A 57,671-nucleotide genomic window follows, 5' to 3' on the forward strand; every position below is an offset into this window, starting at 1 on the left:
GGGAGAAGCTTTGTAAAGTCGTGCTGCAACCCAACACCATACATACCAACTTCTACATCATCTGTTTCTATTTTTGGCAGAAAGCGAGCCTTTATTTCTGTCCCTTTTATTAAGCCTACACTTACTTGTACAAATGCAGAGGGTACAAAGTTTATATTTTCTGATGCTAAACCTGTTGGTAATTCAAATTCTTCCCTAAATAATCCGTTTTCATCTTCTACAAAAACATTAATACCTTCTATATCTCCCAAACCTGTAGACACTTCTTTAGAGATACTACCATCTACAAATTGCAGGTTTTCATAATCTTCAGTATTTAAAATAAATGATTTTTTATCATCTGGAGACTGTGCCATATTTCCTATTATAGAAATTTCAAAACCACCTAATGGTTTGGCATCTGCTGTATTGTACCAACCTCCAGAAATACTATATAGCATTCCTTCAGAAACTGGAGACATATAGTCGTTAATAAATTTATTTGCATCATTAACACCTGCCGCAAAAACTTCATTTGCGCTAGACTGGGCAGAAGCATATGCACTTAATGCCAAGAAAATAACTAAACTAAACTTTCTCATAGAATTACATTTTTTTTATAAAACTAAAAAACTCGCACTGTAGGTGCGAGTTTTTGTTGTGTAAATGTACTTTATTATGCATCAATGTTAGCATAAACAGCATTTTTCTCTATAAATTCTCTTCTAGGTGGTACTTCATCACCCATTAACATAGAGAATATTCTATCAGACTCTGTAGCATTTTCTATAGTTACTTGGCGCAGTGTTCTAAAATCTGGGTTCATTGTTGTATCCCATAATTGTTCTGCGTTCATTTCCCCAAGACCCTTATATCTTTGGATACCTACACTACCATTAAAGCTATCTGCTATTTCATCTCGTTCTTTATCATTCCAAGCATAACGCTTTTTAGTCCCTTTTTTAACTAAATATAAAGGTGGTGTTGCTATGTAAACGTGTCCGCCTTCTATTAGTTCTCGCATAAAACGGAAGAAGAATGTAAGAATTAAAGTTTCAATGTGGCTACCATCTACATCGGCATCACACATAATAACTACTTTATGGTATCTTAATTTATCTAAGTTTAGGGCTTTACTATCATCTTCTGTACCTATAGTTACACCTAAAGCTGTATATATATTTTTTATTTCTTCGTTTTCAAAAACCTTATGTTGCATTGCTTTTTCAACATTTAAGATTTTACCACGAAGCGGTAATATTGCCTGAAAGTTTCTGTCTCTACCTTGCTTGGCAGTACCACCTGCCGAATCTCCCTCTACAAGGAATACTTCGCATTTTGTAGCATCTTGCTCAGAACAGTCTGATAATTTCCCAGGTAAACCACCTATACTCATTACCGTTTTACGCTGTACCATTTCACGGGCCTTTGTAGCCGCATGACGTGCTTGCGCTGCTAAAATAACTTTTTGTACAATTACCTTAGCATCATCTGGGTTTTCTTCTAAATAGTTGGTAAGCATTTCTGATACAGCCTGACTTACTGCTGAAGAAACCTCTCTGTTACCTAGTTTAGTTTTTGTTTGCCCTTCAAACTGAGGTTCTGCCACTTTTACAGATACAATAGCAGTTAAACCTTCTCTAAAGTCATCACCTTGAATCTCAAACTTTAACTTGTCTAACATTCCAGATGCATCTGCATACTTTTTTAAGGTTGATGTTAAACCTCTTCTAAAACCAGAAAGGTGTGTACCACCTTCATGTGTATTAATATTGTTTACGTAAGAGTGAAGATTTTCTGAGTAAGATGTGTTGTACACCATTGCAACCTCTACAGGAATTCCGTTTTTTTCGCCTTCCATAGAAACAACTTCTCTTATTAGTTGCTCTCTGTTACCGTCTAAAAACTTAATAAACTCCTTTAATCCTTCTTCAGAGTAGAATACTTCAGATAAGAACTCACCTTTTTCATCTTTAACTCTCTTATCTGTAATACTAATTGTTACTCCCTTGTTAAGGTAAGCCAACTCACGCATTCTGTTAGACAATGTTTCATAATTGTACTCTGTAGTCTGAGTAAAAATTGTATCATCTGGATAAAAAGTAACTATAGTACCTGTTTCCTCTGTTTCTCCAATACTCTTAACAGGATACAAAGCCTTACCTCTTTCATATTCTTGCTCCCATATTTTACCTTCTCTGTAAACAGTTGCTTTTAAACTGTTAGATAATGCGTTAACACAAGATACACCTACCCCGTGCAAACCACCAGATACTTTATATGAATCTTTATCAAACTTACCACCTGCACCAATTTTAGTCATTACAACCTGTAATGCAGATACACCTTCTTTTTTATGAAGACCTACAGGTATACCCCTACCATTATCTTTGGTAGTTATAGAACCATCTTCGTTTATTACAACACTTATATTGTCACAATGGCCACCCATTGCCTCATCAATAGAGTTATCTACTACCTCATATACTAAGTGGTGTAAACCTCTTACACCAACATCACCAATATACATAGAAGGACGCATACGTACGTGCTCCATACCCTCTAGGGCCTGAATACTGTCAGCTGAATAATTATTCTTGTTTGCTTCTTCGCTCATTATATATAAATTATTGTGCTTAATTTCATCATAAAATATAACCTAACAAATATAAATTATTGATTTCTTAATTTTAAACAGTTTTAAGACTGTTTTAAAATAGTTATCAACATTTTCTTTACAATAGAAAAAGTTTCTTAAAAGCGCTTAAATTAGCTTTTAACTACAATTAGATTAAAATTAGCTTTTTTAAAAACTACGTAATCTAACAAAATGCGCTTAAAAAGGCTGTAAACAAAAAGGAGCATCAATAAATTGATACTCCTGAAAGACTAATTATAATTAAAACCTTAGAACAGGCGATAATTCAAGTGATATTTTACTGTTTAATATGCTTCATCATGTACGTTAGCTATTGCTCTACCAGAAGGGTCGTTCATATTTTTAAATGCTTCATCCCATTCTAAGGCTGTTGCTGTACTACAAGCAACACTTGCTTCTTGCGGTACACTTAATGCTGCAGCATCACTAGGAAAATGTCCTTCAAAAATAGTTCTATAGTAATACTCTTCCTTGTTTAATGGGGTGTTGATAGGAAAACGGAATGCCGCATTTTTAATTTGCTCATCTGTTATTTCTTTCTCAACCAATTCTTTTAAGGTATCAATCCAACTGTAACCAACGCCATCACTAAACTGTTCTTTTTGTCTCCACGCTACACTTTCTGGTATCATATCTTCAAATGCCTTACGAACTACCCACTTTTCCATACGCTCACCGTTTATCATTTTATCTTTAGGGTTAATACGCATAGCAACATCCATAAATTCTTTATCTAAAAATGGTACACGTCCTTCAATTCCCCAAGCAGCTAAACTCTTGTTAGCTCTTAAACAATCGTACATATGCAACTTATCTAATTTACGTACCGTCTCTTCATGAAACTCTTGTGCACTTGGCGCTTTATGAAAATATAAATAACCTCCAAATAGCTCATCTGCACCTTCACCAGACAATACCATTTTTATACCCATAGACTTAATAACTCTCGCCATTAAATACATTGGCGTAGAAGAACGAATGGTAGTAATATCATACGTTTCTATGTTATAAATAACATCTTTAATAGCATCTAAACCTTCCTGTATTGTAAACTTAATTTCGTGGTGTACGGTACCTATATGATCTGCTACTTTTTTTGCAGCAGCCAAATCTGGCGACCCCTCTAAACCAACAGAAAATGAGTGTAATTGTGGGTACCAAGCATCTGCAGTATCACCACTTTCTATACGTTTTTGTGCATATTTTTTTGCAACCGCAGAAGTCACAGAAGAGTCTAAACCACCTGATAACAATACACCATAAGGTACATCAGACATTAATTGTCTGTGTACAGCTGCTTCTAAAGCTTCTTTTACTTCTTGTATGCTAGTTTCATTTTCTTTAACAGCATCATACTCCATCCAATCACGAGAGTACCATTTTTTTAACTCTCCGTCTTTACTATGTAAATAATGTCCTGGAGGAAATAATTCTATTTTTGTACAAGTACCTTCTAATGCTTTTAATTCTGAAGCAACATAAAAAGTTCCATTTTTATCCCATCCCATATATAAAGGAATAATTCCCATATGGTCTCTAGCTACAAAATATTCGTCTTTTTCGGCATCATATATAGTAAAACCAAAAATACCATTTAATTCATCTATAAAATCTACTCCTTTTTCTTGATACAAAGCTAGTATAACCTCACAGTCAGATTCTGTTTGAAAGTCATATTTACCTTCAAATTGCTTACGCAATTCTCTATGATTATATATTTCTCCATTGGCAGCCAATATTAATTTACCATTAGGACTCAATAATGGTTGCTTACCAGAAGCTGGATCTACAATTGCCAAACGCTCGTGTGCTAAAATAGCTTTATCGTCTGCATATATACCACTCCAGTCAGGGCCTCTGTGTCTAATTTTTTTAGACATCTCTAACAACTGAGGTCTTAATGCCTCAGTGCTTTCCTTTACATCAAATGCACAAACTATTCCACACATATTATTAATATTTATATCAATTTGATTACAAAGATGAATTAAAGGTTTCAATTTAAAAACACAAATACTTAAAATGGTTTCAATTTAAAACTTTATTAAGCCAATTACATTCTATTTAGAATTTAGACAAACTATTTTTATAAAAAAAACGGTCATTTTGTAAGTTGGCATAATTTTAGCGACCATATAATGAATTACTGCGAAAATGTCGCTAAATTTGAAAAACACAAAAAACAAACATTTATGAAAAGATTATTTGCTTTATCAGCACTTGTATTAACTATGGTATTTACTACTAATGCTACAGCTCAAAAATTTCCTGGATTAGATAAAAGTCCAGCAGATATTGCTTCACAACCATCTAGCTACAAAATTTCTAAAAAGAACATTCGTGTAGTTTACAGCAGACCACAATTAAAGGGAAGATTAGTAAAAGATTTAGCTCCTGCAGGAAAAGTATGGAGAACTGGTGCTAATGAAGCTGCAGAAATTACTTTTTACGCAGATACAAACTTTGGTGGTAAAAAAGTAACAGCAGGCACATACTCTTTATTCTCTATACCAGGAGATAAGCAATGGACTGTAATTTTAAATAAAAATTTAAACCAATGGGGAGCTTACTCTTATGAGGAAGATGCTGATGTGGTTAGAGTAACTGGAAAAGTATCTAAAAACAAGGAATCTTTAGAAGCTTTTTCTATTACTTTTACAGATACTGATATGGTAATGGGCTGGGGAACTACTTTAGTTTCTGTTCCTTACGCAGTTTCTATGTAATTTAATCACTTACTAAAAATATAAAACCCGAAACTACTTTTAGTTTCGGGTTTATTTTTTACCTAAATAGAACGTAATTTTACTTTACTTGCTTACCTCCTATAAAAACTTGTTCTGCTTTTATTGTCGGAATTTTAGAAGCTTCAACTTCCATAATATTATCACTTAAGATAACAAAATCAGCTTTTTTACCTGGCTCTATACTTCCTTTTTCATTTTCTTCAAAATTAGAATAAGCTGCCCAAATTGTCATTCCTTTTAATGTTTCTTCTCTAGACAAAGCGTTTTCCATCTGAAAACCACCTTCAGGGTAATTTTTAGTGTCTTTTCTGGCAACAGCAGCATAAAAAGTTAAAAACGGACTAACACGTTCTACAGGAAAATCTGTCCCCAATGCAACAACACCTGCAATATCTAATAATTTTTTAAATGCATAAGCTCCTTTTACGCGCTCATCTCCTAACCTATCTTTTGCCCAATACATATCACTAGTTGCATGCGTTGGCTGTACAGATGGTATAATACCTAATTTAAAATAGTCAAAATCTTGCGGAGCTATAACCTGCGCATGCTCTACTTTCCAACGTCTGTCTTTTGTATTTTTTAAGGCCGATTTGTATGCGCGTAATACTGCTACATTAGCAGAATCTCCAATAGCATGTGTATTCATCTGGTAATCTGTTTTTGCTATTCTTTTTGCAAGATTATTTATTTCCTCTACCGGAGTAACCATTGCTCCAAAATGATTGTGTTTGTCTGAGTACTCTTCTTTTAAAGCTGCACCTCTGGAGCCTAAAGCACCGTCTCCATATACTTTTACAGAGCGCACATTTAAACCATCTGTTTTTACTATTCCTTTACTTAAATAGTAATCTAAGTTTTCTTTGTTTGCGCTTATCATAGCATAAACACGAATATCTAATTCTCCGTTTTGCTGTAAGCTATCTATAATTTCTATAGTTTGCTTATTTAAACCTGCATCATTTACAGTAGTTAACCCATAATCTACACAAATTTTTTCTGCATCTTTTAATGCTTGTGCCTGTGTAACTACACTTGGTTTAGGCAAAACGGCATCTACCATAGCCATAGGATTATCTACCAAAACACCTGTAAGCTTACCATTAACTTTTACAATTTCTCCGCCACTAATTTTAGTATCTACTGTAATATTAGCAAGATCTAATGCATACTGATTTACAATGTAAGCGTGACCATCTACACGCTCCAAAACAACAGGTATAGACGGAAAAAGTGAATCTAAAGCCTCTTTTGTTGGAAATTCTTTTACTTCCCAATCGTTCTGATCCCAACCTCTACCTCTAATAAACGTTTTTGTATTTGTTTTCTGGAAAGCAGAAACACGCTCTACTACCTCATCAAAACTTTTAGTATCTACCAAATCTACCACTTGCTGGTTCATCCCTAAACCAAAAAAGTGACAGTGTGCATCTATTAAACCAGGAGTAATAGTTTTGCCAGCTGCATTTATTGTTTTTGCCGATGTATATTTTTCTGTAATTTGCTGTTCTGTACCAACAGCTACAAACAAATTATCCTTTACAGCAAAAGCTTGTGCTTTTGTAAAAGTAGAATCTACAGTGTAGACATTTGCATTGGTGACTATATAGTCTACCTGTTCTTTTTTAGGATTACACGCTGCAATTGCCAGCAGTAAAACAAGTGTTAGTTTTTTCATTAGTCTTTGATTTTCTTCAAAAATAATGAAAATAAAAAAAGGATATAAATAACCCCTTTATTAAAGAGTCATTCATATCCTTTAAAAAAATAGTTTTTCTATTTTTTTACCAATTAAACTTATATGTTGCTCCTGCAAGCACCTGAAAACCCTGAACAGGATAATTTGCCCAACGTTGGTAATTGTTATTTGCTATGTTTGCTGTTTTTACAAATAATGATAATTTTTCATCTAAACGGTAACCAACATGCGCATTAGCATCAAAATAACTATCTAAAGTTACTACTGTAGAAGCAAAATCTTGCGGTTGAGTTGCAGTAGCAGCTACAGAGCTTAAATCTTCTCTTTCTCCTACAAAAAACAGGTTAGCTCCCATAAACCATTTTTCATTAATTTGATAATCCATAAATAAAGATCCCTTTACTTTTGGCAGATTCCAAGCAGGATTGTCTGTTTCTGTTGTGTAGCTAAAAACCTCTGCATTTACACCTAAAGCAAAATTTCTGTTTACATCTACATTTAACTCTCCAAAGAATGAAAATGTTTTTATATCATCATAAAAAATATCAAAAGTATTACCTAAATGATAATCTTTATCTTCATCTGCTCTAAAAGTATTTTCTGGATTTAATTTATATAATGCTCTGTTATTATCTGCTTTATAAGACGCCTTTACATTGTACCCTAAGTTAGTTAACAATTGTCCTTTTAAACCAGCATAGGCATTGTACTGACTATCTGTTGGTAAGATTGTAAGCGTTGGAGACACAAATGGATTTTCATCTACAAAATCATGATAAGAGTTTTGGTGTAAATCTCCCTCTATACCACCGTATGCAATTGCAGTTTCTCCAGATAATCTGTACGATGCCGTTACCGCAGGATAAATATAAAAGTTACTATCACTAGCTTCTGTATCTAAACCATACACAACATTAGCTCCTAAATTTAGGGTAAGGTCATCTCTTAAAATTACCAAACTTGGGTTTACTCCAAACTGTACTTGGCCAAATTTAATTTCTCCTGTATTGTCTGTATTATTTAAACTAGCGTTTTTAAACTTACCTCCTAAATAATCTAGCTTTACATTAAAATTTATAAGTTCATTAGAAATTGGCACTTCTACAGCAGCATTAATAACCGCTCTATTTTCGCCAGATTCTGTTGCGTCCCAAAAACGTCTTAACAACACATCGCCACCTTTTATTAGGTAATCTTCCATTTTAAGTTCTCCTCCAAGTTCAGCATCAAAATAGTGTTGTTTTTCATCTATTAGACTTTCTGGTGTTGTACCTAAAGCATCTTCTGTTACTCCATACCAGCTATATAACTTGTGTTGCAATCCTACATTAGCATTCCACTCCAAATCTCTTTCTCTTCTGGTATAATTACCTTTTACTTTGGTATCATAAAAAACATTATCTACAGGAGCTTCTTCTATATCTCCACGAGAAGAATGGTGGTTTAACCCTATATCTAAAGTCTCATTTCTGTTAATTGGCCTACTTGTGTAAAAATCTACCAGTGCATTACTATAGTTTCCTAAACCTATAGAAGCGTATGAATTAAACAACTCCTCTGGCTTTCTCTTTTTTACTGCAGTAGCTTTTCCTTTTGCTGGAGTAAATGTAGAAGCTACCGGTACAGAAAAAATACTGTATTGAATTGGTTTTTTCTTTAACTCTACAGCTCCATTAATTACAGGTGTAGATTTTAGTTTAAAAGCATCTGCAATAGTTGGCTTGTATGCTTTTACAACTGTTACGGTTTCTGTTCCTAAATCTTTTTCTTCTTTATCTTTGTCTTTATCCTGTGCAAAGGCAATTTGTGCCAGTCCTAAAAATAAAGTTATAGTTGTATAGATATACTTTTGCATAGTGTGTTCTTAATATTATTTGCCTTTTACTAGTTGCCGTCTGGGTTAATAGATGAGTTGCTACGCGCTTCCTTGGTTTTAATAAGTCGTTGCTCTGTTTGCGCCTCTGCCACTATATCTGGGTAACTTGCAAAGTTTTTAATAATGTTTTCTAAAATATAATTTGCTTGGTAAGCATCTCCTAAGGCATAATAGTTTTTAGCCATAATTAACAACCCTTTACCTGCCCATTCTTTATACCCAGAAAAATCTTTTACTAAAGTTTGTACTGCCTCAGAAGAACCTTCATAATCTTGCTCTTTATGCTTAAAATATGCATTGTAATACCAAGCCTCTGCTCCTCTTTCTCCTGTAGCTATTTTTTGCACTATAGCATATGCTTCTTTTGCTTTAGTTTCATTATTTGTTTTAATAGCAGAACGCGCTATCATAATATGAGCATCACTTTTAATACGGTTATCTATACTCTCTGTAGCTAACACTTTTTCTGCATAAGCAATAGTTTTACTATAATTCTTTTGGTTATAGTAACCTTTCATTAAGTTAGACTGTGCAAAAGTTACATTTTGTTTAATGTTTGCTGTTTGCTCTAACTTCTCTAAATAAGGAAAAGCATTAGTGTATTTGTTATCTCCTATGTAAATTTCGCAAACACGTGCAATTGCTTGTTCTGTAAATTCTGTACCACCTTGGTCTGCAACATACTTATAATATGGTAAAGCACTTGCTTTTTGCCCCTTACCAAAATACAATTGCGCTAGTTTAAAGTTTGCGTCTAGAATATGAGAGCCGTTAGGGAATTCTTTAATGTAATTTTCATACCCTCTAATAGCGGCATCTGTCTTGTTTTCTATAAATTGTTTTTCTGCCGACTCGTAAGTTGCATTGTCTAATTCTGAATCTGTAACCTCTACAAAATCTAAATCTTTAACCCAATTAGCATATTCATCTACCTTACCTAAATCTACATATACTAGTTTAGCCGTTGCAACAGCTTGTATAGCTTCTTGTGTTTTTGCATGGTCACGTACAACTGTTTTAAACTTAGCCAAAGCCTGTTGGTTTCTACTAGCATTGTAATGCACTAATCCTTGACGTAGCAATGCCCTTGGCACTAAACTACTTCCTTTGTACTCTTCAATTAACTTGTTATACGCTTGTAAGCCTAAATCTTCATTACCTAATTTTATGTAAGTATTACCAAGTTCATACAAAGCATCATCCTTTAAGGTAGATTTGCTATACTTTGTTACAAAGCTTTTTAATTCACTAATTTTAGTATCACTCTTACCAACAAAACCATAACTTAAGGCTCTTTGGTAAGCTGCATAATCCTTTTGTCCGCCTCTATTTTTTAAAGCAATGTTATACGTTTCTATTGCTGGCCAATACTTACTAGTTACAAAGTAGCAATCTCCCAAACGTAAATAAGCATCGTTTAACTTAGCTTCGTCTTCTGGTTTGCTATCTGTATATTTTTTATAGTATGATGTTGCATTTACGTAATCATTAAGCTTAAAATAAGTATACGCTAAATTGTAATCTAACTCCTTATTTTCATCTGTAGAAACAGACATTGGATTCTGCTGAAAAGCCACAAACGATACCAAAGCATCATCAAACTTATTAAGTAAATAAAGCGATTCTGCTTTCCAGAAATTTGCTCTAGCTTTAAACTTTGGCTCCTCTGCATTATCTAAAGACAAGTTAAAAGCTTCTAAAGCACTCTCATAATCTTGCTCTAAAAACAATTCTACTCCTCTATAAAAAGCAACCTTTTGGTAGGTTTCTTTACTTGCATAGTTTTTATTCTTCTCTAACAACTCTAAAGCACCTTTGTAGTTTTTAGACGTAATGTAAGAGTCTACTAAAAGCTCTTGAATTTCTTTAGCGTGTTCACTATCTGGGTAGGTCTCTAAATATTTAGTTAGTACGGATGGTACAGGCTCGTATGCATTACCAATTTCATAACTAAGTCTAGCATAGTTTAAATAAGCATCCTTTTTAATTTCCTCAGAATAATCCATCTGAGATGCATTTTTAAACGCATTTAAAGCTTCTTGTTTTTTATCTAACTTTAAATAACACTCTGCTAAATGATAATATGCGTTTTGAGACACACTATTATCACCATCTATAATATTATTAAACTGGTCTATACCATTTGCGTAATCTCCTTGCTTATAGTAACTGTAGCCAAGCAAATAATAATCTGTATTACTCCACTTACCACGTTTACCCTTATATTCTGTTAAGTATGGTATAGCGTTGTTGTACTGTTTAAGGTTAAAGTAACTTTCTCCTATAATTTTATTTAGTTCTGATACTTCATTCCTATCTGCCTTTGGCAATTGTTCTTTAGCAAGAGCTATTGCTTTTTCAAAATTACCAAGCTTAAAGTTCATATCTGCTTGGTAATATGATAGTTTTTCTTTTAACTCATCCTGATCTGTAATCTGGTCAAAACGCTCATTTGCTTCTTGGTAATTATCTTGCTCATAAGCAATATAGCCTAAGTAGTATTTAGCTTGAGAACCATAGGTTGCCGAGTTGGTTACACGATTTAAATACCGTTCTGCATCTTTATATTTTTTAGATGAAAAAAGAGCGTAGCCATTGTTAAACTCAAATCGTTCTTTATCTTTTCTAGACATAGAAGACTGGTCTACTTTTGCATACCATTTTAAAGCGTGCGGATATTTACCTGTTTCAAAATAATAATCTGCCACATCTAAATAAGCTGTATTTCTTTTGGTAGACGTTGGGTAGTCTTCTACAAAACGCTCCATAAGCTTATCTGCTCCAAGCTGGTTAAGGCGTATTGCAGCTGTAGCAATGTAATAGTGGCTATTGGCTTTAGTCTCGTAATCATCTGTGCTTTTTGCCACCTCTTTAAAAACAGCTTGTGATGCTTGGTACTGCTTGTCATTATACAAAGACAGTGCTTTTACGTAATCTTTATTCTTGTGCGTGTAAATTTCTGTTTTTTGCGAATATCCATAGATAGACATCCCCATAAAACATAGGAGTATTGCTATTTTTTTCATTTTCATATAGACTAAGGTCTTATAGTGATATACCTTTGTTAAATTATATAACGTTTAAAACGGCTAAAAGTATATTAAAACTAAGAAAAATATTTTTTACCAAAGCACATTACTTTTACCCTTAAACTTATTACTTTTATATCAACAATAATACCAGTAAATTTATTTACCTCAAAAATTTATGCAAGACACTATTTTAGAACTTAAAGATGTTTCTGTTTACCAAAAAGACAACCTTGTACTTAATAACATCTCTTTAGAGATAAAAAAGGGTGAGTTTGTATACTTAATAGGTAAAACAGGTAGCGGAAAAAGTAGTTTTATGAAAACACTTTATGGCGACTTGGCTTTAAAAGAAGGTACTGGCAATATTGTAGATATAAATTTAAAAACAATGCAAGAAAAAGACATTCCTTTTTTACGCCGTAAACTTGGTATTGTTTTTCAGGATTTTAAATTATTACCAGACCGTACTATAAATAACAATTTACTTTTTGTGCTAAAAGCAACTGGTTGGAAAGACCGTACCAAAATGGATACTAAAATTGAAGAGGTTTTAGACAAGGTTGGTATGAAAACTAAAGGTTTTAAATTTCCTCATGAGCTTTCTGGTGGAGAGCAACAACGTATTGCCATAGCACGTGCTTTACTTAATGACCCTGAACTAATTTTAGCCGATGAGCCTACAGGAAATTTAGATCCGCAAACAAGTGTAGAGGTAATGAAAGTGTTACAAGACATTAACAAAGCCGGACGCACAATTTTAATGGCTACCCATGACTATGCGCTTATATTAAAATACCCATCTAAAACCTTAAAGTGCGATGATAATAAGGTGTTTGAAGTAGTACAACGCGCCGTTTAAAAAAACCAACCTACAAAGGCCTACAACTATGAATGTTGAAGACACCGCCATTAAAACAACCTATTTTAGCATAATAGGTAACCTTTGCCTTGCTATTATTAAAGGGCTTGCTGGCTTTTTTGGTAATTCTTATGCGCTAATTGCAGATGCAATAGAATCTACCACAGATGTTTTTTCTTCTTTGTTAGTACTTGTTGGATTTAAATATGCAAAACGCCCTGCAGACAAAAACCACCCATACGGACACGGTAAAATAGAACCTCTAATAACCTTTTTAGTTGTTGCTTTTTTGGTAACATCTGCAACTATTATTGCTTATGAGAGCATACAAAACATACAAACACCACATAAAACCCCTAAATCTTGGACACTAATAGTTTTAGGCATAATTATAATTTGGAAAGAAATTTTATATCGTATAGTTTTAAAAAAGAGTAAACAAATACACAGTACATCTTTAAAAGCAGATGCTTGGCACCATAGGAGTGACGCAATAACATCTGTAATGGCATTTATAGGTATTTCTATTGCTGTTATTTGCGGCAAAGGCTATGAAACTGCAGATGATTGGGCTGCTTTACTTGCCTCTGGTTTTATATTATACAACAGTTATTTAATTTTAAGACCTGCACTTGGTGAGGTAATGGATGAACAATTATATGATGATTTAATTGATGAAGTTAGAAAAAAATCTGTACAAGTTGATGGCGTTTTAGATACCGAAAAATGTTTTATTCGTAAAGCCGGAATGAAATTTCATATAGATTTACACGCCATTGTAGATGGAAAAATTACAGTAAAAGAAGGCCATGATATATCTCATAAATTAAAAGATTATCTTATGGCAGAAATCCCCAATCTAGAATATGTTTTAATACATATAGAGCCAGATACTTACGAGTAGCATAAAAACATAAAAATGGATAACAAACAGCATCATAAAGGCAAACAACTAGCAACATTTGGTATTTGTGGCGTAATAGGCGGTATTGCTTTACTTACTTTACAACAAAAAATTCTTGGTATTATTTGTATTGCTAACGGTGTATTACTTACCTATACTGGCTATAAAAAAATGAAGACTTCTACAGACTATAAAGAGTAAATTAAAATATATTCAGCACAAAAAAACCCGATAAACTTTAACTAAGTTTACCGGGTTATATTATTTTAAAAAGCAAGCTTATTTAATTTCTAAAACTTCTAAATCAAAAATAAGGTCTTTACCTGCTAAAGGGTGGTTACCATCTATAACAATAGACTCGTCTTTAACTTCTACTACCATTAGGTTCATTTCTCTACCATCTGGAGCTTTAGAAACTAATCCCATACCAACTTTAGGCTCCATATCTTGTGGAAGCTCAGATTTTTTAACCTCTTGTATTAAAGCCTCATTAACCTCACCATATGCTTCTTCTTTAGCAATAGTAATGGTCTTTTTTTCATTTAGCTTCATATCTAAAACACCTTTTTCAAAACCAGGTATTAACTGCCCTTGTCCTAAAGTAAACTCTAACGGCTCTCTACCTTCAGAAGTATCAAAAACTTGTCCGTCTGCCAACTTTCCTGTGTAATTAACTTTTACCGTGTTGTTTTCCTTAACTATACTCATATCGTATTTTTCAATTTTTAAAATATTCTTTGCATAATTCTTATACAGCCAATATTTTATTTTAAACTTAGACTAATAATTCTGCCAAAACCAAGCCAAAAGACTAAAAACCTGACACAAAACGGCATAAACCCAATTTTTATCAACCTAAAAAAAGAAAAAAAACAACTATAGCCCTTTGTAAGTAGGCATCTAGCAAATTAATTAAGATTAAAAAAAATATCAATCTAAAAATACAAAAGCAGCAACTCTGTCAGTTTTACACATAAAAACAAATATAAACTGGTTGCAAACGATTACAAAATCAATAAAAATTAGCCATTAAAAACAACTACATTAGCTGTAATGATATTACTAATTAAGTATGAAAAATAGTCTTGAAGAATTTTCTAGCACCTTAAAAGATTTTCAGAGCATATTACGCACCACTAAATTTGGGAGTAAAAATGACTTTTTAAACCGAGAAAACTCTAGACCAATAACACACGTAAAAGAACAAGTACTTTCTGCAGAACTTAGTTACTTATACAGTAATTATATTACACTTTTAATTTTACCACACTTACATATAAATACTTTTTCTAGTTTACAGCCAAAACTTCATATTTTTGGAAAAGGACCTGCTATGACTAAAAAACATAATCCTTGGAAAAACGGAAAAGTTGTAATAGCACACTCATTTAACGCTTCTGCAAAAAAAATATGGGCAGACAACACAAAAGAGCACACTCCCACTTACATTACAGATGTAGAAGGCAACTTTATACAACTAACACCAACTATAAATTTATTTTTTAAATTATTAATAGAGTTATGTATAAGTTATAATAACAACAGAGAATTAGAACCAAAATGTGGCAGCAAAACAGAACTTTGGAATTTACATAGAGAAAACGTAGTATCCCCATACTTTGCCAACCGTATAAAGGACTTAGTACCACAAGAAGATATATTTTTAATAACTGCAGTTTTTACTTTAGATTAAACTTTATATAGTATTTTTACAACGTCTTTTTTTTCCTCAAAAAAGGATGTAATTTAACTATGAACAAATCTACACGTATGACTTTAGACGAAAGAATTGAAAAATCTGTAACTACAATTTTTAAAGCCGTTTTTCCTAATACTACTAACCATTACGATACTCTTTTTGGAGGTACTGCAATGCAACTTATGGATGAAACTGCATTTATTTGCGCAACTAGATTTAGCAGACAACAAATGGTTACTGTTAGCAGTGATAAAATAGATTTTAAAATGCCAATACCAGCAGGTACAATTGCAGAATTGTCGGGCTACGTAACGCACGTTGGTAACACCAGTTTAAAAGTTAGAGTAGATATTTATATTGAAGAAATGTACTCTAGCTACAGAGAAAAAGCTGTATCTGGCGAGTTTACTTTTGTTGCAATTGATGAGAACAAAAAGCCGGTTACTATATTAAAGTAATAATCATATTTTGTTTTCTTTTATATCTAACCCATTCACTTTAAGTGGAGATAGATGCAATACATAACAAAGTTTATACACTAGAACCAGCATTTTTAGAGAAATAAAACAATGAACTGGATAATTTTAATAATTGCAGGACTTTTTGAGGTTGCTTTTGCCTATTGCCTTGGTAAAGCAAAAGAAGCTACAGGAATAGACATATACTTATGGTATGGAAGTTTTCTTGTTTGCGCAACTATTAGCTTTTTATTATTAATTAAAGCTATACAAACCATACCAGTTGGCACTGGTTACGCGGTATGGACAGGTGTTGGTGCGGTAGGTACTGTACTTGTTGGCATTTTAGTATTTAAAGATCCAAGCAACTTTTGGAGAGTTTTCTTTATAACCACACTTATTGGTTCTATTATTGGCTTAAAAGCAGTTTCTCATTAGTTAAAACTAAAAAATAGCAATTTCACGGTAAACAGCTAATTTGTAATTGTATAATTCTGTTATTTTTGATGATTATATAAATAACTAAACCCATTACAATGACAACAAATACAATTAAACAAAAGTTAATAGCTCAAGGTATTTATCATTCTGATAATAACATTGTAAATAAACCCAGTGTAATTGGTTATGAAAAGAAGTTTAAATTAGCTTGGATGGCAACTCAACTAAATACATTTATTGTTGCTACAGATTTTAAAGATGAGAAAATAACTCCAGAACTCATTAACCAACATATTACTGCATCTTTTAATTTCACTAAAGAAAATTATACGGGTTGGCCTCGTGGTTTACAATCTGGTATTGGAGTAATAGCTATTTTAATTTCTAATAATATAGACGAAAAAGCCAAAGAATATTGTACAAAATTAAAATCTGGCAAAAAATGGGCTGGTTTTACGGTACCCGTAATTTTTAATCCAGATACTAATGAAGTCTATCAATTTCAAAAAAATCCTATGTGGGGGCGCATCTATTACCCACACTTTAAAAAAATAATTAATAGCTTAAAATAAATTACAAAGAATTAACCTTAAAACTGTAAAAAGTTAACTAAACATTAAGTTATCAATGCTTTTAAAATAAACCACTTATATCATTAAAAAAGGCTGTAATTTATGCGTCAAAAAGTCCAAATGAAAGAATTGGAAGACCATATTTACATGCAAATTTTGCAATTATCTAAAGCTGCAGATTTATTAACTGAAAAGGAAGAATATACTAGTGCGTTACAAAAATATTGGTCTGCATATGACCTAATTCCCGAACCTAAAACAAAATGGGAAACTAGCACTTGGTTATTAGCATCTATTGGAGACATTAATTTTATAAATAAGGATTTTGAAGCAGGTGTTAAAAATTTATCTAGCGCTATGCAATGTCCAGATGCTATTGGTAATCCTTTTATACATTTAAGACTGGGACAATGCCAACTAGAAATTGGTAATAAACATAGGGCAGAATGTGAACTAAATAGAGCTTACACCATAAAAGGAAAACCTCTTTTTATGCAAGAAGACAAAAAATATTTTGATTTTTTAGATGCCAGAGTAGACTTATCTACAAAGAAAAAAAAATGGTGGAAACTAATGAAGTAATAGATTAACAAATTTTCACGATTTTATAAGTTTATATCTACTATTTTTGTTGCTAAGCAAAAATAAACTGAATGAACTTAACCATAGAAAATATATTATTAGTTGGCTCTATATTGCTTTTTATAAGCATAATAGTAGGCAAAACTTCTTATAAATTTGGAGTGCCAACTTTATTATTATTCTTGGTAATTGGTATGCTTGCTGGGTCTGATGGTATTGTGGGTATTAAGTTTGATGATCCAAAACTTGCTCAATTTATAGGTGTAGTCTCATTAAATTTTATTCTTTTTTCTGGTGGATTAGATACCAACTGGAACACGGTAAAACCCATATTAAAAGAAGGTATTGTACTATCTACAATTGGTGTGCTTTTAACAGCAGTTACAATTGGCACTTTTGTTTTTTATATTACAGATTTTACAATTTATGAAAGCATGTTACTTGGCTCTATTGTATCTTCTACAGATGCAGCAGCTGTATTCTCTATTCTTAGATCTAAAAACTTAGCACTAAAAAACAATTTAAGACCAACTCTAGAGTTAGAGAGTGGTAGTAATGATCCTATGGCATATGTACTAACACTTGCCTTTTTAACTCTTGTTATAAATCAGGATCAGAATATATTTTCTATAATACCAATGTTTATACAGCAAATGGCTTTGGGTGCTATTGCTGGTTTTGGTTTTGGTAAACTTAGTAAATACATAATAAATAAAATTAAATTAGATTTTGAAGGTTTATATCCCGTTCTAGTAATTGCATTAATGTTTATTACATTTTCTGCCACAGATTTTGTTGGTGGTAATGGGTTTTTAGCTATTTATATTTGTGCAGTTTACTTAGGTAACCAAGATCTAATTCACAAAAAAACCATTTTAAAAATGTATGATGGTTTAGCTTGGTTAATGCAAATTGTACTGTTTTTAACATTAGGGCTACTTGTTTTTCCTTCTAAAATTATTCCGGTTTTTGGCCTTGGAATACTTATATCTCTATTCTTAATTATAGTAGCACGCCCTGTAAGTGTATTTTTAAGTCTACTATTTTTTAAAATGAAATTTAGACGTCGTTTTTACATCTCATGGGTAGGTTTACGTGGTGCAGTACCTATTGTTTTTGCTACATACCCACTATTAGCAGGTATAGATAAAGCAGATATGATGTTTAATATTGTGTTTTTTATATCAGTATCATCTGTAATAATACAAGGTACAACGTTATCTGTAATGGCAAAATGGTTAAATGTAGCCTTACCTAACGAGGAAAAAAAGTTAAGTGCTACAGACCTTCTTATGGAAGATAACCCAAAGGCATTAATAAAAGAAATTCCTGTTACCGCTAATTGCTACGCTGTAAATAAAAAAATTGTAGACTTAGGTTTTCCTAAACACGCAATTATAGCAATGATACGTAGAGATAATAAATACGTTACACCAAACGGGTCTACAGTTATTGAAGATAAAGATATATTAGTAGTACTTGCAGACAAGCAAGAAGCTATAGACAATGTAAAAAGCTGCCTTAATAAGTAACTTTAATATAAATTAACATTTACTTATTTATAGATTAAAGTACATTTGTGGCGTGAAAAAAACAGTTAATTTTATAAGCACATTTTTACTTACCACACTGTATTGCTTGGCAATGGGTGTTGTAACAAATTCTCTTGCGTCTTATAATGCAGAAGATATTTCTACAGCTAAAGAAGTTCAGTTTTCATACAATGCATCTAACAACTTCTTTATACAGTCTTCACAAACAGAAAATGTTGTTAGTATTCCTGGTAATAACAGCAACTACCCTTCTAATTTAAAAAATCTTTTTCAGAGTTTTTTAACACCTAATACTTATGCAACTCCGCATAATACTCTATCGTTAAGCTCTAATTACCAAAGTACTTATATTAACTTTTTAGCACAACTTAAAAAGCTAAAACTAATATTTCCTTTTCATTATTTCTTGTAATTAAGCTGATGTTTTTTACTGTACTACAGTGAAAACAAATTACAAACAAAGGCTATGTAAACACACATAGCCACACTTTACATACATCAACTTAAAAAAATAAAAATGGATTTAGGAACAGATATAGTAGCAATTATAATAGTGGTAATATGCTTATTGCCATTTATTTTTATAGCCAGAGGAAGAAAAAAAAGAGAAAAGAAAATGCTTACATCTTTAGAAGAAGTGGCTAAAAAAGATAATTGTACAGTTAATGATTATGATATTAATGCTGGTTTTATTATTGGAATAGACCATAAACAAAATCAAGTTTTTTATTACAAAAATGAAGAAGGCGTAATAAACCAAGGGTCTGTAAATTTAACTGGCATTAAAAAGTGTAAAATTGCTACCCATACAAAAGCTATTAATGCTAAAAACCTTAAAGAATATATTGTTGAAGGGTTGGATTTAAAATTTATTCCACGTTACAATCAAGACCCAGAAGTATCTTTTACCGTGTATGATTCCGATTTAAAAGTGCAACTTACTGGAGAGCTGCAATTAGCTAAAAAATGGGAAACATTAATTAATAAAAAATTACTACAGTTTAATTAACTTAAAAAAGCCCTTTACAAGAGTAAAGGGCTTTTTTAATTGCATTATTTAAAGGTTATATATCTTTTAATTCCCAAGATCTAACCCAGTCATAATAAGTTGTTCTTTCTGATTTAGTACCTGTCATTCCTCCATCTTCAGGAACTGGATTCCAATCATAAGTTTCTACCACCAACCTTAAGTACATTTGCAAATTAAACTCTGCTTTGGGAGTTATGCTATAAACTTTTTTACCATCAAGATAAAACTCTATTTCTGTTGGACTCTTCCACCAAGCACCGTAGATATGGTAATCTTCCCAAACCTTTTCTCCTGTAGCTACATTATTTCCTTCAGACCCAACTGGGGTTTCATCACAAGCAGTATTTCTACTATGTGTATTTGAATGCATTGTTTCATCAAAAGTTTTAGCAAAATTTGCCGTTCCTGTAATTTGCCCAACACACTCTTGTATATCCAATTCTGTTACTCTTTTATCACAACCCTCACCCTCACCAACAACATTAATTAACCAAAATGTAGAAGACATAAAAGTTTTATTTGCTTTCATACTACATTCTACATAAGTACCAACTTGTACTGCGTTTTTAGAGTAAATATTAGAACCTGCGTGAGTAAAAGTGTCGCCATTAATTACTTCTGGCTCGTTTAACTCATATGAAGTTAGCATTAAATTACCATCAGCTTCTGATACTGTATTCGCTTTAAAAATTCCTGGAGCTCTGCCTATCCAACGTGTACTAGTATTTTCCCATTTAGCTTCATCAAAACTATTATTATTAAACTCATCTGATATATTTTCAATCTTGGTCCATTTTTTACCCAAGGGAGTAGGACTGTTACCATCTATAAAAAAGGGAGTTTCTTCAGCAATATCATTGTTTACAGTAGTATTAACGGTATTATCATCATCACTAGAACTACTACATGATAAACCACTAAAAATGATCAATACAATTAAATATTTTAAATTTATTTTTAACATTTGTAAGTTTTTTCTTTATTAAATATATAAAAAGAATTAATGCTGTTCTAGAATAAGCTTATAAACTACATCTAATAATTGCCTGTAAAATTTAAAATAATTTAAGAGCATTAACATAAAAAACTGCAAATAACTTATTACAAATTAGTTACAAATAATTGCTACTATTGTGATGACATATAAAATCTTTAAATATTACATAGATTTAATTAATACACACTCTTAAAAGTTTTTTTGTTACTTTGTTAATCCTAACTATAAAGTAACTAAATGGAAGTACTTGGTATAGACATTGGTGGTTCTGGAATTAAAGGAGCACTTGTAAACGTAAAAACAGGAGAAAAAATTACAGAACGATTTAGGATTCCTACTCCGCCTACTAAAAAACCAAAAGAAATGGCTAAGGTGGTTAAAAAAATTATTAAACATTTTAATTACAACGGACCAGTTGGTTGTGGTTTTCCTACGCTAATAAAAAACGGAATTTGTAAAACACCAGGAAATTTACATAAAAAATGGGTAGACACAGACGTGACTAAACTTTTTTCTGAAACTACTGGCTTACCTTTTACAGTTATTAATGATGCTGATGCTGCTTGTTATGCTGAAATGAACTATGGTGTAGGTAAAGAGCTTAAAGGCTTTGTAATTATGATTACCGTAGGTACCGGCTTAGGAAGTAGTGCTTACTTAGATGGTAAACTAATTCCTAATTTTGAGTTAGGACAAATACCATATAAAAAACATAAAAAAATAGAACTATGGGCAGCAGACTCTGCCAGACAAAGAGAAGAACTTTCTTTTAAAAAATGGGGAAAACGTTTAAACACTTTTCTACAATACGTAGAGTTGTTAGTAGCACCAGATACTATAGTTATTGGTGGTGGTATATCTAAGGAGTTTGATAAATTTAGCAAACACATAAAAATTAATACCCCCGTAATACCTGCTGTTTTAGAAAATCACGCGGGAATTATAGGCGCCGCCTCTGCTACTATAAAAAAATAAAAAGCATAAAAAAAGCCTTTATAATACATATTATAAAGGCTTTTGATGAATATTAAAATGATTTGGTATTATTTTAATACTTCTGCTCCATTAGGTTTAGAAAAGTAATTTTCTGGTACTTTATTAGAGAAACTAATATCACTAACATCTATTTTAGTAATGTATTCTCCTAGACCATTTTCTTCCTCTGGTTTAGACCAATATGTTTTAAATCCTTTAGCAAATACAATACCGTTTACAGTTGTAGTTTCTTGTGTTACTGTTATTTTTTCTGGAGCGTGTCCGCCTTCAGGAAAATATTCTGGGTAAGAAACAATATATTTAAAAGCATCTACCAAATTAGTTTCTGCATTTATATACATAATGTAGTAATCATCTGGAGCAGAACCCACACCTTTGTCATACGTTACTTTAACTACATTTTGTAAAGCTCCTTTAAATTCTACTTGTGGCAATAACTCTAAGTTAACACCTTTACCGTCAAAAACAAATGGCTGGCCAGAAAAGTATATTGGAGTTAACGCCCAAAATTTAGTATCGTACTCAAAAGAAGTACTGTCTTTTGCTTTTATCCAAGCCTCATTACCATCCCAACCAAAAATATCATTTTTATCTGTAATACTATTGTGCCTTGCTTTGTTGCTCCAAGTATCTATAGTTTGGTATGAGTCTCTAATACCTTTACCATTTAATGGTTGGTAATTAAATCTAAAAGATAAATAACCGTTAGCATACCATTTTTTTAGTCCGCCATGTGCCTCCATTGCACTCCATAAAACTTTACCAGCCTCTGTAGCATTTAATCTATTACTAGCAGAAGTAACTCTTTTTTCTATCCAAGAATCTGGTATTTGATATTCAGATTTTTCTGTTTGAGTTACTGTAGATTTAGCAGCTTCTTTTTTACTTGCTTCCTTACAAGCTACAAAACTTAATACCGCAAATAAACTTACAAGTTTCACTGTTAATTTCATTATTTTCTATATTTATGTGTTACTAATTAGTAGTCGTTTAAACTTACAAAACATTTCAGAAATAAATAAAAAAAATCCCAAGACATATGTCTTGGGATTTTAGTAGCATAAACTTAATTAATTAAGCTATTTTATTACGTTTACGTTCATTTTCTGTTAAGTAAATTTTACGTAATCTTAAGTGCGCAGGAGTTACCTCTACGTACTCATCTTTTTGTATATATTCTAAAGCTTCTTCTAAAGAGAATTTAATAGCTGGTACAATTTTAGCTTTATCATCTGCTCCTGAAGAACGTACGTTAGATAACTTTTTAGTTTTAGTGATGTTAACTGTCATATCATCACCTCTAGAGTTTTCTCCAATTACTTGACCTTCGTAAATATCTTCGCCTGGATCTACAAAGAACTTACCTCTGTCTTGTAATTTATCAATAGAATAAGGAATTGCTTTTCCTGTTTCCATAGAAACTAAAGAACCATTTTGACGCTGAGGAATATCTCCACGCATTGGTTGGTACTCTAAGAAACGGTGTGCCATAATAGCCTCACCAGCAGTTGCAGTTAATAATTGGTTTCTAAGACCAATAATACCACGAGAAGGAATTAAGAACTCGCATACCATACGCTCTCCTTTTGCCTCCATACTAGTCATTTCACCTTTACGCATAGAAACCATTTCTACTGCTTTACCAGATACAGCCTCTGGTAAATCTATAGTTAAACTTTCTACAGGCTCACATTTAACACCATCAATCTCCTTAATAATAACTTGTGGTTGTCCAATTTGTAGTTCATAACCTTCTCTACGCATTGTTTCAATAAGTACAGACAAGTGTAATACACCACGTCCAAATACTAAAAATTTATCAGCACTATCAGTTTCGTTTACACGTAACGCTAAGTTTTTCTCTAACTCACGCTCTAAACGATCTTTAATATGACGAGAAGTTACAAACTTACCATCTTTACCAAAGAAAGGAGAATCGTTAATTGTAAACAACATACTCATTGTTGGCTCATCAATAGCAATACTCTCTAATTTTTCAGGGTTTTCCATATCAGCAACAGTATCACCAATTTCAAATCCTTCTAAACCTACAATAGCACAAATATCTCCTGTATTAACTTCTTCTACTCTTAATCTACCAAGACCTTCAAAAGTATAAAGTTCTTTTATTTTAGATTTTGTAATGGTACCATCTCTTTTTACTAAAGAAATTTGCTGACCTTCTTTTAAGCCACCACGTTGTAATCTACCAATAGCAATTCTTCCTGTAAATGAAGAATAATCTAACGAAGTGATAAGCATTTGAGTATTTCCTTCTTTAGGTTCAAAAGTTGGAATATGCTCAATAACCATATCTAATAATGGCTCTATATTTTCTGTTTCGTTTTTCCAGTCGTCACTCATCCAGTTATTTTTAGCTGAACCGTATACTGTTGGAAAATCTAACTGCCACTCCTCTGCTCCTAACTCAAACATTAAGTCAAAAACTTTTTCGTGTACTTCTTCTGGCGTACAGTTTTCTTTATCAACCTTATTAACAACAACACAAGGTTTTAAACCAAGGTCAATTGCTTTTTGCAATACAAAACGAGTTTGTGGCATAGGTCCTTCAAAAGCATCTACTAAAAGTAAAACTCCATCTGCCATATTTAATACTCGCTCTACCTCTCCACCAAAATCGGCGTGACCAGGAGTATCTATAATGTTAATTTTTGTGTCTTTATAGACTACAGAAACGTTTTTAGATACGATTGTTATTCCGCGTTCGCGTTCTAAATCGTTGTTATCTAATATAAGATCACCTGTATTTTGGTTTTCTCTAAATAACTGACAGTGGTACATGATTTTATCTACCAAGGTCGTTTTCCCGTGATCTACGTGGGCAATAATTGCAATGTTCTTTGTTGTTGACATAACTGATTTTTAAATGCATTTACCTTCCTAAATGCGCGCGCAAAGATACTCTATTTTTTTTACTCAAAAGCAAAAGATTACAATTTCTTATTATACTGATTTAGAGCTTGTTTACAAAATGTAAAATACTGGTAAAAACTACTATCTTTGCAATTACAAATTTAGAACACAGATGAACTTAGATCTTATACCTCAAATAAAACACACAAAAAGCGACAATTTTTTCTTACTATCTGGCCCTTGTGCTATAGAAGGTGAGGATATGGCTTTACGTATTGCTGAAAAAATAATTACAATTACAGATAAGTTAGAAATTCCTTATGTTTTTAAAGGAAGTTTTAAAAAAGCAAACCGTAGTAGAGTAGATTCCTTTACTGGGATTGGTGATGAAAAAGCGCTTAAAATATTACGCAAAGTATCAGAAACTTTTAAAGTTCCTACAGTTACAGATATTCATGAAGTATCTGATGCAGAAAAAGCTGCAGAATATGTAGATGTATTGCAAATACCTGCTTTTTTAGTTAGGCAAACAGATTTAGTTGTTGCGGCTGCAAATACAGGTAAAGTTGTTAACCTTAAAAAAGGACAATTTATGAGTCCTGAAAGTATGCAACATGCAGTTACTAAGGTTACAGATAGCAACAACCAACAAGTTATGGTTACAGATCGTGGTACTATGTTTGGCTACCAAGATATGATTGTAGATTTTAGAGGTATACCAACTATGAAGCAATATGCACCTGTTGTATTAGACGTAACACACTCTTTACAACAGCCAAACCAATCTTCTGGTGTTACAGGTGGTAGACCAGATATGATAGAAACCATTGCAAGGGCCGGTATTGTAACTGGTGCAGATGGTATTTTTATGGAAACACATTTTGACCCAGCAAATGCTAAAAGTGATGGTGCAAATATGTTACACTTAGACCATTTAGAGCGAGTACTAACAAACCTAGTAGCCATTAGGAAAACAGTAAATAGTTTAGATTAAACACAATTCATCAATCAAAACCAATCAAACTTACCATACCAATGTTTAAAAACATCCTATTATTTTGTATTGCTTTAATAAGCACTACACAACTTGTTGCGCAAGAAAGTTACACTTTTGGACAATTATCTGATTTTGATAAAAACTTAACTATTTATGAAAAAGACAGCACAGCCAATGCTGTTGTACTTTATGAAAAAGGCGATAATTACTTTAAGGTAATAGATAATAGGATACAAGTTGTAAAAAAGTATTATTCTAAAATAAAAATATTAAAAAAAGAAGGACTTTCTAAAGCTAATGTAGCTATTTCATATTATGCTAATAACAAGGTTAGTGAAAAAATAGAGGATATTAAAGCTGTTACTCATAATGGACAGTCTAAGATAAAATTATCGTTAAATAATATATTCACCGTCCGTGAAAATGAAAGATGGTCTACCAAAAAATTTGCTTTTCCTGATGCTAAGGTTGGTAGTATTATAGAACTTGAATATACTTTAACATCTCCTTTTATATACAATTTTAAAGGATGGCAATTTCAATCTAATATTCCAAAAATATATAGTGAGTTTAACGCAAAAATTCCCGGAAACTATGTTTATAATAGGAGTCTAATTGGTTTTTTAAAGTTAGAAACCAATACATCTGAGATAGAAAAAAGATGTTTTAAAGTAGATGGCTACCCAGAAAGCGCTGATTGCGAGGTATTAAAATATGCCATGAAAGATATACCTGCATTTAATGACGATGAAGATTTTATGCTCTCTCCTAAAAATTACATTTCTAGAATAGATTTTGAGTTATCTGTACATTATGATTTAAAAGGAGGTAGAGATAGATTTACACAAACTTGGCAAGATGTAGATAAAGAGTTTAAACAAGATAAAAACATAGGTAGACAATTAACTAAAAAAGGTTTTTTTGAAAAGAATGTACCAGAGTCTCTATTAACAGAAGGTGATTCTTTAACCAGAGCTAAAAACATTTTTAATTTTGTAAAAGATAGGTTTACTTGGAATGGCAAGTATGGTATTTACAGGGATATTAGAGTAAAAAGTGCTTTTGATAATAAAACAGGTAACATAGGTGAAATAAATATTTCCTTAATAAACCTATTAAACAGTGCTGGTTTAAAAACAGATTTAGTCTTATTATCTACCAGAAGTAATGGCTTGCCTAAAAAATCTCATCCGGTAATGTCTGATTTTAACTATGTGATAGCTAAAACTATAATTGGCGGAAAAACTTATTTACTAGATGCGTCTGATAAGTTAATGCCATTTGGTATGTTACCATACAGAGCATTAAACTACCAAGGTAGAGTAATGGACTTTAAAAACGATAGTTACTGGGAAACTATTACGCCACAAAAAGACAATCAGCTTTACGTATTAGCTAACTTAGAATTAGATCCAGAAACTCATAAAATTACAGGCTCCTATAATGAAATGAATAGTGGTTATTTAGCTATTGAAAGAAAAAAAGTTTTAAACGACACCACAGAAGATGATTATTTAAACGATAAGGAAAAAGAGATTGGGGTTAATGCAGAAATTAACGAGTATAATTTAGTTGAAGAGCAAAGCAATGAAAAACGTACTGTTGAAAATTTCTCATATACTGACAACACTGTACTAGACCAAAATACATTGTATATAAACCCGTTTTTAGTTAAGTCTTTTGGCTCCTCTAACCCTTTCACTGCAGAAGATCGTAAATACCCTGTAGATTTTGGATTTAAACGTACTTACACTTATGCAGCCAAAATAAAAATTCCAACAAGCTACACCATTGTAGAAACACCTAAAAGTATTAACTTGTCTCTACCTAACAAAGGAGGTAGATTGCAAATGTTGGTTAACTCTAAACCTGGATTAATTACTGTGTCCTTCAAATTAATAATAAATAAAGAACAATATAGTCCTGAAGAATACTTTTCTTTAAAAGAACTTTTTAAACAAGTAATTAATGCTCAGAACAATTCTTTAATTGTTTTAAAAAAACTTTAATTTAATGCTAAATAGTTAAAAAAAATTATAAATAATTCAATTTTAACTAGTTATTTTCCTACAAATCTAATACTTTTATCTTTCAACTAAAAAATTAGATAAAAGATGAAAACTATAAAATGTTTATTAGCATTTACATTTGCTTTGTTATGCTTTTCATGTGATAATACAACAAAAGACACTGGTACTACTATAGGATCTTTACATATTTCTAGTGCTACACCAACACCAGGAGACTCTTTACACCTAAGTTATGCCACTACAGCTAAAAAGGAAGATATTAATGCTTTTTACTATTATACGGTTGGTTATAAACAATATCCTGTAGATCTTAACTTGAGTAAAGCAGATAGTTTATACAAAGCTTCTATTGTAATACCAGATTCTGCAATTGCTATTGCGTTTAATTTTAAAAATAAAAAGGACTTTGACACTAACAATAACAAAGGATATTTGCTGCCATTAACAAATAGTAACGGCGACACTTTAGCTGGTGCAATGGCTAGTTTGGCTAACTTTAAATTAAGAATGGGTGCTAACCTTGGTTTAGATGTAGATAAAAAAGAAGCTTATAAAGAAATGAGCTCAGATGTATTATCTCATAAGGAAATTCAGAAAGACTGGGATGTTGTATTTCCTAGAACTTTTATGGCAGAAGATAAAACAGAAGCAGAAAACTATATTAAAGAACGTATTGCCACTTACTCTAATAACACAAACTTAACAGAACAGGACTATAGAAACCTTAACTCCCTGTACCAAACTTTAGGAGAAAAAAGTAAAACAGATTCTTTACAGCTTGTTATGGAAGAAAAATTTCCTACTGGTACAAATGCACAGCAAAAAGCTTGGGCTACTTTTTATAAAGAACAAGATTATGAAAAGCAAAAACAGCTTTACACCAAATTTAAAGAAGTATTTGGCGAAAAAAGCAAAATTAAAGACTATATGGTTACTAGGCTAGCCGCTGAAGCCATAGAAAATGGAAATAAAGAAGAGTATGTACAACTAATGTCTCAGGTAACCGATAAAAATATGCTACCTAGCTCATACAATAGTCTTGCTTGGAGTTATGCAGAGAAAGGAGAAAATTTAGACTTTGCAGCAGAAATATCTAAAAAATCTCTAGAACTTACTAAAAACGCAATAAATAATCCTGAAGAAAAACCTGCATACAGTACCAAATCTCAGTACATAGATAATATGAAAAGTTCATACAATATGTATGCAGATACGTATGCGTTAATTAAGTTTAAACAAGGAGAAATTGATGAAGCTATAAGCTACCAAAAAGAAGCAATTGCAGAAGGCAAAGACCCTGAGCTTAATGAACGTTATATTATGTTTTTAAGTGAAGGTAAACAGTACGATACCGTTTTAAAAGAAGCCGCTAAATTTATTGAAGAAGGCAACACAACAGCAAAAATTAATGACTACTATAAAAAAGCTTACATTACACAAAACGGTTCTGAAAACGGTTTTGAAGAAAAGTTAAAAGCACTTGAAAAAGTTGGACATCAAAAATTGGTTGCAAAAACCAAAGAAGAAATGATAAATGAAAAGCCTAAAAACTTTAGACTTAAAAATTTAGAAGGAGAAACGGTAGAACTAGCATCTTTAAAAGGTAAAACTGTTATTTTAGATTTTTGGGCAACCTGGTGTGGTCCTTGTAAGGCTTCTTTTCCTGGTATGCAAAAAGCTGTAGATAAATATAAAGACAATAAAAATGTGGTATTTTTATTTGTAGACACTATGGAAAGCGGTGACTATGAAACCAGAAGTAAATTAGCTGGTGATTTTGTAAAAAATAACAATTATAGCTTTCAGGTTGTGGTAGATAACCCTGTTAAAGAAGGTAGTAGAGAATACCAAGTTGCGTCTAATTTTGAGGTAACAGGTATACCTACAAAAGTAATTATTGGTCCAGACGGAAACATAAAATTTGTATCTGTTGGCTACAGTGGTAGTACAGATAAATTAGTAAAAGAATTATCATTAAAGATTGACTTGCTAAACTCGTAACCATTTACATTTAGTTATCAATAAGGCAACTCTAACCAGTTGCCTTTTCTTTTTTTAAAAATTAATTTCCATAAAACTTTTTATGGCGTACCTGGTAAGCATCTTTAACCACAGCTACTAAAACAGTATCATTAACTTCCTCTAAGCTTGTATAACGTAAAGATTTCATTTTTTTACGTCCGTCTACAACTAACAACTCTGTATACTTTGTTAAATATTGTCCGTTTTTAAAAACCAAATCTACATAGTTTTTATTGTAATTTAAATGACAAAAAGGACTATCATCTACATAAAAATAAGGAAGCTTGTATTTAAACTTTAAATCTACACTAGGCAAAGTACGTACTATAGTTGCGTGTAAATGCATTAAAATAGCTCTATAATTTTCTGGTGCATTGTATATGTATTCTTCCGCTGGTTTCATAATTTAAATATATAAATTTTATATGGGTTGTTGCATAACACAATTATTTTAACTTACTTTGTTTTTCAAAGTACTTTAAATATGGATTCTAAAAAATACTTAGACGATATTTCTGAAATTAAGAATATGATGAGTAAGTCGTCTCGTTTTATGTCTTTAAGTGGACTGTCTGGAATATTAGCTGGCGTGTATGCGTTAATTGGAGCTTATTTAGCACACAATATTATACATAATATAAAATCAGAACCAAGTAAGTTAAAACGTTTTTTGATGACTTTTGGCGCACTAGATAGTTTACTTATAATTGCTTTAAGCGTTATGGTGTTGGCCTTAGTAACTGGTACTGTACTTACCTATTTTAAAGCTAAAAAAAGTGGTGAAAAAATGTGGGATGTATCTAGCAAACGTTTATTACTAAACTTTGCGCTACCATTGGTTGTTGGCGGACTATTTTGTTTGGTATTAATACAATATGAATACATAAAAATTGTAGCTCCTGCTACCCTAATTTTTTACGGCCTTGCCTGTGTTAATGCTAGTAAATACACATTGGGCGGCGTACGTTATTTAGGCATAACAATAATTGCTATTGGTTTAATTTCTACCCAATTTATTGGATATGGTTTATATTTTTGGGCCTTAGGTTTTGGAGTCTGCCATATTATTTATGGATCTTTAATGTATTTTAAACATGATCGTAGTTAAGTATGAGTATTATAAACAATATTAATAAAGCATTTGATCACCGTATTAGATTGGGCATTATGTCTATTTTAATGGTTAATGATTATGCAGATTTTAATATGTTAAAAGAACTATTAGGTGCAACTGACGGTAATATAGCCAGTCACACCAAATCTTTAGAAAAGGTAGAGTATATAAAGGTTGAAAAACAATTTATTGGTAAAAAACCAAATACACGATATTCTGCCACAAAATTGGGTAAGCTAGAGTTTAAAAAACATATAGATGCACTTGAAAAATTAATAGGAAAACAATAGTATTATTTTTTTACCTCTTCACTTTGAAAAACAAAGTACTTTTAAAAATTAAAATATGAGAGCAATAGTATTAGAAAAATTATATAACTGGAGTAAAATTCCGTATCAGAAATTTTTAAAAAAGAACAATGCTTGGAACATACAAATAGCCACTTTATTAGACTACCCTAAAGGTACATTAGGTAATAGTTTAGGTGTTTTTATAACAAAACATAATTTTGAACTACAAGCAAAGTTAGAAAGTCATGATGTATTTCATGTACTTACAAATACAGGTATTACAGTACCAGAAGAAATTAGCATGCAGTTTTATTTGTTAGGAAATGGCAAGCGTAGTCTTTATTTATTCTCGGTTGTATTTTTAGGACTACTACTCTACCCTGACTATTTTAAAGTTTTTAAAAAAGCATACTACAAAGGCGGTAAAGCTTTACAATTTCATCAGTTAAATTTTTTAAGAATGCTGCATTTACCTGTCCAAAAAATTAAAACAACCTTTTTAATATCATAAAAATGAAACAGAAATTAATTTTATTTACAACCTCTAACATTGGTTTATTAGCAGCCATAAGTTTTGCTATTTTAATTTTAGCAGTTCGCATAAAAATTACAGGATCATTATTTTTTAGTTTTTTAGTGTGGAACTTATTTTTGGCTGGTTTACCCTATTTATTTTCTCAGGTATTAAAGTACCTAAACAATAGTAACTATAGCAAAATAGGACAATTTGTTTTTTTTGGAATGTGGCTACTGTTTTTACCTAATAGCCCGTATATAATTACAGACCTTATACATTTACAAAACGAAAATGCTACTTTAGTTTGGTTAGACTTGTTACTTGTATTTGTATACGCTATTATTGGTTTGCTACTTGGGTTATTCTCTATGATAGATGTTTACCATGTGCTAAAAAGTAAGTACAATGCTAAAAATGCTCATTTTTTTATGATATACCTGTGTTTACTTTGTGGTTATGGTGTGTACTTAGGTAGGTTTTTACGTTTTAACTCTTGGGATTTATTTACAAAACCACATATACTTACCTACAATATTGCACACAGTTTAACCAATTACAATGTTTGGTCAATGACGTTTGCTTTTGGTGGTTTGTTATATATTTTATTTTGGACGCTACATAAAAAAATAGTCTTTAAAAAATAAAGTACTATTTACCGTCTACATAGTCTTGTAGATAAGAAAACCTATCGGTTAACTTGCCATCTTTTGTCATTCTAGCACGTTCTAACACTCCGTCTTTGTCCTCATTAAAAAAGGCAGGGATTACGTGTTTTATAAAAGACTGTCCAAAACCTACGCTTGCATCTCTTGGCAACTCACATGGTAAATTATCTACAGCCATTACTGCTATGGCATTAGGATTTTTATAATCTGTTTCTTCACCTGTTTCTGGATCATAACCATACACAGGATCTGCAATGGTAGATGCTTTAATGGTTGTAGCTACAGGGCCGTTAATGTCGCAACTAATATCTGCTACAACCTTTATTTTAAAATCGGTATGTTTTGCATCCTCTTTTGTAAATAAGTATGGTGCCCCGTCTCCGTAAAAATGCCCTGCTATATATATGTCTGACACTTTTGCAAACCTAAAAAAGTTAGACTTATATTCTGATGGATTGGTAAAAAACTCTTGCTTGTTGCTACGCTCACCATCTTTACGTTTGTTGTAATCTAAAACGTCTATTTGGCAATAAACAGGAATATTAAAACTTTTATTTAAATAGTCTTTTAAGCCTACTTGCTCTAAGCCCATACCGTCTAACATTTCCTTGGCTCCGTTACCCACACGGCCTTTACCTGTTAGCACAATTTTAATATTTGGTAATTTTATTTTTTTTAATTGGGTTATTAACTCTTGCTGATCTTTTAATGTTTCGGCTTTAGGTAAGTTGTAAGCACCGTATTTTAAACCATAAGCTCTAAAACCATTGTATGCACCAACAATACCCGCGTATTTACCAAAAGCTACTAAGCGTGTGTTTTTTTGACTTACTATAACTTCATGATCGTAAAACTCTATATTTTTTTCTAATATAGCTTTTAGTAAGTCTCTGTTATAGGGTTGTTTTTTTATGGTATGCGAAAAGAAAAAATACTTTTTATTAGGTATTAATGCGCTTATAGGTACTTCTTTAACACCTACAAGAACATCACAATTTTGCATTTGGTTGGCTACTGTAATATTTTGCTCTGTGTATTCTGAATCATTATAAACCCTAATATCTGACGGTTCTACTATTACTTGAGCTTGTTTATAGTTTTTTATAACCTTTTTGCAAGCTTCTGGAGATAATACCACACGACGGTCTGGCGGGTTTTTACGTTCTTTAATGATTCCGAATTTCATAGAAAATTGTTTTATAACTTAAAATTTAAGTATAGTTGTAAATGTAACATATGACAAGATGACAAACAAAACTTTTTTTGGAATACTTTTTGAATTACCTTTGCCGACCGCGTTAGGGATAGTAGCGACATCTTTTTTAAGTTTTATAGCTATAAAACTTAAAAAAATATAGCGAATAGCCCGTTAAAACGCCATAATAATTACTGTAATATTGGGGCCGACTGGTTTTGACAGCGAGATTAATTGAACAGTAAGCACGTCGTGTAATGGCATTGAAACACGTTAAAGGCTAGACCAACTTTTTAAACGGCGAGAATAACTACGCTTTAGCTGCATAATCTGAATTATAGTAAGATTAGCCTAGGTACACAAGGTGTACAAGCTTTATGTCTCCAGAAAGCCTTGATTGACGGCGTTCTATTTTGAGGCATCGTAAATGTCAATATAGATTAGGCAGTGCTTTGTTGCCTTTTTGAAACTAAAGAAGATAAGTTATAAGTAGGTTGTCTTTAACCAGCTTATAATCGAAAAAACAAGAAAAGACTAAGCGTGTAGAAAGCTCTTTGGTTACTTGTTTGGACGAGGGTTCGAATCCCTCCGGCTCCACAACAACAATTAGGTTGTAACCTAAAAAACCTGCCCATTTATTTGAGCAGGTTTTTTTATGTTTAAAATTAGGTTATTTAGTGTTACTGCTACATATACTTAAATATTTGTTATTTATAAAAAAACTCTAAAATGTTGTTTTACAACACTATAATTTAATTAGGTGAGTCTGTATTTATTACCCCGTTTATACTTTTATATTTTTTGTATGAGACAATTTTTCCGGTATCATAAACATATTCATCATAATAATCTTGTGTAATATGGTACACAAAATAATGTCCTTGGTAGGGTTTATTATTTTTGTATTTACACGTTACAAATTTGCCTGTAAGCGGATTTAAACTCATATTTAACAGCAGTACATCATTAGCAAACGTATTTTCTGCAATTAATTTACCTTCATAAAATATGCTTTGTACCCCGTCTTTTTTTCTGTTATTATAATACGTATGTGTAACTTTTAACCAACTCTTTTTAATATCTAATCCATTTATGGGGGAAATACCTTTATAAATACCAAATCCTATTTTTTTGCCTTTGCTAGTGTACCAATACACACTATCTTTTTCTTTACCATATACTGTAGTTGCCAAAGGGTAATAATCGTTTGGAGATAAAAACTCAATTCTTTTAGCAGTTACACCATTTTTATATAAATATTTAACTGTTGCTGCCTTATATATACCATTGTATATTTTGCCATTTTTGTATTCAGTTGTATACTCTATTTTACCGTTTTTTAAGTAAACAATACTTGGTCCGTTTAGAACACCATTTACATAATTTGCGCTATTTGTTTTTCTTCCTTTTTCATCATAAAAGGTTACTTTACCTTCTATAACTTCTTTTTCTAGATTAGAAAAATGACCATTCATTTGTAGCACTCCATTTATATAAAAGTCTTTTATATGAAAAAGAGAATCGTTCTTTTTGGTAACAACTCTGTAAAACTGTGCTTTATCTTTGGTTGTTGTTTTCCAATCTTTATCAAAATAAATTTTTGATTGACTATAGGTATTCTGAAAAAGGAAAAAGCACACCAATACTATTATGGCATTATTTAAACCTCTTTTTTTTATAGTATTCATCGTAATTCTTTTTTTAAATTAAGTTGATAGTCCTTTTAAGTTTACCTCATCTACTAATTTTAGTAGCTTATACTTTTTAAGCAAGCCAATTAAATACTTACCCATTTGTTTAGAAACACTAGTTTTATAGTTGTTTTGATTTTGCACATTTTCTACATCTATATTTCCTGTAATTGAAGAAATATGTACTTTACCTACTATTTTACCATTATGATATATTAGAAATACTAAATTATAATGATGCAACAACGCTCTAGATGAATTGTACGATTCTGGACTTTGCAGTTTTTTTATAAAGGTATGTTGGTCTTTTTTATCTAATACAGTATAACCCAATTCTTTTTTATACTCCTTAACTTTTGTACCTGGGTTTGAAGTTTCTTTAGTCTGTATATGCCAAATTGAAAACTGAATACTATCTACTTTAGTCGGAATTAAATTCTTTTGCAACATATTTGCTTGAGAAAAACAAAAGGAAGAAATTAATAATAAGCATACAATTAGTACCTGTTTCATATTTTATAAATTGCTTAATAGGATCTATCTCATTAATTTAATGCTAAACTAAATTGTGGTTTAGGCTCTTGGTATGCTTTAGACATTACCATATAATTTACAATGCCTAACTCATTATAAACAAACATAATACTAGTTGATTTAAAAACATACTGTAATACGTAGTTACCCTCACTTACTGGCTTACCAAACTTTTCTTTTATTTCTATTGTGTTAGACTTACCTAGTATAATTCCGTTATAAAACTTTGCTTTTGCTTTATCTAAAGTTATTCTGGTTAACACTTGCTCTTTAGGCTCTGGCATATTTTCTACCCAGCTTTTATTAAAATTTAGTTCTATACCTAGTGTATCATTTTTTAGTCTAATACCGGAATTCCATATTGGACTAGAGTTTCCACAACTTATACTACTGTTTTTAGTTTCTGTAAAAGCTACTTTGTTTTGTTTTTTAAAGTTTGAATAGGTTAACGAGTCAATTTTTAAATAAGACATTGTAAAGTCTTTATTAATACGTAAAGTATCAGTCAACTTTACACTAGAATTTGCTTCTAGCTTTTCTAATTCTTTAATTTCCTGTTTTTCTTTACTACCACAAGAAATAAGACTAAAAACCATTATACAGAGCAAGCCAATCTTCATTTATGTATTATTTTAATTAAAACAATAATACATACAGTTGTGTAACTACCAACGTTACAATTAATATTCGTAAGGGTGTGTTGTATATTTAATCTGGTTATTTAAGTCCTTTTGAGTTCTGCTCTTTAACGACTCCGCCTACCAGTATACCAAGCACGCCTATAATTATATAGAATGGTAATCCTAAAAGTAGAAACACAGGAAAATCCGTCCAACTACTTACAGAGTATATTATTAAAAATAATAGTGTCGAAAAAAAAGGGTAGAAGAAAAGTTTTAGTTTAGATCTGTAAATACCAGTAGTTGCATAATAAACAGGTACTAAACTTATAATTGCGGGTACAACAAAAATGAAAATAAAGTTCTCACTAGAAACATCAAAACACTCCCTTAAAACTCTTAAAAAAACTCCGTAAAGCCCAGTTAATAGTATACCTGAATAACTGTGTATTTGTATTTTTTTTATAGGCATAGTTCTAAAACTAACTACTTACACTGCAAAAAACTTACTCTTAAAACTGACTAAGCTGTTCTTCTAAGTAATTTTTTAACGTATGCAAACGAGAAGTTAAATTAGTATTTACCTCTTCTATATTTGATATATCTGTAATAATATACGAATAAAACTCTAGTTCATTTTCACTTAATTTATCATTAACCTCATCTCCAAAAATTAATTTTTTTAAAGTTGCTGTTCTGGCAGAGGTTGTACTCTCTTTGATATTTCTTTTTATACGCTCTAAATTTTCAATAAGATTTTCAACCATAAGATCTCCATTTTTAAAATCTTTTATGGCATACGCATTTTTTGCCATAGATGAAATCATAAAACTAATATCTGCGTAAAGGTCTTTTGGATAAAAATTTGTGAACGCATCTAAAACTTCTTTACATTTTTTAATATCTCCTACTTTTTTGTAATGATTAATAAGAGTTTCATAAGAAGATGCATAACTTATTAAGACAGAAAGCTCAGTTTTTGAGCTATTTTTTGTGTTTTTGTGATATTGAAAATTATCTACTAAAACAGCATAGGTTTTATCTGTATCTATACCTGCTACATACTTATCATTTTCTATTTTGTTTTTAGGATTAGCTGTTATTTTATATGCAAAACCAGATTTCTCTAAATAGTTAGATACTACAGGCAACTCATTAAATTTACAGTAAACAGGTCTTGTTTTTATATTTGACGCTATAATATCTAACGCAAGTAATTCTCCCTTTACTATATAATTTGTTTTATATGTAAGTTTTAAGGTGTCTTGGTTATTAGCAATAGCTATTTTATTTGTAGACAATTTAGCATTCTCTTTTGCTGCTTTATAAACAACAGATGAATCTTTTTCATTTATTAATTGTAGTGTGCTTTTTAAGTCTAAATACTTATCATCATTTTTGTTGCTACCTAAAACTATATAAGATAAATTTTCTTTTGCATATGCATCTGGTTTTATTGCAAACTTAATTGGTGGTGAAGCTAAAACCATATCATCTCTTAAATGATTTACATAACTGTTTTGGTTTAACAAACTTGTATTTACAATAGCAACATCTTGACGGTGTTTTAGCTTTGCTTGTGCGTACATAAACGGAAATGTATCATTATCACCTGTGGTAAATAAAATTGCATTAGGTTCTAAGGAGTTTAAATAGTTTTTGGCATAATCCATAACAAAATCTGTATACAAATCCTCTGGTAAAAATGCTAAAGCCTCTGCCTGGTTTTGGTAAATGCTAAGGTTTAAATAAGCAGTAACATACTCGTTATCTAATTTATTACAAATGTTACCTACAACTGTTGGATAATCTGGATTTTTTTGACAGAGTATAGTAAAACTCTCTATAGATTTCTCTACATAATACATATACTTTTTAAGCTGTTCTTTTGTAAATTGATTTTTACCAGACTCTAAAAAATTAAATTGATTTTTAGGATTTCCAAATTCATAACTATTATTTAATAAATGACTTGCACTGGCACTGTATGCTCTTCCTAAAGCATAGTATTCTAAATCTGTTAAGTCCTTTTTTTGGTCTAAAAAAGCAATAACATCTTTGGTCCAACCCACATAACCATAATAAGGCAACACATTAAATCTTTCTTTATAAAAGTATGTTAAATGATAATTTGCATACTCGGTATTTAACACTTTACCTTTAGGAAAGCTTAAAACTTGGTATTTATTAGTAGGTGCATCCCAAAAAAGTTCTGGTTCTTTATAACCTTCCGTATCATAGTTATATTCTTGTATGTAATAACCTTCCTTTTTTTTAATAAATCTAATATCACTTGCATCTTGCCCATTAGGCAAATCATAATCTGTAAAAAATGTGTTAACTATGTTTTTATAAGAAGGGAATTTATGTTGTGCACTCTTGCAACTAACACAAAAAATGAAACACAATAAAAGAATGCTTTTTTTAATCATTAGATAAATTCGATTTTTTTTTAAATATATTTTTGAAGTATACCAATACTAACAATAGTAAACCAACAAAAAAAACAACAATTAATATTCGTAGGCGTTTATTGTATATTTAAAACAATCTTATTAGTTACTTTTAATAGCTTATTTCCCTTACTTCTAGTTTACCTATATCATTTTTATTAAAGTAATTTTTAGACAATCTTTTGGTCCAATTTCCATTTTTATCAAACGCTACATACTTGTATTTTATATGAGATATAGTATCCTTATTTTTATTCAAGGTTACTATATTATTTATAAATTTATCATCTGTATAATAATAAAAATGTGAATCTATTTTATCCCCGTTTACAAGAGTTACTTTAGAAAATCTATCATTTTGCTTTTCTACTCTAATAGAAAATAATAACTCGCCATTAGGTGCAAAAGATTCCTCTAAAATTAATGAATCAGACACATACTTTATTACGCTTTTGTTGCGTAAAACATTGTCTTTACTGTAATGAAAAGACTCATAATTTTTAGCTTTTGTATACTTAGTTATTGTACTACTAGTTTTGTTATTATCTGGGTTTAAAGTAATGCTTTTAGTATACCTTCCTATACTATCAAAACTAACAATTACGGTGTTTAATATACTAAGCTCATCTTCTTTAATTTATTTACTAGTAAAATTAGCCTTATATGTTTTTTCTTTTAAAGCTTTAACTATACCTGTAAGTTCAAACCTATTCCATTCTCTTATGTCTTCTGCTTTAGTTTGCTGTTTTACAAAAGAAAAACTTAATAGTAGAACTAAAAGTAACGTAATTAAAAACTGTTTCATTATTTGTGTATGTTGTTATTCTACTTCTTTTTAAAATGAATATATTTTTCTCCGCAATCATTTAATTTCACATAATAATTCATTGCATTACCGTAATTCTGAATTGTTAATTCTCCTGGACTATAGTAGCACTCTACACCAAGCTTACGCTTGCCTATTTTTTTAAGCTTTGTATATTCCTTTTCTTTTTCTGGATCTTCTTCAAATAAGTCAATATCAAAATAATCTTCAGCATATTCAATCTCTGATAGATTTATATATAAACCATCTTCTCTATAAAAATTAAGTTTGCCTTTTAAGTTTCGTTCTTTAGATTTATAGGTGTAGTAGTACTCCCCTTTAGACTTTGTAAACGTAAGCGTTAGGTTGCACACGTCATTGTAATATTCACCCAGTATATCTGCTGGCAACGGAGTTACTTTTTTAGCTGCTTTTGTTAAAACTAAAGGATATTCTTTTTTATTTTCTGCGTTTACCCACGTTCCTTTTATACCAGAATCATTAATTTTTCCTTTTATAATTGCTAGTGTATCATTTTTATAATTTAGCTCGTACCCAAGCAAACTATCTGCTACAACTGTACCAACTACTTTTATATCTACACCTATTTTTTTGTAATAATAAAATCCACTTATGTGTCCTTCATCATTATTTATATGAAATGCAACATCTAAATTATTGCCTAGTTTACCTGTATAGCTTCCTAAATTAATGTCTTTGTTTAATAGTTTAAATGACTCTTCTTTTTTACTAACCTCTTCCGTTTTATTAGAAGTAGCTTCTGTTACTTTAATATCTTCTGTTTTGGTTTTCTTGTCTGCACAAGAAACTAAAACTATAGCAAGTAATACAAGTAGTATTTTTTTCATTTTCATAAAAGATTATTATTTACTTATAACTTATTTAGCGTTATTCTTGATTTTGTTTTTTGAGCAAACTTGCTTCTCCAATCGTTTATATTAAAATTGTTTCTTTCTTGAAAAGAAGATGTTTCCCAATACATCATTAATGCGTAATTCTGCTCTAGTAACATAGCCTTGTTAGTATCCCCTATTTCATAGAGTTCTGTAAAAATATCTTTAATTACTTCGTAATTTTCATTTTCTTTCTGACCTCCAAAATTAAGATCTAAATTTTTTCTATTTTTAAGTAAAGGATGATTCTCTAGCTCTTTTACTGGCGTACAGTTTTTTAGCGATCTTATCACATTTTGAGAAGGAAACTCTATAGCCCAATTAGAAATTACCGAGTTTATTATGCTTTTCTGAAAATCTAGCTCATTACCAATTCTTTTATATTGTGATGCTAGTTTAAACCAGTTTTCGCTTAGTTCTCCAAAACTTTCTGTACTCATTTTATAAAACTCAATAGCTTTATTTACATTGTTCTGCCTTAGGCATTGGTTTCCTTTTTCTAGATAGTTGTAAACTAACTTTTCATCTTCAATTTCTTCATCACCATAATCAAAATTATTTAATTTATACCATTCTAAAAACTTATCTAACGATGAGAAACTAGGTTTAATAATACCTTCATCATGGATCATTTCGCAAACAATAGGTTCTTTATCCTCTTTACCAAACTCCCAATACAATCCAAAATAATCTCCGTTGCCCAAACTAGCCTCATAAAAATGTAAAAAACCATTTGGAGGGTACACACCTACTTGTACTTCCTTATCTAAAGATATTTCTGCAATATTATTTGGTAGTTTCATATGGCGCTATTCTGCTTTAGTTATATTTTTTTATCATTTTTATTAATCGATTTTTTTCCTGTAGCCCATTTACGAATTACTTCATTTAAAGCTCCAAACCCTATAAAACCCAAAAAACAATCCTATTGGCATACCAATTAAAGTTTTCCAAAATTCTTTAGGGTTCATTTTATAATCTGGTAAGTAAGCCCAATATAAAAATGCAGCAAAAAGGATTCCCAAAATTACTACCATTCCATATTATATTTTTATCATTTTAAAACTCCTCTTACAAATAAAAAAATACCCAAAGCGGTTATACCAAAAGAAATGGTATTCCATCCAGTTTTGGATAGTAGTAAAATACCAATTACTAACAAAACTATACCAACAATTCTGTTGGCTTTAGACTTCTTTTCTGCTTTTTCTACACTCTTTTTTAACTCTGGTGAAATTGTAAACAAATGCTCTGTAAAATTATTCATCATTTGTCCAATATTATCGGCGTTATTTATTACTGTATCTCTAAACTCTTTATCGCTTTTTGCTTTTTCATTTAAAGCATCTGTTAACTCGTTTTGCAAACCTCTTGCTACTGCTTCGTTCCTAAAAATGGTTAATTGCTCTTCTGTAAACTTATCTATATTAAAAACAATTACATTTAATAACTCTTGTTTTGGTAAATTTTTTACAGAGTCTATAATACTATTTTTTCTAGCATTATTAGCTTCTGTAGCTTCTGCCAATTGCGACTCTAGACCTCTTTTGTGTATTTCTTCTGTATAAGCTCTACGCTCATCATTACAAAGGTCTCTATGCAATAAGCTATCAAAAAGCACTTCATTAGAAAATTTTTTAGCACTACTTTTAAAATCATTATAGTTCATAAGTTAGAATTGGTTATTACTACAATCTAAAACTACTTTTTACCATATTTATTTTCTATTAACAGCTGCTTTAGCCCATTCTGCAGGTCTATCTCCAAAGCATTCTAATATAGCATCTACGCCAATAACCGTACCTTTTGCTAACCTGCCAAGTAAGGCTATTGGTAAAACAGTATTGGTTTGTTGCTCCAAAAGGTATCCTTGTTTTGTTGTTAATACACCTAAATTATCGCTTACTATTTTTATAGACTCATTATAAAGTAAACTTTTAACTAAGTCAGATTTAACTGCTGTAATATCTGGAGCATCTAAAACTGAATTTATCATTATATTGGCAACTATATTTTTATTTTTGGATTTTATAATCCACCCATTTTCAGACAACTCTATTTCAGGATTATTTACATATTCTAGATTTAGAATTTGCGCATCTACCAAAGCTAACATTTGCTGAATACTTTCTACAGGTGGCCCATAAGAATACCTTTTTATTTGCTCATCCAAAGCAATTATATTAGCAAATACCTCATTACTAAAATTATTATATGAGAGCTGTTTGTAAATTGATGGCTGACAATGTCTCCAAACCTGTCCAACACAAAAGTCTAAACTTATTGCGCTTGTAGCTGTTGCCATATCTACATAACTATTTATCAAGGATACAATTGGTGTTTCTGTAGGCAATATTAGGCTATGCTTGTAATTTTGATTCGTTATCCATTTAAATGCGGCTTCTTCAACCTGTTTAAACGTATAATTTTTATTTCCTAAAGTATGTGGTAATGAGGTATAAATACTTGCAACAATTGGCACTATAGCAGACACCAAAAAGTCTACTCCTTTAGCATTACTTTGAGCTGTTTTATCTCCTATTTCTTTTTCTAAATTACTAAACTGTTCTTTAGATGGTTTGTATAAATCATCTATAACCTTGTTTAAAGGTTTAGGAACCGGTGGTAAGCCATCTAATGAAAAAGGCACTATTACCGTATTTGCATTTTTATTGGCAGTAAACTGACACTTTTGGGTATGTTTATCTGTGATTTTAAAAGTACCTTGTTTAGCTAATACACCACGCATAACATCTAACATTGCTAAACCAAACCCCCTAACTCCAATATGTGCTTTACGTTGTGTATTGGCAACATCTATATAATTTTTAACAGGATAAGGGTCTAAAAAAAGATGAACATTAGAGTTATTTTTAAAATAACTGTTCCATTTAATTAGCTGCTCAGATAATTTTGTTGACTGGTGACCAATAGTAAGCAGCACCTCATCCAAGTCTGTAAAATTTTGATTTTCTGTTGTTAACCTAACTTTATTATTAGCTAATACCTCTATACTTTTTACATTCTGATTATATAATGTAGCTGTTTTATTTAGTAAAAGTGGTGTAATTAATGAAGTAAACCGTTCTTTTAAATACGCTCCTATTTTTGCCCTTGGAGGATATATATCTGGTTCTGAGCTCCCTATTTTATCAAAGTTTAAATTGGCCCAGTGGTGATATGAAGAAAAACCTGGAATAATAGTACCATTGTATATTACCTCATCTCTTTTAGGCAATGTAAGTATACGCTCTGTTATATTTATCCAGTTAGATTTTACTTGCGCTGTACTGTATACTTGTCCGTTTCCAAAATCACCTGTTTCATCAAACAGCAACAGCTCTAACGTAGTTTGGTCTTCTGTTAAACTTAATTGTGTCATAAAATTTTCTGCCGCATAAAGCCCTCTAGGACCTACGCCTACTATTGCCAACTTTTTTTTAACCACCTTTAACTGTTCGTATAGTTACATTATTATTTTAAACTGTTTACAATATACTAAACTTTAGCACAGAGCTTATGCCCTTTAGGTTACAAAACAGTATTTATACAACTATTACTCTTTATTTATTGTTTACCTATACCATAATTTTAAGACTAACATTTATACCTCTTATATATAAATTTTAAGCAGTACCATAAAAATACATAAGCTTTTATTCTAACCCCTTTTTATCAGGGTTCCAAAATGGTTTTACTTTTATTTGCTTTGTGCTCCATTTATGTTCTTTTCTTAAATAATTATTTAAAGCAATACAAACTCTACTATCACCTGCAACATATACTTTTTTCACTCCTTTTAAATAGGGTAATATATTTTCTATTTTGGCTATAATTTCTTTGGAATTGTTATTTTCTATACTGTAAAAATTAAAAGGTTTTTTATCATCAATATCCGCATATAAATTGCGGGTATTTTTGCTGTAAATAACACTTTCTACCTGCTTGCTTTTAGGTAAATACCTGTTTATGATATACAAATGAGATAAGGCAGATAAATCCCCAATAAACAAATAACTATCTGCAGAATTGTCTACCGTAAATTTCCCCTTTTTTGTTTTAAAATACACAGTAGAACCAACCTCACAGTTTTTAACCCATTGCGCTCCTATTCCGTTACTATGTGTTGCTATAGCGAGACTAAAAGTGTTTTTATCCTTGTTTATATCCCAAATAGAATAGCTTCTTACCATATCTTTTTTTAAACTAAGTTCTTTACCCAAACCTACTCCTAAACGTATAAAGCAACCTGGCACAAAATCTATTGTTTTTATAGCATCACTTTTAATTACAATATGGTATACATTTTCTGTTAATTTTATTTTGGATAAAATTTCTCCTTTATCCATAATTTTTTTAATGATATTTTCTACGAATGCCATAATCGTTATTTTTTAGTCTTTTTTAACCTAACAATTAGTCCTGTTATTAAAGCTGGTACACATAAAAAAACACTAACTTTTAGTAATGGCAGCACATATATTAACCATTGCTTAGGGAACTTTTTAGAGCTTTCAACTTTATTTTTAACATTGTTTAAATTTATATTTTCTGCCCAGTTGGTAAATTCTACAAGCCAAATACCTAATGATATAATAACGCTTACAACTAATAATATAAAGAGTTCTAACCTTTGGTTTTTAATAATTTTTAAAAGTTGTTTTGTGTGATGAAAATCTGCTACTAAATGTAGTTTTTTAATTGTAGCAACAATCCATTTCCAATGTAAAGCCAAATGAATACCAAGTAAAACTATAATTAAAGTTGCAGAAGCATTATGAAGCATTGTCCAGAAAGGTGTTATCGTAAAATTAATTCCTATTGATGGCAAAGCTGCTTCTGAAATAACTATACCTGAAACTGTAACCAGAAGCATTACGATATACAAAAGCCAATTAAAAACGTAATCAAACTTAATTTTTCTACTAAAGAGCTTTTTAGAGTTGGTAACAATCCAATTCCAATTTAAGAGTAAGTGTAAAAAGAAAGGTATTGTAATTACAAAACTCAACCATTCATGCAAAGCAATTCCTGTACTCTGTGGTACAAGTACTAAAACCATTAAGACAAAGAAAAATATGTCTAAAAATACACGTAGTTTTGAGATACTTCCTTTCTTATTTTTTATTTTTTTCATTGTTTAAAATTTATTTTAATGTTGATTAATCAACATTTTGTATGTTTTTTTTTAGCTAATATTATCTAAAAGTTTATTTAATAATAAATTTAAAGTCTTAGCTTCTTCTGCTGTTAAACAGCTTTGAGCTTCGGTTACAGTTTCTTTAGAGGCTTCTGTAAACACCTTTACAACTTTTTTCCCGTTTTTAGTTAACGATATAGTGTACGACCTAGAATCTTTACCAGATTTTCTAATAACCAAATCCTTGGCTTCTAAATGATCAATTAATCGTTTTATTGCTGCTCTGTCTTTATGTTGTAATTCTGCAAGCTGACTCTGGTTCATTTCTCCTTCATTAGATAATACTACTAACAACCGCCATTGTTCTGGAGTTGCATTTAAGCCAGTATTTTTAAACCTAGCCTGTAATTTTTGCTGTAAAATTCTAGAGATGGTGGTAGTTAAATAGCCAACTGAATCTCTAAATACATATTTTTTCATCAAATAAATGTTGATTAATCAATAAATATACTAAAACCTTTTAGATGTAAAATACCTGAATGTTTAACCATTGTAAAAGCATATTCTTTATTATAGCTTACTAGCCAATAATTGACTATAGTTGTCAATTGAATATTAATTTTAAATACTTTGGCCAAATGTCAGCAAATTAGTATCTGGGTCTAGCACAGAAAATTCTTTTTGTCCCCAAGGTTTAGCTTCTAATGGTCCGTTTGGGTGAATATTTGTTTTTTTTTCTAACAACATTTGGTAAAAATCTTCAATATTGTCAGTTCTAATGTATACTTGCCCATAGTTTGTTTTTGGGTTAAGCTCCTTAAATTCAAAAAAATGAATTTCTATCTTATCTTTTCGTAGCATTAAATACCCATCATAATCACCAATTTGTTCAAATCCCAATTTATTTAAATAAAACTCTCTTGTAACTTTTTTGTTACGCATTGGTAATTTGGGATTAATAGCTGTTAACATAATTCTATTATTAGTATTTGTTATTTTATCCTTTTTACATTCAAATTAAATTTTATCCTAAAATTTGCAATACGTTTAGCCTTTGTTGTAATTTATTTTTAGATATTAACTTAATTAAGTCTTCTTTTTATACTTGCTTATCGTTAATCTTTAAATACATTTATTTAATTTAAAGGCAGAATAAATTATTGTATATTAATAACTATTACTTTCCACACCAGCGTTCCATCTTCTTACAAACTCATCAGACCAACTGTCCCAACCAATGGTTGCTAAGGTCCAGATAGTAATACCCAAAATAATTAAATTTAAAACTATACCTATAATAGCAATTACTTTCCCTTTTTTTACACTCTTAATATTATGGTATTCGTCTTGGTTTTCTCTGTAAATACGCTCAGATTTTTTAGCAAGAAAATATGAAATTAAAGCAAATAGGATTGAAAAACCACCAAAACAAAATAGAAAACAACTTAACATTGCTAAAAGATAAATTAATTTACTGTTGGGTAATTTCTTTTTTTCCATAATTAATGCTCTAATTAAATACTTAATTTAAATGGTATAGTACCAAGCTAAAAATACTATTTTTTTTATACATTTTTAATATAGGTTATTTTAAATCTGGCTGAATCCAATCTGCATTACGAACAAATAATATATATTGCGCATAGTCTGTAGTAGATGTACCATCAATAATATCATAAGCATCCCAAATAGGTATAAGGTTTTTTACTTTAGTACCTCTTGTAGAGTTTAAGTAAGGTGATCCCTCTGCATCTAGTTTAAGCAAACTTATTGTATTTGGTACGGTTACTTTTTTATAGTCTGCAATACCTTTTATATACATAAAAAGCCTACTGTCTTGTGAATAATTAAATTTTGTAAACGCTTTGCCTTTGTCTTGCATAAACTTTGGTAACGCTCTGCTATCTACAGTTAATTTAGAGTCTACATACATTGTATTTAGGCTAACCATTTTGTTTGCGTATGGTAATGTAGTGTCTTTCTTAATTCGTCCTGCAAAAGTATAATTATAAGCTTGTAGTGTATGAGAAAAACCAAATCCGGCATAAATATTCTTATTTCCCCATTCATTTTGTGCATATAATCTTTTAAAGTTTTGATACATAAACTTATCCCTGCTTCTTGTTTTACCATAATTAGAAATGTTGTATTCTATATTTTCTAGTAAATTAAATGTGTTTTTATCTAGTTGTGTTTTCTCTTTTTCTAGAATAGCATTGAGCTTATTTTTAGACCAAAAAATTAAAGAATCTTTAGTGTTAGGAATCTCTCTATGATATTTTTTAGGTAGCTTTTCTTTTAATAGTTTTTGAGTTAGTTCAAAGTCCACAATTCTATCAATTCCTACTAGTTTAAATTTAGAGGTCTCTGGGAGTTGAGCATAATATGTTCTCATATTTTTCCATTTATTTCTGTATTGCTTAGAAATGCTTCCTATGTAAACTGGCCATTTTTTAAGTATGTTTTTAAGCTCTAATTCATTAGAACCTTTTATATATTCTTGTAAATAATATCCTTGGGTAATGTCCATTTCCGCCAAGTAAACATCAATTTTTATTTTTTCATTAAGTTGATTAAATAATGCAAAATCAATTCTTGGAGATGTTTCAACCTCGTGTACTTCACCAACTAAAAAGAGTTTGTTTTTGTAAAAATCTTCATCTAGTGAATTAAACTGAAGTGAATCTTTCATTTTAACTACCTCTGTATTATTTTTTAAATAGTTTACATATTTACCAGAAGAACAACTTGTTAAAGATAGTATTGAAATGGCTAGGATAAAAAGTATACGAGTTTTCATTTGTTTGTTTTTTAAGTTCTCAACAAAGAGAAAACATAAAAACAATAGAAAAAAAAGAGTGTGATTAACTTGAAGTTTTTGGGTTAAATTTGAATGGCCTGGGCTAATTTTGAAGCTGTTGGGACGAATTTGAAAGCCTTTTTTTTAAGGCTTCATAGTAAATTTGAGAAATTGGTATTGTTTCCTCGGTTGCAGATATTCTTATAAAACGCTTTCTAGCATTGCCCTCTACAGTTTTTAGATAATCTAAATTAACCAAGTAAGAACGGTGCACTTGCCAGGCTTTAGGAAGCTGTTTCATTATATTAGAGAGTGTGTTCCTAAAAGTTTTTTGCTCCATTCCGTTTTCTGTGTTGTAGTATACATCTACATAATTTTGTTGCGCTTTTGCAAAAATAAAATCCGATTCAAAAATGGTTAAGGTTTCAGACTTATTATTGCCAACAATAGTTATGGTTTTATTTATTTTAGTATTTTCTTTATTATACAAAGGAACCTCTATAGAGCCAAATTTAGAGCGCAAATAAAGCCAAAAAGGAACCACAATAGGTGTAAATGGTATTCCAAACGATTTTATAAAACCCCATATTAATTTAGACGTAAATGAAGATAAACCACTAACTACATAAAAGTGATAAAAAAAAGCGAAAAGAAATACAATAAAGGCAGTTGCAATAATATACAAACACTCATTTAATACAAACCATCGTTTTGTTTGATTTTTATAAAAGTAATTTTCAATAGGATGAACAAGCAGTATAGGTATTATTAGGCAAAATGCATAACCAGAAAGAATTAAATATTTGTATGAAAACTCGTTATTACTATCAAAGGGTTCTAAGGCTATCAATAAAATTGAAACAAATGTTCCTAGCAATAACGCAATCATAAAAGTATGTTTCCAATTTTTAGAATATGCTATTGTTTTATTTAGTGTAATCATTGCTTTTATATCATTGTTTTTTTGTGCCAAATACTACAATTTAAGTATGTTTTACGTTTATAGTAATAATAATTATTCTAGTTTTTTATTTGAAAGGTCAAAATTGTAGATGTCATTTTTTTTATTTTTTTAAAGCACCAATATTGCTTCTTCACTTAATTTAAAGTCTTTTACTTTAGCTATTTAGGTTTTGCTTTTAAAAATTGATTTAATTCAAGCGTTAAGTTCTTTTTTGCTTGTTTTTCATAAAGTTGTTTGAAATAATCTGTTTTATAAATAAAATCCAATTCCAAAATGCTTTTAAGTACTTTTTTTCTTCCTTTCCTATACATAAAATCTGGGTAGATTCTATATTCTTTTCTGATGTTCTCACTATATTTTTTATACTCTTCAGTACTTTTACCTAATACTGAAAGATCTAAATCTAAAAGTATGTTTGTATCATTGTCATCTGATAATTTATGTTCTTTTGTTGCCTCAATTTGCGCTATACATTTACTCAATTTGTTAAATGAAGTTTTAGCAATTCTATTTTCAAACCTTAAAGCACTTTGATGTTCATTATCGCTTTTAGTTGGTTTGTAAATAATGTCATGATAATAGATGGCAAATAATAAGCAGTCTAAATCTTTAACTTCTGATTGAATTTTACTTAATTCCGAAATCATATTATCTAAATGCTCAAGATTATGATAATGACGAGATTTAGACAAATAATTGTCCTCAATTTCGATCCAACATTCCAAATTATAATCTTCATTAGAAGAATATTTTCTAATTAAATTTAGGAATTTTTGTTTTATCATCTCGGTTTTTAAGGTTTTGTTTATAACGTCTCGGCTATGGTTAGTACGGAAGTTAAAAATAGTGACCTTTCGGTTACGCACTTAGCCAAATCTTTTTATTTTGTTTTTATCTTATTCATTTTAAAAGCCAAATCAAAAGATTTGGCGGGCTTGGTTAAATGCACTAAACTTTGGGTTGAGCACCAAAAACCGTATTAATTATAGCCATTGTTAGGCACTTTTTATTTTAAATTTAACATTTTCTAATTCTTCAATTTCAAAGTCTATTAAGTCATTTTTGATAATTTCATTTTTAAGAGTTTCTGAGATTATGTAGCCACCCTTTTCAATAAAGGGCATATAGAAGATGTCTGAATAGTTCTTAATAGTCAACTTCCAATTAAGTTTAGAAGTTTTGCCTTTGTATTGCTTAAATAATGCTTTGAATTCTTTAGAATTAGAAATTTGGAGAGGTATTTTTTTTAATGAATCACTAGAATTTATTTCAAAATATTCACATTCATTAAAAATTAAATTCTCCCATTCATTTTGCGCAAGATGAAAAATATAATATTTTAATTTTTTACCTTTAAACATCAATCGGCTTTCGTAGAACCGAAATGGCTCAGAAATATCAAATTTTTCTAATAATCTTTTTAACTTTTCAGAAACTAAAAACCCTCTACAAGAAGGAACGTTTTGACCAATGTAACTATATGCATCTAAAAGAATCCAGTCGTATTCTTTTTGATAGGTTAAGTTATATAAATAGAAATAATCAAAAATTGGGGCGTCATCAACAGTTTTTTCAAAAAATATCTTTCCAAATTTCCCTCCAACACTCAAGTATCCATTACTATTCGATATTTTTTCTCCGTTAGCACTTGGGTAGATTTTTGGTCCATCAGATAATTCATCTTTGATTTCAGGATTAAAAGATTTTATCTTAAGTGAGTAATACTTCATTTTCTAATTGTGCCTAACTAGTTAGTAACAGCAATTAATTGCGTTTATTCAGCCATATTGGTGGTATAAACACAATAATTACATTTTTCCTACAAGATAAAAATATTTTTTTAGTGCAATTACAGAAGTGTTTTAGTGAAAAGTTAATGAGTTTTTACTTTTTTTTACCACAGTACTTTGTTGTGTACAGTTTTTATTTCAGTCGTTTTTTAATGTCTATTCTTTGATGCAATACTCTGACGATTTCCACAATCTCATTATCTACTTTTCTGTAAAAAATCAGATGGGATTTGATTTTAGTAACTCGATAGTTTTTTCGAGTCTGCTCTGCGGATTTTCCAATCAGATAGTTGTCCGCAATAAATTCAATTTCCGCTATTATTAAATCGTAATATCTGTCAGCTTGTTCTTTAGACCATTTATTTAGGGTGTAAACCCAAATTTTATCTAAATCCTCAATCGCTTGTTGGCTTATGCGATATTTGTTTTTACTCATAAGTGTTTACGATGTAATTCTTTCAGATGTTGTTTTGGGTCAAAATTTTCAACAAATCCGCTATTTTCTCCAACTTCGAGAGCTTTAATCAATTCTCTTTCCTTTTTTTCTTCACGTTCTAACAAACGTAATGCGGAACGAATTACTTCGCTAACCGAACCATATCTTCCAGAGTTTACTTCTTCTCTAATAAATTCCTCAAAATGATTTCCGAGTGATATTGATGTGTTTTTTCCCATTATGACTATAATTTTACTCAAAAATACCAAATCTTGGTAACGTAGCCAAATTGCACACAACGGCGCGGCTAAGCGTAGTGCAGAGGCAAGGAAACTTTTCGTTTCCGTCTGCGCACGAAGCTAAAGCTTATTGTTTTGATTTAATTTTTCTGTTCTAAAGCTAAATCCATAAGATTTGGCGGACTTGGTTAAAAGCTCTAAACTTTGGGTTAAGCATCAAAACCCGTATTAATTATAGCCATTGTTGTGCTTAGTTATTCTATTTTCACACCTAAATCAACTAGAATTTCATTTCGCTTTTTTTCGATTAATTCCTCATCAACTTTATAATATTCCTCTGGGTTCGAAACTCCAGTCAATAGACTCATATTCATAATCTCTTTATTTGAATAGACAAATGATGGTGTTTTTGGAATACACATTCTTAAAGCCATTATTTCAGATAATGCATACAGATGAAGAGGAAATTTATCATTTACTTTTTCCTCCAATAATAGTTTTTCTCTAAAACTTGAAAGTAGGTCTTCGTTGAGATAGTTTTTTGTCAAAAATCCGTCTCCAATTAATAGTATAAATACTAATTTTCTGACTTTAATCATTATCATTTTAGGGTAAACAAACGTTCTTAAATCAAAGAAGTCTTTTTCAGATTCAAAAACATAGAGGCTTGATGGCAAACTAAACCCAACACCATCTTTGTAGGCACCTTGAATCATTCTAAAGTTATCATTGTAAATTATCTTTTGAGCTACTTTTTTGTGCTCACTATCATTAACTTTAAGGTAATCATTATAAAATAGCCCATAATAAATTTTAGATAGCCAAGTAGAAACAAGTGCAGTAATAGATTCATTTGGACCGTAAATAATAGATATACCAGATTCCTCAGCTTTTAAATCTTTAAATAATTGTTCAGGTTCTTCTAGTCGTTTTATTATTCTGTCTTCATATTTACTTCCGAAACCACTATTGCAAGAACTATGTGCTGGTACTTTTATTCGACTATATTGAAATACTCCTTTTCCTGTTACAGTTTCTTCTTTAATCCCTAATTTTCCTAATAAGCTATTTGGAATTATATGTTCTTGAGTTTTTTTTCCAGAAATAGATTCAGAGCAGAAGAAACAGGTGTTCGTCATATCTTCATTTATGGTATTGTTTGTTGGTTTCGTCATAATTAAGCACAACTAGTTAGTAACCGCAATTAATTGCCGTTATTCAGCCATACTGGTGGTATAAACGCAATAATTACATTTTTCCTACAATATAAAACCATTTTTTATAGTACAATTACGGAAATGTGTAATTGGATTAAAAAAAGAGTATAAATGGCACAAAAAAACCCGCAACATACAGTTATGGGTTTAGTTTGTTTTTAGTAGCAGTCCATTAAAATACGGCCTTTGTTTTGGTAATAACTCAGTGGTATTTTTAGGTGGTTTTTACTTATTTTTTTACCACAGTACTTTGTTATAGCCAGTATTTATTTAAGTGCATTGCCATAAATATCCGCTAATTTTATGTTGATTACACCAAAAAGCGTAACAAATTCCGTCATTACCAAACATTATTTCATTGCCATTAATTGGATTCAAATCCGGGAGTCCGCTATCTAGTTGAAATATAAAAGTCATTTTATTATTACATTTTGGACAGCATATATTTTCAGGTTCTTGAATCCAGATAGGTTTTCCTCCAATTTTATTACAATTCCCTTCCCATTCTTGATTTTTAAAAGAAAGAGGAGTCAGAGCAAGTTTTATATTCGTTTCCTTAAGAGGTTGATTACAATATTCGAATTCTATAGGAATGTTTTCATTTAACCTTTCAATTTCTCCATTTTCTGAATGTTTATAAAATAGATAAGGACCATTTATTTGTGCATTGAAAAAATCTTCAAAGTTGAGTCCGAATATTTGACCTTTAAGTTCTATTCCGTTAACAAGGAAATTTTTATCAAAAGAAATCAGATGGTTTATTCCATTTTTCAATACTCCGCCAAATTTCAGATTGGAATTTTCTAGTGGCTCAAAACCCCAAGTAGGATGCTTATTATTTCTTTGTCCGAAATCATTAGTCGGTAAATAATAACTTCTTTCAAAAATTATATGATAGCTGTTATTTTGCATTATTTTATCATATTTGCTCTAACGTTTATGTATAAGAATAGTTGCGGGTTTGTATGCGAGGATTTTCCGAAGGAAAATCAGACGTTACAAACACGCAACGACCTTTGATTAAGCACTAAACCGCAATTATTTTTATACGGTGTTGGCAACTGTATTTATTTGTTTTTTAGCACCTTAGAATATTTTATATTAAACTTAATTGTTTCTCCAATTTTCAATTTCTGACTAGGATAATATGGTTCATTAATAACCATATTATCGTAATTGTAATCAGGATAATCAATAACTCTGTATACTAGATTATATCCGCCCTTACGTTTATTTTTCTTAGTTATTACTCCTTTGATAATACAATCAAAGTTTTCGCCATCAAAAGTATAAGAATATGGATTCAAAGTTGTAATGTCTGTACCATTATGTCTTTGAATTACATTGTACGGAACTTTTATAATATCTCCTATTTTCAGTTCTTTAAATTTTGTTTTAATCTGTTTCTTTCTCAATTTATCTTGTCTTCGTATTTCGTCAAGATTTGGGAAGTCTAGTTCAAACTTTCTAATGACACAAGATTTTTCGGTTTTAAAAAGTCCATTTTGGTATGCTTGAGAGTGTAACTCGGGTAATTTATCAAACCCTTTTTTACGAAGTCTGTCAACTTTTTTAGGTGACATAAAATCATAAGTTGAAGCCATAAACAGAATTATCTCTAGATTTTTACATTTTTTTGAAACTTTAATTGTTGCCCATTCATAGCCAACTCCAGCAAAAATCAATTTATCCGTTTCTTGAGGTAATTTAATTTCGAAATACCCATTCAAGTCAGATTGTCCGATTTTGATTGTGTCTTTGTCGAATATTGTGATTCCTATGGCACTTTCAAAAAACTGGTTTATAGTTTTTCCGGTTAAAGTCCGTTGTCCATATACCGAAAAGAAGCATAAAAATAATGATATGAAAAATGTTGTTTTAAATTTCAATGTTTTTGGTTTTCATATTGTTGCCAACTAGTTAGTAACCACAATTAATTGCGTTTATTCTGCCATATTGGTGGTATAAATACAATAATTACTTTTTCCTACAATATAGAAACATTTTTTGTAGTACAAATACGGAAATGTGTAATTGGGTTAAAAAATAGTATAAATGGCACAAAAAAACCCATAACATACAGTTACGGGTTTTAGTTTGTTTTTAGTAGCAGTCCATTAAAATATAACCTTTGTTTTGGTAGTAACTCAGTGGCTTTTTTAGGTGGTTTTTACAAATGGTATCTAAAACCGTAGTAACCTCTTTTTGCATACCTATAGAGCCGCAAATTAAAATATAACCTTTGCTTTTTATAAGTTGGGCAACTTCTTTACCGTTTGCCGCTAACAGGTTTTGCACGTATATTTTTTGAGCTTGTTCTCTAGACAATGCCAAATGTAAAGAGGTTAGGTTACCTGCTTGTTGCTGTGTTTCTAATTGGTTTTTGTACAGCTCAAAAGATGCTGCTGTACGCCCACCCCAATACAGGTGTAATTTTTTGTGTGCAGTGTTTTGGCGTATCATCCCTAAATAAGGGCCAATACCTGTACCAGTTGCTATTAACAAGGCTTCTTTTGCTTTTTTAGGCAAATGAAATGCTTTGTTTTTTACTATACCACAGCTTATTTTGTTGCCCACAGCAAGGTTTTGTAGCCTATTAGACACACTGCCTTTTTGGTGACGTTTAACGCTTATAACAAGCTCGTTTTTATTCCACTTACCAATGGAGTACAAACGTTCTCTCTGGTCTTTTTCGCCCAAAATAGAGAGTAAATCTCCGGAGGTAAACTTTACTTTTTCTACTGGTTTTAGGTATATACAAAAAGTGTCGTCCGGATTATTTTCTGCCTTGGTGTGTTTGGTTACAGTAAAAGCATAGGTTTTACGTTTCTTTTTACTACCAATAGCTTTTGGTAAACTTATGTTTAAATTTTCTTGCTTGCTCCACGCTAACAACCACTGGTTAAAAGATTCTAAACTTTGGTTGTTTATGGTAAACACATCTGCCAAACGGTTATTGTTTGGGTGCGCTTGTAACATAGTATCTACATCATAAGCAAACTTGCAATAGTCTGGGTATGCTAATGATCCAAAACCTACAACCGAGTAGTTAAACTTTGCGCCTTGTTGGTGCGTATTTAAAAGTGCTTTAAACTTTTTAGCATTTGTTGGCGCTTCTCCTGTGCCATAAGTAGAGGTCATTACCACCAAATGCTGCATATTTTTATAGCTTTTGTAGCTGTTTAGTTCTGCCAAATATGCTTTTTTACCCAAACGTAGTAACTCTGAGTATAATGCGTTGGCAAAATAAAAGGTGTTTCCGTTTTCAGACCCAATAAGAATTACATAATCGCAATTGTCTTTTTTATACTTGTTTTTTATTCTAGATTTTCTGCGTTTTAGTGTAATGCTAAAGCCAGAATACATAAAAAATAAAATACCAATAGAGGCTAATAACAAAACTATACTCCATACTATACTCCCCTGCCCTGTATGAAAAAGTGTACTGTAATAAGTTAATATTACATAAAACGGATAGTTAACCTGACTAACTATATCTCCATTAAATTGGTTTATTAAATACTCTTTATTTGTTAACTGCACTAAAAAGTAACTCTCTGGAAAAGGTGCAAAAGGGTACTCTATTTTACGAACTTCTGATAATTTTATATTTTTAAAAACCTTAAACTCAGATACAGGAATAACTGGTTCTTCTGCAAACAAGGTATCTTCTTGGTGTACAATTTTTGCAGACGGTATTATAGAAAACTGTTCTAAAGACAAATACACGCCTGTTAGCGTTACTATTAAAATAGGAATAAGCAACCATTTACCAAAAACCGTATGGTAATACGGATTAAAGCTTTCTTTAACTATTGGTTTAAAAAAACCTTTAACACCACCTTGCTTTTTTAAGATTAAAAAAATACCGCTAATACTTATTAAACAAAGTAATAATGAAGACAAGCCTACAAAAAACCTACCAATGCCTTTTAAAAATAAGGAACGGTGTAAGGTAGTTGCAAATTTAAACACAGGGCTAGTTTCTTTAGGTGTACCTAAACTATCTCCTGTTTTAGGGTCTATGTATATTATTTTATCTGCACCATCTTTGGTAATAACAGATGCTGTAACCCAGCTATTTTTATCTATTTCTACAGAAATAACCTCTGCATACTTTTGCTGTAGTGTATGTGTAAATTCTGCAACAGTAATTTGGTCTAAATCGCCTGTAGTGTATGGCTGTATACGATTGCTAATTGGCTCTAACGCTAAAACAGAACCTGTTACGGCTGCCAATAAAATAAAAATAGAAGAAGATACAGCCAACACAAGGTGGCT

The 57,671-nt window shown here is 30.9% G+C and carries 59 protein-coding genes and 1 other RNA gene (2 of these 60 running past the window's edge); 21 read left to right on the forward strand and 39 right to left on the reverse strand.

All coding sequences use genetic code 11. The features are described 5' to 3' along the window. The 3 genes from JM80_RS15370 to asnB form a co-directional block, all read right to left on the reverse strand. A protein-coding gene (locus JM80_RS15370; protein ID WP_034644927.1) for a DUF6588 family protein crosses the window boundary here: on the reverse strand, window positions 1-581 show its 5' portion. 421 nt of this gene lie to the left of the window's left edge; only the first 581 of its 1,002 coding nucleotides appear in the window; it begins with the start codon at window positions 579-581; its stop codon lies beyond the left edge, outside the window. 74 nt (window positions 582-655) lie between these two features. Next, entirely contained in the window at window positions 656-2,596 is a 1,941-nt protein-coding gene (gene gyrB, locus JM80_RS15375; protein ID WP_034644926.1) for a DNA topoisomerase (ATP-hydrolyzing) subunit B, read from the reverse strand. Between the two features lie 326 nt (window positions 2,597-2,922). Continuing rightward, the gene (gene asnB, locus JM80_RS15380; RefSeq protein ID WP_013621853.1) at window positions 2,923-4,587 is read right to left on the reverse strand and encodes an asparagine synthase B; all 1,665 of its coding nucleotides are present in this window, start codon (window positions 4,585-4,587) and stop codon (window positions 2,923-2,925) included. 243 nt (window positions 4,588-4,830) lie between these two features. Between asnB and JM80_RS15385 the strand changes: the two genes are divergently transcribed. Then, on the forward strand, window positions 4,831-5,364 hold the full coding sequence (locus tag JM80_RS15385) for a DUF2911 domain-containing protein (RefSeq protein WP_013621852.1): 534 nt from the start codon (window positions 4,831-4,833) through the stop codon (window positions 5,362-5,364). Window positions 5,365-5,443: 79 nt separating this feature from the next. Here JM80_RS15385 and JM80_RS15390 read toward each other — a convergent pair whose 3' ends face one another. The 3 genes from JM80_RS15390 to JM80_RS15400 all read right to left on the reverse strand — a co-directional run bounded on the left by JM80_RS15390 (window position 5,444) and on the right by JM80_RS15400 (window position 11,992). Continuing rightward, window positions 5,444-7,063 (reverse strand): amidohydrolase, encoded by a 1,620-nt coding sequence (locus JM80_RS15390; protein WP_144710931.1) that lies wholly within the window; start codon window positions 7,061-7,063, stop codon window positions 5,444-5,446. Window positions 7,064-7,169: 106 nt separating this feature from the next. Continuing rightward, window positions 7,170-8,939, reverse strand: coding sequence for a TonB-dependent receptor (locus JM80_RS15395; protein WP_144710933.1), 1,770 nt, complete (start codon window positions 8,937-8,939; stop codon window positions 7,170-7,172). Between the two features lie 29 nt (window positions 8,940-8,968). After that, window positions 8,969-11,992, reverse strand: coding sequence for a tetratricopeptide repeat protein (locus JM80_RS15400; RefSeq protein WP_255436835.1), 3,024 nt, complete (start codon window positions 11,990-11,992; stop codon window positions 8,969-8,971). A 175-nt stretch (window positions 11,993-12,167) separates the two neighbouring features. On the opposite strand from JM80_RS15400, the gene JM80_RS15405 reads away from it, so the two are divergent. The 3 genes from JM80_RS15405 to JM80_RS15415 are packed head-to-tail and all read left to right on the forward strand — an operon-like array spanning window position 12,168 to window position 13,956. Continuing rightward, on the forward strand, window positions 12,168-12,851 hold the full coding sequence (locus JM80_RS15405) for a cell division ATP-binding protein FtsE (protein ID WP_013621848.1): 684 nt from the start codon (window positions 12,168-12,170) through the stop codon (window positions 12,849-12,851). 28 nt (window positions 12,852-12,879) lie between these two features. Then, window positions 12,880-13,755, forward strand: a complete 876-nt coding sequence (locus tag JM80_RS15410; protein ID WP_013621847.1) for a cation diffusion facilitator family transporter — start codon at window positions 12,880-12,882, stop codon at window positions 13,753-13,755. Between the two features lie 15 nt (window positions 13,756-13,770). Further along, window positions 13,771-13,956, forward strand: a complete 186-nt coding sequence (locus JM80_RS15415) for a hypothetical protein (protein WP_013621846.1) — start codon at window positions 13,771-13,773, stop codon at window positions 13,954-13,956. A 78-nt stretch (window positions 13,957-14,034) separates the two neighbouring features. On the opposite strand, the gene JM80_RS15420 is transcribed toward JM80_RS15415, so the two are convergent. After that, window positions 14,035-14,463, reverse strand: a complete 429-nt coding sequence (locus JM80_RS15420; protein WP_013621845.1) for a peptidylprolyl isomerase — start codon at window positions 14,461-14,463, stop codon at window positions 14,035-14,037. Window positions 14,464-14,827: 364 nt separating this feature from the next. On the opposite strand from JM80_RS15420, the gene JM80_RS15425 reads away from it, so the two are divergent. The 8 genes from JM80_RS15425 to JM80_RS15460 all read left to right on the forward strand — a co-directional run bounded on the left by JM80_RS15425 (window position 14,828) and on the right by JM80_RS15460 (window position 20,069). Continuing rightward, window positions 14,828-15,448, forward strand: coding sequence for a hypothetical protein (locus tag JM80_RS15425; RefSeq protein WP_144710935.1), 621 nt, complete (start codon window positions 14,828-14,830; stop codon window positions 15,446-15,448). Window positions 15,449-15,525: 77 nt separating this feature from the next. After that, the gene (locus JM80_RS15430) at window positions 15,526-15,912 is read left to right on the forward strand and encodes an acyl-CoA thioesterase (protein WP_013621843.1); all 387 of its coding nucleotides are present in this window, start codon (window positions 15,526-15,528) and stop codon (window positions 15,910-15,912) included. A gap of 111 nt (window positions 15,913-16,023) precedes the next feature. Next, on the forward strand, window positions 16,024-16,350 hold the full coding sequence (locus JM80_RS15435) for a multidrug efflux SMR transporter (protein ID WP_144710937.1): 327 nt from the start codon (window positions 16,024-16,026) through the stop codon (window positions 16,348-16,350). Window positions 16,351-16,448: 98 nt separating this feature from the next. After that, window positions 16,449-16,925 (forward strand): hypothetical protein, encoded by a 477-nt coding sequence (locus JM80_RS15440; protein WP_013621841.1) that lies wholly within the window; start codon window positions 16,449-16,451, stop codon window positions 16,923-16,925. 120 nt (window positions 16,926-17,045) lie between these two features. Next, window positions 17,046-17,507 (forward strand): hypothetical protein, encoded by a 462-nt coding sequence (locus JM80_RS15445; RefSeq protein WP_034644920.1) that lies wholly within the window; start codon window positions 17,046-17,048, stop codon window positions 17,505-17,507. Window positions 17,508-17,578: 71 nt separating this feature from the next. Beyond that, complete coding sequence (locus JM80_RS15450) at window positions 17,579-19,039, forward strand: potassium/proton antiporter (protein ID WP_144710939.1); 1,461 nt, start codon at window positions 17,579-17,581, stop codon at window positions 19,037-19,039. Window positions 19,040-19,091: 52 nt separating this feature from the next. Next, window positions 19,092-19,472, forward strand: coding sequence for a hypothetical protein (locus tag JM80_RS15455; protein WP_144710941.1), 381 nt, complete (start codon window positions 19,092-19,094; stop codon window positions 19,470-19,472). Between the two features lie 105 nt (window positions 19,473-19,577). Continuing rightward, window positions 19,578-20,069, forward strand: coding sequence for a hypothetical protein (locus JM80_RS15460; RefSeq protein ID WP_144710943.1), 492 nt, complete (start codon window positions 19,578-19,580; stop codon window positions 20,067-20,069). A 55-nt stretch (window positions 20,070-20,124) separates the two neighbouring features. Here the strand turns inward: JM80_RS15460 and JM80_RS15465 are convergent, their stop codons facing one another. Beyond that, window positions 20,125-21,054, reverse strand: coding sequence for a family 16 glycosylhydrolase (locus JM80_RS15465; protein ID WP_144710945.1), 930 nt, complete (start codon window positions 21,052-21,054; stop codon window positions 20,125-20,127). A 270-nt stretch (window positions 21,055-21,324) separates the two neighbouring features. Between JM80_RS15465 and ppgK the strand changes: the two genes are divergently transcribed. After that, window positions 21,325-22,062, forward strand: coding sequence for a polyphosphate--glucose phosphotransferase (ppgK, locus tag JM80_RS15470; protein ID WP_034644912.1), 738 nt, complete (start codon window positions 21,325-21,327; stop codon window positions 22,060-22,062). A 68-nt stretch (window positions 22,063-22,130) separates the two neighbouring features. Here the strand turns inward: ppgK and JM80_RS15475 are convergent, their stop codons facing one another. Next, the gene (locus tag JM80_RS15475) at window positions 22,131-23,036 is read right to left on the reverse strand and encodes a hypothetical protein (protein WP_144710947.1); all 906 of its coding nucleotides are present in this window, start codon (window positions 23,034-23,036) and stop codon (window positions 22,131-22,133) included. A gap of 121 nt (window positions 23,037-23,157) precedes the next feature. Next, entirely contained in the window at window positions 23,158-24,957 is a 1,800-nt protein-coding gene (gene typA, locus JM80_RS15480) for a translational GTPase TypA (protein ID WP_013621833.1), read from the reverse strand. Between the two features lie 172 nt (window positions 24,958-25,129). On the opposite strand from typA, the gene kdsA reads away from it, so the two are divergent. The 3 genes from kdsA (at window position 25,130) to JM80_RS15495 (ending at window position 29,985) form a co-directional block, all read left to right on the forward strand. Continuing rightward, entirely contained in the window at window positions 25,130-25,951 is an 822-nt protein-coding gene (gene kdsA / locus JM80_RS15485; protein WP_144710949.1) for a 3-deoxy-8-phosphooctulonate synthase, read from the forward strand. A 41-nt stretch (window positions 25,952-25,992) separates the two neighbouring features. After that, the gene (locus JM80_RS15490; protein ID WP_144710951.1) at window positions 25,993-27,963 is read left to right on the forward strand and encodes a DUF3857 domain-containing protein; all 1,971 of its coding nucleotides are present in this window, start codon (window positions 25,993-25,995) and stop codon (window positions 27,961-27,963) included. Between the two features lie 105 nt (window positions 27,964-28,068). Next, a complete protein-coding gene (locus JM80_RS15495; RefSeq protein WP_144710953.1) occupies window positions 28,069-29,985 on the forward strand; it encodes a TlpA disulfide reductase family protein in 1,917 nt (638 codons plus the stop codon). A 61-nt stretch (window positions 29,986-30,046) separates the two neighbouring features. On the opposite strand, the gene JM80_RS15500 is transcribed toward JM80_RS15495, so the two are convergent. Next, window positions 30,047-30,409 (reverse strand): DUF1801 domain-containing protein, encoded by a 363-nt coding sequence (locus JM80_RS15500; RefSeq protein WP_089119495.1) that lies wholly within the window; start codon window positions 30,407-30,409, stop codon window positions 30,047-30,049. A gap of 81 nt (window positions 30,410-30,490) precedes the next feature. Between JM80_RS15500 and JM80_RS15505 the strand changes: the two genes are divergently transcribed. Genes JM80_RS15505 through JM80_RS15520 form a run of 4 tightly spaced genes read left to right on the forward strand, consistent with a single transcriptional unit; the run spans window position 30,491 to window position 32,571 of the window. Then, the gene (locus tag JM80_RS15505) at window positions 30,491-31,114 is read left to right on the forward strand and encodes a hypothetical protein (protein WP_144710955.1); all 624 of its coding nucleotides are present in this window, start codon (window positions 30,491-30,493) and stop codon (window positions 31,112-31,114) included. 2 nt (window positions 31,115-31,116) lie between these two features. After that, window positions 31,117-31,410: a transcriptional regulator gene (locus JM80_RS15510; RefSeq protein ID WP_034644905.1), complete on the forward strand. Its 294-nt coding sequence runs from the start codon at window positions 31,117-31,119 to the stop codon at window positions 31,408-31,410. A gap of 55 nt (window positions 31,411-31,465) precedes the next feature. Further along, window positions 31,466-31,921 carry a hypothetical protein gene (locus JM80_RS15515; RefSeq protein ID WP_144710957.1) on the forward strand — a complete coding sequence of 152 codons (456 nt, stop codon included), beginning with the start codon at window positions 31,466-31,468 and terminating at the stop codon, window positions 31,919-31,921. 2 nt (window positions 31,922-31,923) lie between these two features. Beyond that, a complete protein-coding gene (locus JM80_RS15520; RefSeq protein WP_144710959.1) occupies window positions 31,924-32,571 on the forward strand; it encodes a DUF1361 domain-containing protein in 648 nt (215 codons plus the stop codon). Window positions 32,572-32,575: 4 nt separating this feature from the next. Here the strand turns inward: JM80_RS15520 and JM80_RS15525 are convergent, their stop codons facing one another. Then, window positions 32,576-33,778, reverse strand: a complete 1,203-nt coding sequence (locus tag JM80_RS15525; RefSeq protein ID WP_013621824.1) for an NAD(P)-dependent oxidoreductase — start codon at window positions 33,776-33,778, stop codon at window positions 32,576-32,578. A 213-nt stretch (window positions 33,779-33,991) separates the two neighbouring features. Here JM80_RS15525 and ssrA point away from each other — a divergent pair. After that, window positions 33,992-34,387, forward strand: a transfer-messenger RNA (tmRNA) gene (gene ssrA, locus JM80_RS15530). Between the two features lie 152 nt (window positions 34,388-34,539). Here ssrA and JM80_RS15535 read toward each other — a convergent pair. From JM80_RS15535 to JM80_RS15655, 27 genes are all read right to left on the reverse strand, one after another. After that, window positions 34,540-35,475: a hypothetical protein gene (locus tag JM80_RS15535; protein ID WP_144710961.1), complete on the reverse strand. Its 936-nt coding sequence runs from the start codon at window positions 35,473-35,475 to the stop codon at window positions 34,540-34,542. An 18-nt stretch (window positions 35,476-35,493) separates the two neighbouring features. Beyond that, window positions 35,494-35,991 (reverse strand): hypothetical protein, encoded by a 498-nt coding sequence (locus tag JM80_RS15540; protein ID WP_144710963.1) that lies wholly within the window; start codon window positions 35,989-35,991, stop codon window positions 35,494-35,496. A 32-nt stretch (window positions 35,992-36,023) separates the two neighbouring features. Then, the gene (locus JM80_RS15545) at window positions 36,024-36,632 is read right to left on the reverse strand and encodes a hypothetical protein (protein WP_144710965.1); all 609 of its coding nucleotides are present in this window, start codon (window positions 36,630-36,632) and stop codon (window positions 36,024-36,026) included. 97 nt (window positions 36,633-36,729) lie between these two features. Further along, window positions 36,730-37,104: a hypothetical protein gene (locus JM80_RS15550; protein WP_144710967.1), complete on the reverse strand. Its 375-nt coding sequence runs from the start codon at window positions 37,102-37,104 to the stop codon at window positions 36,730-36,732. Between the two features lie 40 nt (window positions 37,105-37,144). Then, the gene (locus tag JM80_RS15555) at window positions 37,145-39,064 is read right to left on the reverse strand and encodes a hypothetical protein (protein ID WP_144710969.1); all 1,920 of its coding nucleotides are present in this window, start codon (window positions 39,062-39,064) and stop codon (window positions 37,145-37,147) included. Between the two features lie 133 nt (window positions 39,065-39,197). Further along, the gene (locus JM80_RS15560; RefSeq protein ID WP_144710971.1) at window positions 39,198-39,521 is read right to left on the reverse strand and encodes a hypothetical protein; all 324 of its coding nucleotides are present in this window, start codon (window positions 39,519-39,521) and stop codon (window positions 39,198-39,200) included. A gap of 201 nt (window positions 39,522-39,722) precedes the next feature. Next, the gene (locus JM80_RS16495; RefSeq protein WP_186439775.1) at window positions 39,723-39,890 is read right to left on the reverse strand and encodes a hypothetical protein; all 168 of its coding nucleotides are present in this window, start codon (window positions 39,888-39,890) and stop codon (window positions 39,723-39,725) included. 20 nt (window positions 39,891-39,910) lie between these two features. Beyond that, window positions 39,911-40,765 (reverse strand): hypothetical protein, encoded by an 855-nt coding sequence (locus JM80_RS15565; protein WP_144710973.1) that lies wholly within the window; start codon window positions 40,763-40,765, stop codon window positions 39,911-39,913. A gap of 17 nt (window positions 40,766-40,782) precedes the next feature. After that, the gene (locus tag JM80_RS15570) at window positions 40,783-41,607 is read right to left on the reverse strand and encodes a hypothetical protein (RefSeq protein WP_144710975.1); all 825 of its coding nucleotides are present in this window, start codon (window positions 41,605-41,607) and stop codon (window positions 40,783-40,785) included. A gap of 81 nt (window positions 41,608-41,688) precedes the next feature. After that, window positions 41,689-41,841: a hypothetical protein gene (locus JM80_RS16500; RefSeq protein WP_186439776.1), complete on the reverse strand. Its 153-nt coding sequence runs from the start codon at window positions 41,839-41,841 to the stop codon at window positions 41,689-41,691. A gap of 17 nt (window positions 41,842-41,858) precedes the next feature. Beyond that, window positions 41,859-42,473, reverse strand: coding sequence for a hypothetical protein (locus JM80_RS15575; protein ID WP_144710977.1), 615 nt, complete (start codon window positions 42,471-42,473; stop codon window positions 41,859-41,861). A 48-nt stretch (window positions 42,474-42,521) separates the two neighbouring features. Next, window positions 42,522-44,252: an FAD/NAD(P)-binding protein gene (locus JM80_RS15580; RefSeq protein ID WP_144710979.1), complete on the reverse strand. Its 1,731-nt coding sequence runs from the start codon at window positions 44,250-44,252 to the stop codon at window positions 42,522-42,524. 208 nt (window positions 44,253-44,460) lie between these two features. After that, window positions 44,461-45,186 (reverse strand): siderophore-interacting protein, encoded by a 726-nt coding sequence (locus JM80_RS15585; protein WP_144710981.1) that lies wholly within the window; start codon window positions 45,184-45,186, stop codon window positions 44,461-44,463. A 5-nt stretch (window positions 45,187-45,191) separates the two neighbouring features. Further along, window positions 45,192-45,941 (reverse strand): DUF4405 domain-containing protein, encoded by a 750-nt coding sequence (locus JM80_RS15590; RefSeq protein WP_144710983.1) that lies wholly within the window; start codon window positions 45,939-45,941, stop codon window positions 45,192-45,194. Between the two features lie 51 nt (window positions 45,942-45,992). Next, entirely contained in the window at window positions 45,993-46,424 is a 432-nt protein-coding gene (locus tag JM80_RS15595) for a MarR family winged helix-turn-helix transcriptional regulator (RefSeq protein ID WP_144710985.1), read from the reverse strand. 141 nt (window positions 46,425-46,565) lie between these two features. Then, window positions 46,566-46,916: a VOC family protein gene (locus JM80_RS15600; RefSeq protein WP_144710987.1), complete on the reverse strand. Its 351-nt coding sequence runs from the start codon at window positions 46,914-46,916 to the stop codon at window positions 46,566-46,568. Window positions 46,917-47,111: 195 nt separating this feature from the next. After that, on the reverse strand, window positions 47,112-47,444 hold the full coding sequence (locus JM80_RS15605; RefSeq protein ID WP_013621811.1) for a CCC motif membrane protein: 333 nt from the start codon (window positions 47,442-47,444) through the stop codon (window positions 47,112-47,114). 85 nt (window positions 47,445-47,529) lie between these two features. Then, on the reverse strand, window positions 47,530-48,744 hold the full coding sequence (locus tag JM80_RS15610) for a hypothetical protein (RefSeq protein WP_144710989.1): 1,215 nt from the start codon (window positions 48,742-48,744) through the stop codon (window positions 47,530-47,532). Between the two features lie 103 nt (window positions 48,745-48,847). Beyond that, window positions 48,848-49,717: a LytTR family DNA-binding domain-containing protein gene (locus JM80_RS15615; protein WP_144710991.1), complete on the reverse strand. Its 870-nt coding sequence runs from the start codon at window positions 49,715-49,717 to the stop codon at window positions 48,848-48,850. Window positions 49,718-49,866: 149 nt separating this feature from the next. Next, window positions 49,867-50,493, reverse strand: coding sequence for a hypothetical protein (locus JM80_RS15620; protein WP_144710993.1), 627 nt, complete (start codon window positions 50,491-50,493; stop codon window positions 49,867-49,869). 210 nt (window positions 50,494-50,703) lie between these two features. Beyond that, window positions 50,704-51,438 (reverse strand): hypothetical protein, encoded by a 735-nt coding sequence (locus tag JM80_RS15625; RefSeq protein ID WP_144710995.1) that lies wholly within the window; start codon window positions 51,436-51,438, stop codon window positions 50,704-50,706. Between the two features lie 193 nt (window positions 51,439-51,631). Next, window positions 51,632-51,934 carry a type II toxin-antitoxin system RelE/ParE family toxin gene (locus JM80_RS15630; RefSeq protein WP_144710997.1) on the reverse strand — a complete coding sequence of 101 codons (303 nt, stop codon included), beginning with the start codon at window positions 51,932-51,934 and terminating at the stop codon, window positions 51,632-51,634. Further along, window positions 51,931-52,173 carry a type II toxin-antitoxin system ParD family antitoxin gene (locus tag JM80_RS15635; RefSeq protein ID WP_144710999.1) on the reverse strand — a complete coding sequence of 81 codons (243 nt, stop codon included), beginning with the start codon at window positions 52,171-52,173 and terminating at the stop codon, window positions 51,931-51,933. Before JM80_RS15635 ends, JM80_RS15630 begins: the two co-directional genes overlap by 4 nt. A gap of 254 nt (window positions 52,174-52,427) precedes the next feature. Then, the gene (locus JM80_RS15640) at window positions 52,428-53,348 is read right to left on the reverse strand and encodes an HNH endonuclease (RefSeq protein WP_144711001.1); all 921 of its coding nucleotides are present in this window, start codon (window positions 53,346-53,348) and stop codon (window positions 52,428-52,430) included. 312 nt (window positions 53,349-53,660) lie between these two features. Then, window positions 53,661-54,302, reverse strand: a complete 642-nt coding sequence (locus JM80_RS15645; RefSeq protein WP_083653538.1) for a DUF1963 domain-containing protein — start codon at window positions 54,300-54,302, stop codon at window positions 53,661-53,663. A 155-nt stretch (window positions 54,303-54,457) separates the two neighbouring features. Continuing rightward, window positions 54,458-55,279 carry a carboxypeptidase-like regulatory domain-containing protein gene (locus JM80_RS15650; RefSeq protein ID WP_144711003.1) on the reverse strand — a complete coding sequence of 274 codons (822 nt, stop codon included), beginning with the start codon at window positions 55,277-55,279 and terminating at the stop codon, window positions 54,458-54,460. Window positions 55,280-55,493: 214 nt separating this feature from the next. Further along, on the reverse strand, window positions 55,494-57,671 hold the 3' portion of the coding sequence (locus tag JM80_RS15655; protein WP_144711005.1) for a PepSY domain-containing protein. It continues 24 nt past the right edge of the window; 2,178 of the gene's 2,202 nt are visible here — the last part of the coding sequence; the start codon falls outside the window, past its right edge — the gene reads right to left on this strand; it ends in the stop codon at window positions 55,494-55,496.

This window comes from Cellulophaga sp. RHA_52 (genome assembly GCF_007827205.1).
Classification (GTDB): domain Bacteria; phylum Bacteroidota; class Bacteroidia; order Flavobacteriales; family Flavobacteriaceae; genus Cellulophaga; species Cellulophaga lytica.

Coding starts and splice junctions, on each gene's coding strand:
- JM80_RS15510 (WP_034644905.1), top strand. CDS start 31,117: ATGAGTATTATAAACAATATTAATAAAGCATTTGATCACCGTATTAGA.
- JM80_RS15605 (WP_013621811.1), bottom strand. CDS start 47,444: ATGGAAAAAAAGAAATTACCCAACAGTAAATTAATTTATCTTTTAGCA.
- JM80_RS15550 (WP_144710967.1), bottom strand. CDS start 37,104: ATGCCTATAAAAAAAATACAAATACACAGTTATTCAGGTATACTATTA.
- JM80_RS15435 (WP_144710937.1), top strand. CDS start 16,024: ATGAACTGGATAATTTTAATAATTGCAGGACTTTTTGAGGTTGCTTTT.
- JM80_RS15585 (WP_144710981.1), bottom strand. CDS start 45,186: ATGGCATTCGTAGAAAATATCATTAAAAAAATTATGGATAAAGGAGAA.
- JM80_RS15390 (WP_144710931.1), bottom strand. CDS start 7,063: ATGAAAAAACTAACACTTGTTTTACTGCTGGCAATTGCAGCGTGTAAT.
- JM80_RS15465 (WP_144710945.1), bottom strand. CDS start 21,054: ATGTTAAAAATAAATTTAAAATATTTAATTGTATTGATCATTTTTAGT.
- JM80_RS15600 (WP_144710987.1), bottom strand. CDS start 46,916: ATGTTAACAGCTATTAATCCCAAATTACCAATGCGTAACAAAAAAGTT.
- JM80_RS15515 (WP_144710957.1), top strand. CDS start 31,466: ATGAGAGCAATAGTATTAGAAAAATTATATAACTGGAGTAAAATTCCG.
- JM80_RS16500 (WP_186439776.1), bottom strand. CDS start 41,841: ATGGTAGTAATTTTGGGAATCCTTTTTGCTGCATTTTTATATTGGGCT.
- JM80_RS15415 (WP_013621846.1), top strand. CDS start 13,771: ATGGATAACAAACAGCATCATAAAGGCAAACAACTAGCAACATTTGGT.
- JM80_RS15450 (WP_144710939.1), top strand. CDS start 17,579: ATGAACTTAACCATAGAAAATATATTATTAGTTGGCTCTATATTGCTT.
- JM80_RS15570 (WP_144710975.1), bottom strand. CDS start 41,607: ATGAAACTACCAAATAATATTGCAGAAATATCTTTAGATAAGGAAGTA.
- JM80_RS15495 (WP_144710953.1), top strand. CDS start 28,069: ATGAAAACTATAAAATGTTTATTAGCATTTACATTTGCTTTGTTATGC.
- JM80_RS15490 (WP_144710951.1), top strand. CDS start 25,993: ATGTTTAAAAACATCCTATTATTTTGTATTGCTTTAATAAGCACTACA.
- JM80_RS15430 (WP_013621843.1), top strand. CDS start 15,526: ATGACTTTAGACGAAAGAATTGAAAAATCTGTAACTACAATTTTTAAA.
- kdsA (WP_144710949.1), top strand. CDS start 25,130: ATGAACTTAGATCTTATACCTCAAATAAAACACACAAAAAGCGACAAT.
- JM80_RS15425 (WP_144710935.1), top strand. CDS start 14,828: ATGAAAAATAGTCTTGAAGAATTTTCTAGCACCTTAAAAGATTTTCAG.
- JM80_RS15445 (WP_034644920.1), top strand. CDS start 17,046: ATGAAAGAATTGGAAGACCATATTTACATGCAAATTTTGCAATTATCT.
- JM80_RS15545 (WP_144710965.1), bottom strand. CDS start 36,632: ATGAAGATTGGCTTGCTCTGTATAATGGTTTTTAGTCTTATTTCTTGT.
- JM80_RS15565 (WP_144710973.1), bottom strand. CDS start 40,765: ATGAAAATGAAAAAAATACTACTTGTATTACTTGCTATAGTTTTAGTT.
- JM80_RS15525 (WP_013621824.1), bottom strand. CDS start 33,778: ATGAAATTCGGAATCATTAAAGAACGTAAAAACCCGCCAGACCGTCGT.
- JM80_RS15635 (WP_144710999.1), bottom strand. CDS start 52,173: ATGGGAAAAAACACATCAATATCACTCGGAAATCATTTTGAGGAATTT.
- gyrB (WP_034644926.1), bottom strand. CDS start 2,596: ATGAGCGAAGAAGCAAACAAGAATAATTATTCAGCTGACAGTATTCAG.
- JM80_RS15590 (WP_144710983.1), bottom strand. CDS start 45,941: ATGAAAAAAATAAAAAATAAGAAAGGAAGTATCTCAAAACTACGTGTA.
- JM80_RS15460 (WP_144710943.1), top strand. CDS start 19,578: ATGGATTTAGGAACAGATATAGTAGCAATTATAATAGTGGTAATATGC.
- JM80_RS15440 (WP_013621841.1), top strand. CDS start 16,449: ATGACAACAAATACAATTAAACAAAAGTTAATAGCTCAAGGTATTTAT.
- JM80_RS15535 (WP_144710961.1), bottom strand. CDS start 35,475: ATGAATACTATAAAAAAAAGAGGTTTAAATAATGCCATAATAGTATTG.
- ppgK (WP_034644912.1), top strand. CDS start 21,325: ATGGAAGTACTTGGTATAGACATTGGTGGTTCTGGAATTAAAGGAGCA.
- JM80_RS15405 (WP_013621848.1), top strand. CDS start 12,168: ATGCAAGACACTATTTTAGAACTTAAAGATGTTTCTGTTTACCAAAAA.
- JM80_RS15645 (WP_083653538.1), bottom strand. CDS start 54,302: ATGCAAAATAACAGCTATCATATAATTTTTGAAAGAAGTTATTATTTA.
- JM80_RS15575 (WP_144710977.1), bottom strand. CDS start 42,473: ATGAACTATAATGATTTTAAAAGTAGTGCTAAAAAATTTTCTAATGAA.
- JM80_RS15505 (WP_144710955.1), top strand. CDS start 30,491: ATGGATTCTAAAAAATACTTAGACGATATTTCTGAAATTAAGAATATG.
- JM80_RS15540 (WP_144710963.1), bottom strand. CDS start 35,991: ATGAAACAGGTACTAATTGTATGCTTATTATTAATTTCTTCCTTTTGT.
- JM80_RS16495 (WP_186439775.1), bottom strand. CDS start 39,890: ATGAAACAGTTTTTAATTACGTTACTTTTAGTTCTACTATTAAGTTTT.
- JM80_RS15595 (WP_144710985.1), bottom strand. CDS start 46,424: ATGAAAAAATATGTATTTAGAGATTCAGTTGGCTATTTAACTACCACC.
- JM80_RS15520 (WP_144710959.1), top strand. CDS start 31,924: ATGAAACAGAAATTAATTTTATTTACAACCTCTAACATTGGTTTATTA.
- JM80_RS15630 (WP_144710997.1), bottom strand. CDS start 51,934: ATGAGTAAAAACAAATATCGCATAAGCCAACAAGCGATTGAGGATTTA.
- JM80_RS15620 (WP_144710993.1), bottom strand. CDS start 50,493: ATGATAAAACAAAAATTCCTAAATTTAATTAGAAAATATTCTTCTAAT.
- JM80_RS15475 (WP_144710947.1), bottom strand. CDS start 23,036: ATGAAATTAACAGTGAAACTTGTAAGTTTATTTGCGGTATTAAGTTTT.
- JM80_RS15410 (WP_013621847.1), top strand. CDS start 12,880: ATGAATGTTGAAGACACCGCCATTAAAACAACCTATTTTAGCATAATA.
- typA (WP_013621833.1), bottom strand. CDS start 24,957: ATGTCAACAACAAAGAACATTGCAATTATTGCCCACGTAGATCACGGG.
- asnB (WP_013621853.1), bottom strand. CDS start 4,587: ATGTGTGGAATAGTTTGTGCATTTGATGTAAAGGAAAGCACTGAGGCA.
- JM80_RS15610 (WP_144710989.1), bottom strand. CDS start 48,744: ATGAAAACTCGTATACTTTTTATCCTAGCCATTTCAATACTATCTTTA.
- JM80_RS15420 (WP_013621845.1), bottom strand. CDS start 14,463: ATGAGTATAGTTAAGGAAAACAACACGGTAAAAGTTAATTACACAGGA.
- JM80_RS15385 (WP_013621852.1), top strand. CDS start 4,831: ATGAAAAGATTATTTGCTTTATCAGCACTTGTATTAACTATGGTATTT.
- JM80_RS15555 (WP_144710969.1), bottom strand. CDS start 39,064: ATGATTAAAAAAAGCATTCTTTTATTGTGTTTCATTTTTTGTGTTAGT.
- JM80_RS15640 (WP_144711001.1), bottom strand. CDS start 53,348: ATGACGAAACCAACAAACAATACCATAAATGAAGATATGACGAACACC.
- JM80_RS15400 (WP_255436835.1), bottom strand. CDS start 11,992: ATGAAAATGAAAAAAATAGCAATACTCCTATGTTTTATGGGGATGTCT.
- JM80_RS15395 (WP_144710933.1), bottom strand. CDS start 8,939: ATGCAAAAGTATATCTATACAACTATAACTTTATTTTTAGGACTGGCA.
- JM80_RS15625 (WP_144710995.1), bottom strand. CDS start 51,438: ATGAAGTATTACTCACTTAAGATAAAATCTTTTAATCCTGAAATCAAA.
- JM80_RS15500 (WP_089119495.1), bottom strand. CDS start 30,409: ATGAAACCAGCGGAAGAATACATATACAATGCACCAGAAAATTATAGA.